49 protein-coding genes (1 of these 49 cut by a window edge) are annotated in these 55122 nt (G+C 46.6%); 3 read left to right on the forward strand and 46 right to left on the reverse strand.

What is annotated here, in order from left to right; genetic code table 11:
- From ACIFQM_RS06465 to ACIFQM_RS06620, 32 genes are all read right to left on the reverse strand, one after another.
- A protein-coding gene (locus ACIFQM_RS06465; protein ID WP_025684635.1) for a cell division protein SepF crosses the window boundary here: on the reverse strand, positions 1-328 show its 5' portion. The gene continues 125 nt to the left of window position 1, outside the view; the window shows 328 of its 453 coding nt (coding positions 1-328); it begins with the start codon at positions 326-328; its stop codon lies beyond the left edge, outside the window.
- Entirely contained in the window at positions 319-1020 is a 702-nt protein-coding gene (locus tag ACIFQM_RS06470) for a YggS family pyridoxal phosphate-dependent enzyme (protein ID WP_430041799.1), read from the reverse strand. The genes ACIFQM_RS06465 and ACIFQM_RS06470 overlap by 10 nt, the downstream gene beginning before the upstream one ends.
- 8 nt (positions 1021-1028) lie before the next feature.
- Complete coding sequence (gene pgeF, locus ACIFQM_RS06475) at positions 1029-1913, reverse strand: peptidoglycan editing factor PgeF (RefSeq protein WP_430041798.1); 885 nt, start codon at positions 1911-1913, stop codon at positions 1029-1031.
- 96 nt (positions 1914-2009) lie between these two features.
- Positions 2010-2348: a YlmC/YmxH family sporulation protein gene (locus ACIFQM_RS06480; protein ID WP_430041797.1), complete on the reverse strand. Its 339-nt coding sequence runs from the start codon at positions 2346-2348 to the stop codon at positions 2010-2012.
- Between the two features lie 124 nt (positions 2349-2472).
- Positions 2473-3255 (reverse strand): RNA polymerase sporulation sigma factor SigG, encoded by a 783-nt coding sequence (gene sigG / locus ACIFQM_RS06485; protein ID WP_430041795.1) that lies wholly within the window; start codon positions 3253-3255, stop codon positions 2473-2475.
- Positions 3256-3351: 96 nt separating this feature from the next.
- Positions 3352-4092, reverse strand: a complete 741-nt coding sequence (gene sigE, locus ACIFQM_RS06490; protein ID WP_430041792.1) for an RNA polymerase sporulation sigma factor SigE — start codon at positions 4090-4092, stop codon at positions 3352-3354.
- A 1-nt stretch (position 4093) separates the two neighbouring features.
- Positions 4094-5173, reverse strand: coding sequence for a sigma-E processing peptidase SpoIIGA (gene spoIIGA / locus ACIFQM_RS06495; protein ID WP_430041790.1), 1080 nt, complete (start codon positions 5171-5173; stop codon positions 4094-4096).
- A 235-nt stretch (positions 5174-5408) separates the two neighbouring features.
- A complete protein-coding gene (gene ftsZ / locus ACIFQM_RS06500; protein WP_430041789.1) occupies positions 5409-6533 on the reverse strand; it encodes a cell division protein FtsZ in 1125 nt (374 codons plus the stop codon).
- Positions 6534-6600: 67 nt separating this feature from the next.
- Positions 6601-7869 carry a cell division protein FtsA gene (gene ftsA / locus ACIFQM_RS06505; RefSeq protein ID WP_430041787.1) on the reverse strand — a complete coding sequence of 423 codons (1269 nt, stop codon included), beginning with the start codon at positions 7867-7869 and terminating at the stop codon, positions 6601-6603.
- A 199-nt stretch (positions 7870-8068) separates the two neighbouring features.
- On the reverse strand, positions 8069-8833 hold the full coding sequence (locus ACIFQM_RS06510) for a cell division protein FtsQ/DivIB (protein WP_430041784.1): 765 nt from the start codon (positions 8831-8833) through the stop codon (positions 8069-8071).
- Positions 8834-8889: 56 nt separating this feature from the next.
- Positions 8890-10200, reverse strand: a complete 1311-nt coding sequence (gene murA, locus ACIFQM_RS06515) for a UDP-N-acetylglucosamine 1-carboxyvinyltransferase (protein ID WP_430041783.1) — start codon at positions 10198-10200, stop codon at positions 8890-8892.
- Positions 10190-11095, reverse strand: coding sequence for a UDP-N-acetylmuramate dehydrogenase (murB, locus tag ACIFQM_RS06520; RefSeq protein ID WP_430041781.1), 906 nt, complete (start codon positions 11093-11095; stop codon positions 10190-10192). The genes murA and murB overlap by 11 nt, the downstream gene beginning before the upstream one ends.
- Positions 11096-11242: 147 nt before the next feature.
- A complete protein-coding gene (gene murG / locus ACIFQM_RS06525) occupies positions 11243-12352 on the reverse strand; it encodes an undecaprenyldiphospho-muramoylpentapeptide beta-N-acetylglucosaminyltransferase (RefSeq protein ID WP_430041779.1) in 1110 nt (369 codons plus the stop codon).
- Positions 12353-12358: 6 nt separating this feature from the next.
- Positions 12359-13456, reverse strand: coding sequence for a stage V sporulation protein E (gene spoVE, locus ACIFQM_RS06530; protein ID WP_430041778.1), 1098 nt, complete (start codon positions 13454-13456; stop codon positions 12359-12361).
- A 49-nt stretch (positions 13457-13505) separates the two neighbouring features.
- Complete coding sequence (gene murD, locus ACIFQM_RS06535; RefSeq protein WP_430041776.1) at positions 13506-14927, reverse strand: UDP-N-acetylmuramoyl-L-alanine--D-glutamate ligase; 1422 nt, start codon at positions 14925-14927, stop codon at positions 13506-13508.
- A gap of 4 nt (positions 14928-14931) precedes the next feature.
- Entirely contained in the window at positions 14932-15900 is a 969-nt protein-coding gene (gene mraY, locus ACIFQM_RS06540) for a phospho-N-acetylmuramoyl-pentapeptide-transferase (protein WP_430041774.1), read from the reverse strand.
- 22 nt (positions 15901-15922) lie between these two features.
- Positions 15923-17326 (reverse strand): UDP-N-acetylmuramoyl-tripeptide--D-alanyl-D-alanine ligase, encoded by a 1404-nt coding sequence (locus ACIFQM_RS06545; protein WP_430042228.1) that lies wholly within the window; start codon positions 17324-17326, stop codon positions 15923-15925.
- Positions 17326-18813, reverse strand: coding sequence for a UDP-N-acetylmuramoyl-L-alanyl-D-glutamate--2,6-diaminopimelate ligase (locus ACIFQM_RS06550; RefSeq protein ID WP_430041772.1), 1488 nt, complete (start codon positions 18811-18813; stop codon positions 17326-17328). Before ACIFQM_RS06550 ends, ACIFQM_RS06545 begins: the two co-directional genes overlap by 1 nt.
- Before the next feature lie 56 nt (positions 18814-18869).
- The gene (locus tag ACIFQM_RS06555) at positions 18870-20786 is read right to left on the reverse strand and encodes a stage V sporulation protein D (RefSeq protein WP_430041771.1); all 1917 of its coding nucleotides are present in this window, start codon (positions 20784-20786) and stop codon (positions 18870-18872) included.
- Between the two features lie 83 nt (positions 20787-20869).
- Complete coding sequence (locus ACIFQM_RS06560; protein WP_430041770.1) at positions 20870-23221, reverse strand: penicillin-binding transpeptidase domain-containing protein; 2352 nt, start codon at positions 23219-23221, stop codon at positions 20870-20872.
- A 64-nt stretch (positions 23222-23285) separates the two neighbouring features.
- Positions 23286-23666: a hypothetical protein gene (locus tag ACIFQM_RS06565; RefSeq protein ID WP_430041767.1), complete on the reverse strand. Its 381-nt coding sequence runs from the start codon at positions 23664-23666 to the stop codon at positions 23286-23288.
- Between the two features lie 24 nt (positions 23667-23690).
- Positions 23691-24641, reverse strand: a complete 951-nt coding sequence (gene rsmH / locus ACIFQM_RS06570; protein ID WP_044648183.1) for a 16S rRNA (cytosine(1402)-N(4))-methyltransferase RsmH — start codon at positions 24639-24641, stop codon at positions 23691-23693.
- Between the two features lie 17 nt (positions 24642-24658).
- Positions 24659-25096: a division/cell wall cluster transcriptional repressor MraZ gene (gene mraZ, locus ACIFQM_RS06575; protein ID WP_007431201.1), complete on the reverse strand. Its 438-nt coding sequence runs from the start codon at positions 25094-25096 to the stop codon at positions 24659-24661.
- 334 nt (positions 25097-25430) lie between these two features.
- On the reverse strand, positions 25431-26696 hold the full coding sequence (locus ACIFQM_RS06580) for an adenosylhomocysteinase (RefSeq protein WP_430041764.1): 1266 nt from the start codon (positions 26694-26696) through the stop codon (positions 25431-25433).
- A 44-nt stretch (positions 26697-26740) separates the two neighbouring features.
- Complete coding sequence (gene bshC / locus ACIFQM_RS06585; protein ID WP_430041762.1) at positions 26741-28372, reverse strand: bacillithiol biosynthesis cysteine-adding enzyme BshC; 1632 nt, start codon at positions 28370-28372, stop codon at positions 26741-26743.
- A gap of 122 nt (positions 28373-28494) precedes the next feature.
- Positions 28495-29436 (reverse strand): ABC transporter ATP-binding protein, encoded by a 942-nt coding sequence (locus ACIFQM_RS06590; protein ID WP_430041760.1) that lies wholly within the window; start codon positions 29434-29436, stop codon positions 28495-28497.
- A gap of 11 nt (positions 29437-29447) precedes the next feature.
- Positions 29448-30398 (reverse strand): ABC transporter permease, encoded by a 951-nt coding sequence (locus ACIFQM_RS06595; RefSeq protein WP_430041758.1) that lies wholly within the window; start codon positions 30396-30398, stop codon positions 29448-29450.
- Between the two features lie 4 nt (positions 30399-30402).
- Complete coding sequence (locus ACIFQM_RS06600; protein ID WP_430048661.1) at positions 30403-31335, reverse strand: ABC transporter permease; 933 nt, start codon at positions 31333-31335, stop codon at positions 30403-30405.
- Between the two features lie 198 nt (positions 31336-31533).
- A complete protein-coding gene (locus ACIFQM_RS06605) occupies positions 31534-33237 on the reverse strand; it encodes a peptide ABC transporter substrate-binding protein (protein ID WP_430041757.1) in 1704 nt (567 codons plus the stop codon).
- 153 nt (positions 33238-33390) lie between these two features.
- A complete protein-coding gene (locus tag ACIFQM_RS06610) occupies positions 33391-33780 on the reverse strand; it encodes a DUF3397 family protein (RefSeq protein WP_430041756.1) in 390 nt (129 codons plus the stop codon).
- A 4-nt stretch (positions 33781-33784) separates the two neighbouring features.
- Complete coding sequence (locus ACIFQM_RS06615; protein ID WP_430041754.1) at positions 33785-34747, reverse strand: ketopantoate reductase family protein; 963 nt, start codon at positions 34745-34747, stop codon at positions 33785-33787.
- A 126-nt stretch (positions 34748-34873) separates the two neighbouring features.
- A complete protein-coding gene (locus ACIFQM_RS06620; protein WP_430041753.1) occupies positions 34874-35524 on the reverse strand; it encodes an RsfA family transcriptional regulator in 651 nt (216 codons plus the stop codon).
- Between the two features lie 297 nt (positions 35525-35821).
- Between ACIFQM_RS06620 and ACIFQM_RS06625 the strand changes: the two genes are divergently transcribed.
- Positions 35822-36910, forward strand: coding sequence for a hypothetical protein (locus ACIFQM_RS06625; protein ID WP_430041751.1), 1089 nt, complete (start codon positions 35822-35824; stop codon positions 36908-36910).
- 142 nt (positions 36911-37052) lie between these two features.
- Here ACIFQM_RS06625 and ACIFQM_RS06630 read toward each other — a convergent pair whose 3' ends face one another.
- The 5 genes from ACIFQM_RS06630 to ACIFQM_RS06650 all read right to left on the reverse strand — a co-directional run bounded on the left by ACIFQM_RS06630 (position 37053) and on the right by ACIFQM_RS06650 (position 43358).
- Positions 37053-38384, reverse strand: coding sequence for a PhoH family protein (locus ACIFQM_RS06630; protein WP_430041749.1), 1332 nt, complete (start codon positions 38382-38384; stop codon positions 37053-37055).
- Positions 38385-38764: 380 nt separating this feature from the next.
- Positions 38765-39829: an LCP family protein gene (locus ACIFQM_RS06635; protein WP_430041747.1), complete on the reverse strand. Its 1065-nt coding sequence runs from the start codon at positions 39827-39829 to the stop codon at positions 38765-38767.
- 124 nt (positions 39830-39953) lie between these two features.
- Positions 39954-41795 carry a translational GTPase TypA gene (gene typA, locus ACIFQM_RS06640; protein WP_430041745.1) on the reverse strand — a complete coding sequence of 614 codons (1842 nt, stop codon included), beginning with the start codon at positions 41793-41795 and terminating at the stop codon, positions 39954-39956.
- 294 nt (positions 41796-42089) lie between these two features.
- On the reverse strand, positions 42090-42581 hold the full coding sequence (locus ACIFQM_RS06645; protein WP_430041743.1) for a hypothetical protein: 492 nt from the start codon (positions 42579-42581) through the stop codon (positions 42090-42092).
- A 117-nt stretch (positions 42582-42698) separates the two neighbouring features.
- Positions 42699-43358, reverse strand: a complete 660-nt coding sequence (locus tag ACIFQM_RS06650) for a TerC family protein (protein ID WP_430041741.1) — start codon at positions 43356-43358, stop codon at positions 42699-42701.
- 215 nt (positions 43359-43573) lie between these two features.
- Here ACIFQM_RS06650 and ACIFQM_RS06655 point away from each other — a divergent pair, with 215 nt between their 5' ends.
- Positions 43574-44260 (forward strand): TerC family protein, encoded by a 687-nt coding sequence (locus tag ACIFQM_RS06655; protein ID WP_430048668.1) that lies wholly within the window; start codon positions 43574-43576, stop codon positions 44258-44260.
- Positions 44261-44366: 106 nt separating this feature from the next.
- On the opposite strand, the gene thiI is transcribed toward ACIFQM_RS06655, so the two are convergent.
- From thiI to ACIFQM_RS06685, 6 genes are all read right to left on the reverse strand, one after another.
- Positions 44367-45593 carry a tRNA uracil 4-sulfurtransferase ThiI gene (gene thiI / locus ACIFQM_RS06660; protein ID WP_430041737.1) on the reverse strand — a complete coding sequence of 409 codons (1227 nt, stop codon included), beginning with the start codon at positions 45591-45593 and terminating at the stop codon, positions 44367-44369.
- A 1-nt stretch (position 45594) separates the two neighbouring features.
- Positions 45595-46743 carry a cysteine desulfurase family protein gene (locus ACIFQM_RS06665; protein WP_430041735.1) on the reverse strand — a complete coding sequence of 383 codons (1149 nt, stop codon included), beginning with the start codon at positions 46741-46743 and terminating at the stop codon, positions 45595-45597.
- Positions 46744-46899: 156 nt separating this feature from the next.
- Positions 46900-47595 carry a lytic transglycosylase domain-containing protein gene (locus tag ACIFQM_RS06670; protein WP_430041733.1) on the reverse strand — a complete coding sequence of 232 codons (696 nt, stop codon included), beginning with the start codon at positions 47593-47595 and terminating at the stop codon, positions 46900-46902.
- A 222-nt stretch (positions 47596-47817) separates the two neighbouring features.
- Entirely contained in the window at positions 47818-48213 is a 396-nt protein-coding gene (locus ACIFQM_RS06675) for a hypothetical protein (protein ID WP_430041731.1), read from the reverse strand.
- 44 nt (positions 48214-48257) lie between these two features.
- The gene (locus ACIFQM_RS06680) at positions 48258-48485 is read right to left on the reverse strand and encodes a DUF1540 domain-containing protein (protein ID WP_430041729.1); all 228 of its coding nucleotides are present in this window, start codon (positions 48483-48485) and stop codon (positions 48258-48260) included.
- Between the two features lie 181 nt (positions 48486-48666).
- Positions 48667-49173 (reverse strand): YpuI family protein, encoded by a 507-nt coding sequence (locus tag ACIFQM_RS06685; RefSeq protein ID WP_430041727.1) that lies wholly within the window; start codon positions 49171-49173, stop codon positions 48667-48669.
- A 186-nt stretch (positions 49174-49359) separates the two neighbouring features.
- On the opposite strand from ACIFQM_RS06685, the gene ACIFQM_RS06690 reads away from it, so the two are divergent.
- Positions 49360-51243, forward strand: a complete 1884-nt coding sequence (locus tag ACIFQM_RS06690) for a S8 family peptidase (RefSeq protein ID WP_430048672.1) — start codon at positions 49360-49362, stop codon at positions 51241-51243.
- A 254-nt stretch (positions 51244-51497) separates the two neighbouring features.
- Here the strand turns inward: ACIFQM_RS06690 and ACIFQM_RS06695 are convergent, their stop codons facing one another.
- The 3 genes from ACIFQM_RS06695 to ACIFQM_RS06705 all read right to left on the reverse strand — a co-directional run bounded on the left by ACIFQM_RS06695 (position 51498) and on the right by ACIFQM_RS06705 (position 55022).
- The gene (locus ACIFQM_RS06695) at positions 51498-51710 is read right to left on the reverse strand and encodes a DNA-binding protein (RefSeq protein WP_430041723.1); all 213 of its coding nucleotides are present in this window, start codon (positions 51708-51710) and stop codon (positions 51498-51500) included.
- Between the two features lie 1154 nt (positions 51711-52864).
- On the reverse strand, positions 52865-54709 hold the full coding sequence (locus tag ACIFQM_RS06700; protein WP_430048675.1) for a hypothetical protein: 1845 nt from the start codon (positions 54707-54709) through the stop codon (positions 52865-52867).
- 91 nt (positions 54710-54800) lie between these two features.
- Positions 54801-55022 carry a DUF5659 domain-containing protein gene (locus ACIFQM_RS06705; RefSeq protein ID WP_430065168.1) on the reverse strand — a complete coding sequence of 74 codons (222 nt, stop codon included), beginning with the start codon at positions 55020-55022 and terminating at the stop codon, positions 54801-54803.
- Positions 55023-55122: the final 100 nt, after the last annotated feature.

A 55122-nucleotide genomic window follows, 5' to 3' on the forward strand; every position in this document is an offset into this window, starting at 1 on the left:
ACGCATATACAGTACCACTTAAAAAATCAATGATTCGCAGCGCCTGATCCTTACGGATGCGTTGCAAATTGACCACGACTGTACGATGGGAACGAATGTGGTCGGCGATTTCCTGTGCTTCATCATAAGAACGCGGCTCATACAGGACAACTTTCACATTTTTCTGTGAATGGATGCTGACAACATTATTGCCCTTCTGGTTCTTACGTTTATCAAAGCTTGGGGTTTCAATTTCTTGATCTTCCGGCGTATTCATAACCTCTCGCTCTACAACTTCCTCTTCTTCCTGAAGTCCCAGGAAGTTCATGAACTTATTCATTACGCCCAATGGAAATCCTCCTCTCGTCCGACCAGTACAGAACCAAGCCGTAACCAGGTCGCTCCTTCTTCAACCGCCACCTCAAAATCATTAGACATGCCCATCGACAGGTGAACAATAGGTTCTCTCGTTAAAGCTTGTCCATTTAACGCATCACGCAGTTCACGTAGCCCCCGAAATACAGGCCGGGTATTCTCCGGGTCTTCCTCATGGGGAGCCATTGTCATCAAGCCGATCACGTCCACATGCTCCAGATCGCGAATTTGTTTCAGAAAAGGTACCACCGCCTCAGAAGAAAGGCCATATTTCGAAGTCTCCCCTGAAATATTAACTTGCACAAAGGCTTTGATCCTTAGTCCAAGAACAGCCGCCTTCTTATCCAATTCCTGAGCCAGCGACAACCGATCAAGCGAATGTATAAATTCAAATTTTCCAATGACATCTTTAACCTTATTCGTTTGCAGATGACCGATAAAATGCCATGTTCCCTGGTCACCCAGCTTACTCCATTTATCCGCAGCATCCTGCCAGCGATTTTCGCCAACATGCTCCAAGCCATTGTCCAATACAGATGCCATCGCCGCTGCTGAAACATATTTCGTGACAGCGATCACATTTACCTCTTCACGCGAACGTCCGCTGCGGGCACATGCCGCTTCCACACGGGCGTTCACTTCTTTAATTCGTTCCTCCAAAGACACGGGAGGACTCACCTCTCTTCCAGACCAATCCAGCTCGCCATTCTCCCTGTGACGCCGCCTTCCTTGCGATACGAAAAAAACAAATCGCTGCGGCTACTCGTGCATAAGGTAGTACATTCGATACGGCTCGGCAATATTCCTGCTTTCATCATAATGTGTCGATTGCATTGTTTCAAGTCAAGGAGCGCTTTTCCGCCGCCTAACGGGAAATAGACAGTACCTTCCCATTTATCATTACCCGGGCAATCATGCTCCAAAACCCGAATTTGGCTCATAACATGCTCATCCACCTCGTATGACTCAGAACCAATGGAAGGGCCAATGGCTGCAAGCAAATCGGACGGCTGAGATCCATATTCGGTCTGCATCATTTGCACCATTTTCAGCGCAATCTCCGCAACTGTTCCTTTCCAGCCCGCATGCGCCAGCCCAACCACACGCCGCACCGGATCACAAAAATATAACGGCACGCAATCCGCATAAAAGGATGTCAGTAAAATGCCTGGTACATCGGTCAACAGTCCGTCTGTATCCTGAAAAGCAGATGCACGATCCGCAAAGCCGCGCCCGCGATCAGCAGCCTTTACAACAGCAACGTGATTACCATGTACCTGCTCTCCACAGGTCCAGGCTTCAGGCACAAATCCGAGCTGCTTCGCAATAAGCTGCCGATTGCGAATAACTTTCTCCGGGTCATCCCCTACATGAAACGCACAATTCAGACTTTCGTAAGGCACTTCACCGACACCGCCATGGCGTCCGGTAAAACCTGCTGTCAATCCGCGAACCTGTTTCACCCAGGATTGAATATATAACAACTCCGGCAAAGGATGCGTGCCATCTGTCGTTGACGCAACACCCGTTGCCCCGGTATTCACTACAAACGGTTCCATTCATTCTCACCTCTATTGCCCAGTGTACCAAAAAGCCGCCGCCGTGTCTTCACATAGCTGTCAAATGTACATATACCTTAAGCTCAAAATCACTGTTCAAAATCCCCGTCGATCATTTCGTTCCTGGCGCTCAATATATAATTTTTCCTCAACATCACCCTGCGGCTCATGCAGTCCCTCCAATCGTACAAGTACCACATCCGAGCCAATTTTCACAATGTTGCGCCAAGGAATGACCAGTTCACTTCCCCCTCCAAACCAGCCCATAAAACGGCTGCTGCCAGGGACAACAATGGCCTCGATTTTGCCCTGTCGTACATCAATCTCCAAATCACTGATTTGTCCCAATCGTCGCCCATCTACAATGTTAATGACATCCTTTGTTTGAAACTCGGAAATTTTCATGGCCCTTACCGACGTTTCCGGTGTACTCACACGCATCACATCCTTTATTTCACTATATGAGCGAGAGAACCCAAAAAATGTCCTTTAAACGCAAAAACGATCCACAAAGGATCGTTTTTATCGGTATGCCCTCCAAGCTGCTCTTCCCTTAAAACTAAGACTTCACATGCTTTTGCATTTGCTGTATAGCCGACTTCTCTAATCTCGAAACCTGGGCTTGAGAGATACCGATTTCGTCGGCAACCTCCATCTGCGTCTTTCCTTCATAAAAACGCATGGACAATATCATCTTTTCACGCTGGCCCAGGCGATGCATCGCTTCCCGCAGAGCGATTTCCTCAATCCATGAGACGTCCTTATTTCTGTCATCACTGATCTGATCCATCACATAGATTGGGTCGCCCCCGTCGTGATATATCGGCTCGAACAGCGAAACCGGGTCCTGAATCGCATCTAATGCGAACACAACATCTTCCTTAGGCACGTTCAGCGCCTCAGAAATTTCCAAAATCGTCGGTTCCCGCGAATTCAGATTTGTCAGACTATCCCGCACTTGAAGCGCCTTATATGCAATATCTCGCAGCGAACGGGATACACGGATCGGATTGTTGTCCCGCAAATACCGGCGTATCTCACCGATAATCATTGGCACCGCATAAGTGGAAAACTTCACGTTTTGCGAAAGGTCAAAATTATCAATCGCCTTCATCAGGCCAATGCATCCTACCTGAAACAAATCGTCAACAAACTCTCCCCGATTGTTAAAGCGCTGAATCACACTCAGGACGAGCCGTAAATTGCCGTTAACCAATTTTTCTCTGGCTGATCGTTCATTATTTTGCTGAAGTGATGTGAACAGCTCGCGCATTACCGCATTGGTTAGCACCGGCAGTTTGGCGGTATCCACACCGCAAATTTCCACTTTGTTTCGGGTCATCGTGTCTTACCTCCCAAGGAGCAACATTAATGTACATTATCTCCTGAGGGTGTTTTTTTATTCGCCGTTTCCATCGCTTCCGAATATACCCAAGCATCACACCATTTTGTTGAACTCTTTCCGTAAGCGCTTTATAATACGTTTTTCCAGACGCGAAATATAGGATTGCGAGATGCCTAACAGGTCAGCAACATCCTTCTGTGTCTTCTCTTCCCCGTCCTGCAAGCCAAAACGCAGCTCCATAATCAGACGTTCCCGATCCGTCAGCTTATCCAGCGCCTTATGCAATAATTTGCGGTCCACCTGCTCCTCAATATTGCGGTAAATGGTATCATTTTCCGTCCCCATCACATCGGAAAGCAGCAACTCATTCCCATCCCAATCAATATTCAAAGGCTCGTCAAAAGAAACTTCCGTTCTTGTTTTACTATTTCGGCGCAAATACATTAAAATTTCATTTTCGATGCATCGGGAAGCATAGGTAGCGAGCTTGATTTTTTTCTCGGGATCAAAGGTGTTAACTGCCTTGATAAGTCCAATCGCCCCTATAGATACGAGATCCTCAATATTGATTCCTGTGTTCTCAAACTTACGCGCAATGTACACCACCAGCCGCAAATTCCGTTCAATCAACATGGAGCGTACTGCTGCATCACCGGAAGAGAGTTTTCCAAGCAAATACTCTTCCTCATCCCTCGTCAGCGGCGGGGGGAGCGCCTCGCTGCCGCCGATATAATAAATCTCTTCACTTTTTAACCCGAATAAAAATAAAATACGATAATATTGCAGCTGTAAAGTAAACCTGATTTTCATCTTGAATTTCATCTGTTCCCGCATGTCATTCTCCCCCTTCTGAAAATGGTGTAAAATCTCGTTGCGTCCCTTCGTCCGTTACAGCAATAGCCTGATTGCCTTCAGACCTGATCGTGTGTCCACGACCATAGTCCTGCGCTTCAAAGCATATTTCTTCCTGCTTCTGATTCGTCTCAGCAGCCCCCTCTGCGTGTGCCGTCACATCTGGATGAATGATCGCGCGGTATTTTCCCTCTGCTGACAGCTTTCCCCCATCCAAGCCGATCAGCACCCGATGATGCACATAACGAGCCCCATTCATCACCACCTCTACGCGATCCGGTTTGAGTGCGAGCATAAAGGAGTGGTTATGGTTAATGCCACGATATGGAACGAGACGAACTCGATCCTGCCATTTAAACGATTCGTCTCCCAACTCCATCACCAGTTGATCCACATTTCCCTCAGATAGCTTGTGGAGCCAGGAAGAGGGTAAATATGCATCCCACAAGGCAGCCTCCATGACCATCACCGGTGTCCGGGTCAATGGATCATGAAGTTGGTTCCCCGTATCCAACAAGCCTGTACACTCAATATGATCCTGTCCGATCCATACCTGTACCTCACCCAGAAATCCACTCATCCTTTCTGCGCGATGCTTTGAAGATTGCACAATGCGAAAGAAAAGCATCACTCCGCCAAATGCGCATAAGATAAACCAGAATGCAATTTTCAGCTCAAAGGACATTCCACCTGAAGCCGTGTACCAGATGCCATTAAACAATTCCCCCGTGCTCTGGAGTAAATAATGCATCCCCAGAATTCCTCCCGCTGCTACAAAATTGATCATATAAAAAGCACCCATCGTACGAAGATACTTTTGCATGCTGCCAAATCCAAAAGCCACCAACAGCATAATGACCGATAATGCCAGCTTAATCAGGAATGTAAATAAAAAGGACAGCTCCGGCACAAACATCATGACCACATACATCGCACCAATAACAGCCGAAGCAAGCAGCCGCCACCACACCGGACGAACTTTTCTCATCCAGGCGGTAGCCATCAGCAATACAGCATCAATGAACAAATTGACCAAAAAAATGAAGTCGATGTAAACAACCAAAGGTTCACCCGCCCAGCGTTTGCAGGATAGGCTTAAGTATAGTAGTCATGCTGTTCAAAGTCTGTCTAACGATGGGGACGGTGATCGACTAATTTTGTCGGAAAGGGGGGAAGATCGGAAAACGGTAAAAAAGGAAGTTATTACAACTAAATCAACCAACGAATCGAATTACGAGATACAGAAAATAGAAAGAAGCCCGCATCTCCAAGGAGAACACGGGCTAACTGATTTCAATCTAGTTATCGTTATTATTATTGCGTGAACGGTTACGTAAAAATGTCGGAATATCGAGTTGATCACTGCTCTGAGTGTTTCCGAATGGCCGCAAGTTAGGAGAACCCTTTTCCGCCGATTCAGGTGCAGCCGGGTTGGTAGCTGGTTTACGCCCCGGTGCCGGTTGGCTTGGTTTACCTTCAAAGCCAGTTGCAATGACGGTAACCTTAATCTCTTCTTTCAACTCTTCGTCAATGATGGCACCAAAGATCATGTTGACCTCTGGATCGGAAGCCGAGGTTACAATTTCAGCTGCTTCATTCACTTCGTATAAAGACAGATTGTTGCCGCCTGTGATGTTCATAATCACACCCCGAGCGCCTTCAATGGATGTTTCCAACAACGGGCTCATGATAGCCTTGCGTGCTGCTTCAGCCGCCCGATTCTCACCAGTTGCTTCGCCAATTCCCATCAAGGCGGAGCCACGCTCCGTCATAATCGTTTTCACGTCAGCAAAGTCGAGGTTGATCAAACCCGGTACAGCGATCAAATCAGAAATACCTTGTACCGCCTGACGAAGAACATTGTCCGCTTCGCGGAATGCTTCCAGCATTGGGGTCTTTTTATCCACAATTTCGAGCAGGCGATCATTTGGGATAACAATCAAAGTGTCTACCTTTTCTTTTAATCCCTCAATGCCCAGCTCGGCTTGATTGGAGCGCTTACGCCCTTCAAATGTGAATGGTCGTGTTACAACACCTACAGTCAGCGCGCCGCATTCCTTGGCGATTTCAGCAATGACAGGAGCTGCACCAGTACCTGTACCGCCACCCATTCCCGCCGTCACGAATACCATATCCGCACCTTTGAGTGTGTTCATAATGAGTTCACGCGACTCCTCAGCCGCTTTTTTACCCACATCCGGATTAGCTCCGGCACCCAAGCCGCGAGTCAGCTTATCACCAATTTGAAGCTTATGCTCAGACTTCGCTAAATGAAGCGCCTGAGCATCTGTGTTGACGGTGATAAACTCCACACCCTGAACACCATTTTCGATCATTCGGTTAACCGCATTGCTGCCGCCGCCTCCGACGCCGATCACTTTAATTTGAGCCAAGCTCTCCATTTCAAAATCAAATTCCAACATACTATTCCATCTCCCCCTCAATGTGCATGGATGGCCCGTCCATGATTGGCATAATTAGCAATGAGCGTTATATAAACTCACTGAACATGTTTTTTAAGCGTTCAATCAACCCCTGCTTTTGCTCGCCTTCCGCAACGGGACTGCTCTTGGTTCGGTTGGTCGGCTTCTTGGAACTTCCACCGCTGCTGCTAACGCTGGTCGATCTTCCGCGATAGTAGCGAATGGCATTATGCAAGATGCCGACTCCGCTTGTGTAACCAGGATCCCTTACACCGATAAAGTCCGGTACGGCGATCCTTACAGAAGCGGCCAGTTCGCTTTGTGCCACCTGAAGTACACCAGGCATGGAGACGGTGCCTCCGGTAAGTATATAACCCCCCGGAAGCTCCGTGTAACCCAAGCGCTTAACTTCCACCTGAATGAGTTGAAAAATTTCCTGCACCCTCGGCTCAATAATGGCAGCCAAGTCCTGCTGATTGAATTCCTTATCGACATTACTGCCGATACGGGTCACTTTAAAGACGACATCGGCTGCCGCATCATCATACCATGCGCAACCGTATTTTAGCTTTACTTTTTCAGCTTGATCGGTAAGGGTTCTCAGTCCGTAGGCAATGTCATTGGTTACAAATTCTCCGCCGATGGGAAGTGTAGATGTGGCAACAATCGTTCCTTCCTGGAAGATAGCAACATTTGTAGAGCCTGCACCAATATCCACCAGCACCGAACCCATCACCTTTTCATCCTTCGAAAGTGACAATTGTCCGGCGCCCAGAGGCAGCAGCACCAAATCTTTGATCCTCAAGCCGCCCTTCTCAACGCAGCGCAACAGATTATGTATCGGCGTCTTGCCTCCCGTAACAATCGTAGCCTCTACTTCCAGACGAACTCCGATCATACCGCGAGGATCTTGAATACCTTCAAGGCCATCCACGACATACTGCTTGGCCACCACGTCAATAATTTCTCTCTCTGGTGGTACTGCAATAACTTCAGCTGCCTTGAGCACACGCTCAATGTCCTCCTCACCGATTTCACGGTCCTCGTTGGACACGGCTACTACGCCATGACTATTTTGCAGGCCAATATGGTTGCCTGAAATCCCCACATACACTTCTGTTATTTGAATACCAACCATGCGCTCTGCGTGATCCACGGCGTTACGGATTGATTGCACGGTTTGATCAATGTCTACAATTGCACCTTTGCGAATCCCTTCCGAGTCGGCAGATCCAACTCCAATAATATTAAAGGTTCCATTGTTCATTTCCCCAATAATAGCCCGAACTTTGGATGTACCGATGTCCAAACTAACAATGATGTCATTGTTGCTCAAGTCTGTGGCACCTCCTGACTCCAAAATGAATTTCGTTCTTTGAACACACTCTGTACATATTCAACATACTCCATGCTTTCCCTCTTTTTTCTACAAATTTTTTAGAAGCCAATTTATGGTTGCAGTCACATAAAAATTTGAAGAAAAAAGAAGGAGGCAAGTCTATTACCCATAAAATCAATTCTAGCATTTTTTCACATCACTGAGTAGTATCTTTTTCTTGGGGCTCTTTGCTCGTATCCTGTTTGAACGGAACGTAGGAATCTGCCTGCAGCATTGTGATTAAACCAGGCTCTTCTGTTTCCAGCACCTGATTCAAATAACTGATTTTAGAGCTCAGCAGAGAAACCGTCGTAATAACCTCAAATTGAGAGCGTGTATACATTTTGATGCGGTCTGGAAAAGAGGGTATCGGCGCGGGAATGATTTCCGATATGTCGGCTGTCCATTCCCCCGGAATCCGAGATAACGCATCACATAGCTTTGCTTTGTAGGGATCATCCGATTTCCATTTGGTTAAAATAGGCTTCTCAACCGCAATTCCGCTACTGCCCACGCCTACGCTGGTTCCATTCGCAAGAATGGCGCGCAGGCTCCCATCACTCTGCAACTCGTAAGCAACTGTAGCAAACTCTTTAATATGAACAGCAATGACTCCCGGAAACTGCTTGTCCACCGTTACTTGTTGAATCGACTGAATCTCTCGCAGCTTCTCGGAAATGCCCGAAGAACTGACTCCGAAATACTGATCACCGATAGCCAGACCACTTCGATTAAGCAACTGTTCCTGGGTCGAAAATACATTGCCGTCAAAACGGATTTCAGAAACCCGGCTTAATGAGGAACGGAAAAAGAGAACAGCAAGCAGTACGATAAACAACAAAATGAGGAGGATGGCAATCTTCCGACTTGTTCTTTTCTTCATTCTGTTCTGTTTAAGAACAGGTATTTGGGCGTTTGGCATAGCTTCTCTCCACAAAAGCCTTTGGTCCCTCCGCTAACGGAGGGACATTACAGGCATTAATTTACGAAATCCAACTGCTCCGGCACCGGAGACTGACGATTCATTCGGGCACCCAGTCCCTGGAAAAGACGCTCGATCCGGTCATACCCTCTGTCAATATGGTGTACCTGCTCGACAATGGTAAGTCCTTGAGCGGCCAGACCCGCTATAACCAGCGCAGCCCCTGCTCGAAGATCGGTAGCCTCTACCGTGGCCCCGTACAAACGGGGAACTCCCCGTATAAAAGCTGCATTCGCATCAACCGTAATATCGGCACCCATCACATTCAATTCATCCACATGTTTGAATCGGCTTTCGAAGACCGTCTCTTTCATCACACTAAAGCCATCTGCCAGAGAAAGCAGAACCATGACTTGAGACTGCAAGTCCGTCGGAAAAGACGGGTAAGGGGAGGTAACAATCCTCTCCACTGCTTTGGGGCGGCTCATGCAGCTTACGGTCATTATATCATTCAAGATACCGATTTGAACACCAGCCCGCCTGAGGACGTGAATCAGAGCGGACAAATGGGAGGGATTACAATGTGTCAACGACACACTGCCGCGCGTGGCCGCAGCCGCAATCATAACGGTCCCAGCTACGATGCGATCGGGAATAACTTCATACGTACACGGATTCAAACAGTTGACTCCCGTAATCGTAATCGTATCCGTCCCCGCTCCGATAATACGAGCTCCCATCGCATTCAGGAAGTTTTGAAGATCCTGAATCTCAGGTTCCCTCGCTGCGTTGGTAATCGTCGTTCGTCCTTCAGCCAACGCAGCGGCCATCATAATATTTTCGGTGGCCCCTACGCTCGGGAAATCCAAATGGATATCCGTTCCAGTCAACTTGCGAGCACGAAACGTAATTTGTTCTTCTTTTTCCACGATCTCCGCTCCAAGAGCCTTCAGACCCTCCAAGTGAAGATCAATTTTGCGCTCGCCTATGGCACAGCCTCCCGGCTGGTAAATGGAAACTTCTCCATATCTGGCGAGCAGCGGTCCCATCAGAAAGATAGACGAGCGCATCTGCTTCATCAAATCTTCCGGAATCTGGAACGTTCGGACGGACGACGTATCCACGTATACCGTTTCCTCTTCATGTCGGCATGTACAGCCAAGTCTCTCAAGGATGTGCAGCATGACCTTAATGTCTAATAGATGGGGCACATTCCGAATTTCTACTTTTCCTTGTGCAAGCAAGCTTGCCGCAAGAATCGGTAGTGCCGCGTTTTTTGCCCCATGGATACGTATGGTGCCTGACAAGGGACGGCCTCCCTCAATCACCAATTTGTCCAATGTATCACCTCCGAGTTTACCGCTCACCCACTACGAAAACCTCCGGAACTAGCTTGATGCCGGTTTGAGATGATATTGTACTTTGAATATGCTTCATTAGGGTAAGCACGTCCTCTGCTGTCGCTTGACCGGTATTAACAATGAAATTGGCATGCTGTACAGAAACCTCAGCGCCTCCCGCTTTTAAGCCCTTGAGACCTGCGTTTTCAATGAGCCGTGCCGCATAGTCTCCTGGAGGATTGCGAAACACACTTCCGGCACAAGCCAGCTGTAACGGCTGAGTCAGCCTACGACGATCTTTGAAAGCCGCAAGAGCCGCCGAAATTTCCTCACGGTTGCCCTGCTTCATCCGAAACACCGCCTCTGTCACCATTCCACGCTGCTCATGAAGCACGGAGTGACGATAGCTGAAATGCATTTGTTCGGCATCATACACAGCCAATTCCCCTGTATCCAGCACAATCTCAGCGGACTGGAATATTTGTGACACATCAGACCCATGGGCACCGGCGTTCATGTAAACAGCCCCGCCAACCGATCCCGGGATACCTCCCGCAAATTCGAGGCCAGATAGCGCCTGCTTGCTGGCCATAACACACAGTTTGACTAGTGACACGCCTCCACCGACGACGATCCGTTCATCTTCAAAACGGACATAGTCAAATCCCGGTCCCAGCTTGATCACGAGGCCCCGGATTCCTTTATCGGAAACAAGCATGTTCGAGCCCCGTCCCAACTGCATCCACGGAATTCCGTGCTCGCCAGCCAGCCGCAGTAAAGTTGCTAGCTGCTCCTTGGTATCCGGGATGACAAGAGCATCCGCCGGACCTCCAATCTTCCATGTCGTATATTTGGAAAGCGGCTCATGCTCCAGCACTTTTCCGATATCATGCTCCGCTAATAATGGCATCCATTGCTGCATTTGTACTGAAACCTCCTTGTTGCTTGCCCCGCATGGTTGTATGGCTCTCACCTGACAACCGGCAGCCTGAGTGATGGTCACAATGTATAGGGTATCTTATGTCAATACCATCCGGTGTGTGACAACCGCCCAGTCTGCGCTGCGGTTCTAACTTTTACGGGCAAGACGCTCCATTTCTTTTACTAAAATATCAGCTGAATCAGGCTTGCCCAGCGCTGACGCTGATTCAGCCATCCGGCTACGCAATGCCTCATCCTCCATAATCCCCGCAATAGATTGAAACAAGGACGCTCCAGTCAAGTCCTTCTCCACAATCATGACAGAAGCCCCTGCCTTTTTGAGTGTACGGGCGTTGGCCTCCTGATGGTTGTTCGTCACATTGGGGGATGGAATTAGAATGGATGGAATACCCAACGATGTGATTTCAGCCAAGAAGGACGCCCCAGCGCGATTAACGATTAAAGAGGTACAAGCCAGCACCTCTGGCATATTGTGAATATAGGGAAGCACATGCAGATGATTGGGTAGTGAGCCGATCTGATCCCGTATGCTGTCCAACGTCTGCTCATAGTAAGATTCACCAGTCACATATACAAAATGGACGTCTTTCAGTTGGGAAAGTTGCGGAGCCATTGCAATCATGGCATCATTAATGGCCTTTGCTCCCCTGCTGCCACCGACCACAAGCACGACCGAGCTGTTCATTGGAACCCCGATGGTAGCAAAGCCCCGGTCCCGGTTAGCCTGACGAACTGTTGTAGCGCGTGGATTCCCGGTGTACAGTACATTTTTGGCTTTGGGGAAAGCTCCTTCCGAGCCCTCAAAGCTGACGGCCACCGTATCCACGTAACGGCTCAGAAACGCATTGGTCAATCCCGGGATTGCATTTTGCTCATGAATAATACTGGGTATCCCCAACTTGGAAGCAGCGTAGACGACAGGGCCGCATACATACCCCCCGGTGCCAATGACGATGTCTGGCTTGAATTTTTTCAATAATGCTTTGGATCTGCGAACCCCTTTGAAGAAACGAATGATCGTTTTTATATTTTCCACAGACAAGCTGCGACGAAATCCTGTAATATCAATAGCCTCAAACGGAATTTTTTCCTGAGGAACCAGCTTGCTTTCCAGTCCCCGCTGACCGCCAATGTATAAAAATTCAGCGTCCGGATCAATCTCTTCGCACTGTCTGGCTACGGCCAACGCCGGATAAATGTGCCCTCCGGTACCGCCGCCGCTCAACACGACGCGCATAAACGTTCACCTCGCATAACGTGATAAATTTAGTAAAATGCCCAGCGCTGTTAGCATCAACGTCAGAGAAGAGCCTCCATAGCTTATTAAGGGCAGTGTTATTCCTGTCACCGGCATTAAGCCGATTACGACACCTATGTTAATGACCACCTGTACGGCAACCATTCCCACAATGCCTACAGCAAGCAAACTGCCGTAAGTATCCGGGATGGTAATAGCGATGCGCATTCCTCTCCACACGAGAACCAGAAAGAGCGCCAGCACAGTCATTCCACCGATAAAGCCAAGCTCCTCCGCCAAAATTGAAAAAATAAAGTCCGTCTGCGGCTCGGGAACATAGCTGTATTTTTGGCGGCTCATGCCAAGCCCCAAGCCTGCCAGCCCACCAGGTCCAATGGCATACAGCGATTGAATAATTTGATAGCCTGCGCCAAGCGGATCGGACCACGGGTCCAAAAACGCAGTGACCCGCTGGAGCCGATAAGGGGCTGCCGCAATCAGGGCCGCAAATCCCGCCGCTCCCGTTAATGCCAGCAAGCCCAGATGCTTCATGCGTGCGCCTGCCGTAAATACGATTAGCATGGACGCCCCCATCATCACCGTGCCTGTACCCAAATCGGGCTGGAGCATAATCAGGCCAAAGGCCAGTCCCATAAGTCCAAGCGGGGGCAACAGGCCGCGAGTAAAGGAATTAATATCATAATCCGGGCGGCTGAGCCAGCGGGCGAGAAAAAGAATCATGCCCAGCTTCATAAACTCGGATGGCTGAATGCCAAAAGAGCTGATACCGAGCCAGCTTCGTGCCCCGCCTCTTACTACACCAATGCCTGGAATGAGGACAGCAACCAGCAACGCGAGACAAATCAGCAACACGACCTTGGCATACTTCTTCCAGATCCGATAGTCTGTTCGGGCAGTGAAGTACATCGCCACAAGACCTAATCCGGCGAACAGCAACTGCCGCTTTACAAAATAGTAGGAGTCCCCATACTCGTGAAAAGCGAGGACGGCGCCCGCACTGTATACCATAACCATGCCGATGGCTAACAAGCTCATAATACAGACGAAAAGCCATATATCCGGCGCTGGACGAGACTGCTTCATCAGGAGGCCACCCCTTGCATAAAAGTAGGGGCTTATCCAACCCCCCTACTTACAATTTATGCGCCGCCTCTTTAAAAATACGTCCACGCTCTTCATAGGACCGGAACATATCCCAGCTTGCACACGCGGGTGAGAGCAATACAACATCTCCCAGCTCAGCGAGTTTAGCTGCCTTGTTCACAGCCTCCACGAGCGTAGCGGCGGCGTCCTCCCCATTATCGACGACCTCGACACGCTCTATTCCGGCCTGACGTGCCCGGTCTGCAAGCTTATGCCTAGTCTCACCCAGCAGCACAACAGCCTTCACACCCTCCTGCAAGGAGGGTACAAGCTCGGCATAATCCGAACCACGATCCAGTCCTCCAGCTATTAGTACAATGGGTTGCTTGAAGGAAGACAACGCCATCATCGTCGCCTTGGAATTGGTGGCTTTGGAATTGTTGTAATAAGCTGCTCCGGCATGTTCTCCAACATATTCGAGCCGATGCTCCACTCCACGAAAAGCGCTGAGCGGTTCAGCCAATCCAGACGGTTCCGCTCCTGCTGCAATAGCAATTGCGCAAGCGGCGAGGGCATTTTCCACATTAAAGCGGCCCGGAAGGCCAATTTCGGCCACGCCTATAATTGGATGCACCACACCACTGGCATCGCGATATACGATGCTTCGTTCAATGTCATCCGTCACATCCGGTATGTATGGCGGGTCAGCGAACAACCCTTCCTGCAAACGTTCTGTCATCGAGAACGGAAGCAGCTTCGCTGTGATATAGGGCACAAGCTCACGGCAAACAGGATCATCCCAGTTCAATACCGCAGTATCAGCCACCGTTTGATTGGCAAACAAACGCGCCTTGGACGCAACATAGTCCTTCATATCACCATGATAGTCCAGATGGGTTTCAGCCACGTTCAGCAAGCAGGCTACAGCAGGTTTAAAATCCTTTGTTCCTTTTAACTGAAAACTGCTCAGTTCAACCACCATCCACTCGTCCGACCTAGCATCCACAGCGGCCTCACATAATGGTGTGCCGATATTGCCAGCCACGATCGGCTTCATGCCGGATGCCTCTAACAGCTTACCCACCCAAGTGGTTGTAGTCGTTTTCCCATTCGAGCCAGTAATCCCAATCATCGGCGCTTTGCATAGATGATAGGCGACCTCGACCTCGGTCACGACCTCAATGCCCAGTTCGATAGCTTTCTGCACTGGTGGGGCCGTATAAGGAATACCCGGGTTTTTGACAACCAGCTTCACTCCCGGGTGAATTAGCCCTTCCGGGTGACTGCCGCATAAAACGGAAATTCCCAAAGCCTCTAATTCAGAAGCTTCGGGACATTGTTCCCTGTCTTTTTTATCATTGACTATCAGCTTGGCCCCGGCCTGATGCAGTACCTTGGCGACTTGCACGCCACTTTTAGCCAGGCCTATAATGACGACCTCTTGATCTCGGTATGTGTCTGGATGGTTCATTTGTCTACAGCCCCTTGTTGAGATAAAGTCCGAGTCCCGCCAGCAGCAGTCCTACAGCCCAGAATGTAATAACAACGCGCCATTCGGACCAGCCGGACAGCTCGAAGTGATGATGAATTGGGCTCATTTTGAAAATGCGTTTGCCACGTGTTTTAAAGGAAGCTACTTGCAAAACTACGGACAGCATTTCAATTACAAATACACCACCAATAATAACGAACAAAATTTCGCTTTTGGTGACGATAGCGATGGCACCTATAGCGCCTCCGATGCCCAGCGACCCTGTATCGCCCATAAATACCTTGGCAGGATGTGCGTTATATACAAGAAATCCAAGTACAGCACCAATCATGGCCGCTGAGCAAACCGCAGCCGGAAGCGAGGTTGCTTGAATCGCTACGATGGCATAAGCACCAAAGGCAATCGCACTGGTACCGGACAGCAGCCCGTCCAGTCCATCTGTGAAATTGACGGCGTTGCTAATCGCCAGCATCATAATGACGATGAACGGATAATAGAACCAGCCGTTCCAATCAAACGACCAGGAAGTTCCCGGTATGCCAATAGCAGTGCTGTGATCATTGCTGATCAGAAGCCAGCACATGATCCCGCTGAACAGCAATTGCCCGAATAGCTTTTGACGGGCAGTCAATCCGAGCGAACGCTTGAAAACAATTTTGATGTAGTCGTCCAGAAAGCCGATCAGCCCAAAACCAAGCGTAGCGACCAGCAGGACGTAAAAGTCCGTATTTTTTATCGCCGAAAATTTAAGAAAGGTCAGCGTAAAAGCCACCAGAATAACGATTCCACCCATAGTAGGCGTACCCGTCTTTTTGAGATGGCTTTGTGGCCCGTCATCCCGGACCTGCTGGCCGAATTTCATTCGCCGCAGCAGCGGAATGAGTATTGGAGCGGCAATGACCGCCAGTATAAACGATACGACGATCGTCAGCAGTAATAATTGAATATCCATGGGAGTCTCCCTCTCGTCAACATCATTTCTGTAGCGGACCGTTTTTCAGCGCATCCACAATTTCTTCCAGTCGCATCCCTCGGGATGCCTTAACCAGCACGATATCATCGGCACGGAGGTAAGCTTGCAGATCTTGAATCAGTTCTTGCTTATCCTCATAAGCATGTACGTCATCAGACGGCATGGACGCTTGCGCCCCATGCGCAATGGACGCCCCCAACACACCGTAGGTGAACAGCATATCTACGTCATGTTTCGCTGCAAAAAGCCCGATTTCCTCGTGGAATTTCTTTTCCTCGGGACCCAGCTCCAGCATATCGCCAAGCACGGCGATTTTACGTCCCTTTGTTTCGTAACCGGATAACGTCTGAATTGCAGCTTTCATTGAAGCCGGACTGGCGTTATAAGCATCGTTCAGCAGGGTAAGCCCATTGGTGCAGCTCACAACCTCAATGCGCATGCCTGTCAATTTCAATGCCGACAGCCCTTGGCGCACATGGTCTGCATCCACCCCAAAATGACGCGCTACCGCCAGTGCTGCCAAACCGTTCACTACATTGTGCTGCCCAAGCAGCGGAAGCCGGAAAGCATCCTTGCCGGATTGGGCTGTCGTGAATAGACTACCTACTCCATCCGTAGTTATTCCAGTTGGATAATCATCGTTATCCGCAGACATTCCGAACGTGAACAGCTTCAAGCCGTCAGGCTTAACCGTTTCGGGTTCCGCAAGCACTTGCGGCAATAGCGGTTCATCTCCATTGTAAATCAGCAAGCCGCCGGATTTGAGACCGCTGACGATTTCCAGCTTTGCTCGTGCAATTTCCGCACGGGAACCGAGCTGGAGCAAATGCGCTTCGCCAATGTTCGTAATGACCGCTACATCAGGCTGGGCAATATCAGTCAGCAGGCGGATTTCCCCACGTCCACTCATTCCCATCTCCAAAATGAGGATGTCCGTATCCTGCGGCATGGACAGCACGGTTAAAGGCAAACCGATATGGTTGTTATAATTCCCTTCGGTTTTGTGTACTTTAAAGGTCGTGCCCAACAGAGCGTTGACGATGTCTTTTGTCGTCGTTTTGCCGTTGCTTCCAGTAATCCCTACGACAGATACACCTGTCTCCCGCAAATATGCAGCCGCAAGACGCTGGAGGGCCACCAAAGTATCATCTACTTCAATCGCATTCCCTGCAGGAGGTGCACCGTGATCCTTTTGCCATAAAAAAGCAGCTGCGCCTTCTCCGCTCACAATCTGCTGCACATAATCATGCCCGTCAAACCGTTCACCCGTGAGTGGAACGAACAGCCCCTGGGACTGTGGCTTGCGTGAATCTGTATAAACGCCCTCAACCATTCGTTCGGGGTCCGCCTCTATGTGAAGCGTTCCCCCACTTATGGAGGCGATTTGACCGATTGTTCTTTTCATCACTTGGATAAACCCCTTATCGCTTCTTTGGCTACGATGCGGTCATCGAATTCATGCACCGTTTTTCCGATCAACTGGTAGGTCTCATGACCTTTTCCCGCAATCAATACTACATCGTCAGGGCTTGCCATTTCAACAGCTTTATGAATAGCAGCTCTACGATCTATGATCAGCTCGTAGCGTTCTACAGGTATACCTTGGTCAATCAGCCCTTGCTCGATGTCTTTCAAAATGGCTTCCGGGTCCTCTGTCCGCGGATTATCCGAGGTAATAAAAGCATGATCGCTGTATTGAGCAGCAATTTTTCCCATCAAAGGACGTTTCGTACGATCCCGATCCCCGCCGCACCCGAATACACACCATACTTTGCCAACTGCAAACTCCTTAACAGTGCGAAGCACATTTTCCAGTCCATCCGGTGTATGGGCATAGTCCACGATAACCGCAAATGGCTGACCTGCGTCTACAGGCTCTACCCGCCCATCTACGCCTGCTATGGACTCCAGGCTGTGCTTGATATCAGGCAGAGCCACTCCTTCCAGCAAAGCGGCCGTGATGGCTGCCAATGCGTTATACACATTGAACTTGCCCACCATGCGCAGCTCAATATCGGTATCTCCTTTAAAAGTAGAGACATGGAAGGATGTGCCCTTGGCACCTACAGCGATATGGGATGCCTGCACATCCGACTCCTTTTCCACGCCGTATGTAATCACTTGGGCTGCAGTGATAGCCTGAAAATAGGAGGAGGCCGGGTCATCCGCATTCAGAACAGCATATTTACTGTCCGACGCATCCCGCGAAAAGGTATTTCCCAAGCGAGAAAACAACAATCCTTTGGCCGCACGGTACTCCTCCATCGTGTTATGGTAGTCCAGATGATCCTGCGTCAGGTTCGTAAAAATAGCGGTGCGAAAATCAGTTCCTTTCACGCGCCCTTGCTCCAGTGCATGTGAAGATACCTCCATCGCACAGCATTGGACCCCTTGCTCCGCCATATTTCCAAGATAGCGTTGCAGCTCTACCGCCTCGGGTGTGGTACCGGACATAGGGTAGGACTGACCACCGTAACGCATTTGAATAGTGCCAATCAGTCCAGTGTTCACTCCGGCATCGTTCAAGATTTTTTCAATTAGATAAGTTATGGTTGTTTTGCCATTCGTCCCGGTTACGCCGATCATGCGCATGCGGCGGCTCGGTGAATCAAACATATAATTCGCCAAAACCGCCATTGCGTACCTGGCATCCTTGACTATGAGTTGTGGCACAGATACATTCAATTCCCGTTCCACAACCAAAGCTGTCGCCCCAGACGCAACTGCCTGCTGCGCATAATCGTGTCCGTCAACCGTAAAACCGGGCAGACACAGAAATAAATCTCCCTGCTGTACCCGGCGTGAGTCCGCCCCGATTCCTCGGCAGTCCACTGTACCGTCCCCCACAATGCGGGAGGCAGCCAGCAGTGAAGCCAATTGTTGAAGCTGCATCTTTCATTCCTCCATTGCTCTCTCGTTAATCATAGTATGGGTATAAAAAGAACCTATCAATCCCCCATATATATACGGATTGTTGATCCCCGCTCCAACCGGGAGCCTGGCTTTGGTGCCTGACTGACAACCGTCTTGCCTGACCCGGATTTTACGAGCATAAAGTTCATATTCAAATCTTCGTATAAATCAGCCACAGTAGCACCTACCAAATCCGGCACCGTATCCATTCGATTTTCCCCGTACTTGTATTCCTTGGCAATCTGATTGGTACGAGGTGGTATTTTCAAAGCAAGCAGCGAATCCCGCAAAATATTTTGCACGATTGGCGCAGCGACTACACCGCCGAATTGAATGCCCTTTGGGTTATCCACAGCGGTATAGACGACTATTTGCGGATCATCCGCCGGGGCAAAACCGATAAAGGATACAATATGCTCCGAGGATGAATAACGTCCGTTGATCACCTTTTGCGCTGTGCCTGTTTTGCCTCCCACCCGGTAACCCTCAATAAAAGCGGGGCGGCCTGTGCCTTTCGCAACGACGCTCTCCAGCGCTTCCCTCACCTGTCGGGAGGTATCCTCTGAAATGACTCTGTGCACCAGTTCAGGCTCTACTTTTTCCAGCACCTTGCCTGTCTCTGGTTGAATCCAGCCTTTTGTAATGTGAGGTTTATACAGATTGCCGCCATTGATCGCAGCCGACACAGCCGTCACCTGCTGAATCGGAGTGACAGATACCCCTTGACCAAAGGCAGTTGTCGCCAGTTCTACCGGTCCTACCTGGGGTAACTTAAATAAAATACCATTCCCCTCGCCAATCATGTCAATGCCCGTTTTACTGCCGAACCCAAAATTGCGAATATACTTGAACAGCGATTCCTTACCTAGACGCTGACCCAGTGTCACAAAGCCTGGATTACAGGAGTTTTCCACGACTTGAAGGAAGGTCTGGCTGCCGTGGCCTCCTTTTTTCCAGCAGCGCAGGCGAACCCCGCCAACTTCAATGTAACCCGGATCGAAAAAGTGATCGTTTTTGAGATTGACCTTCTTTTCTTCCAATGCAGCGGCCAAAGTAATAATTTTAAAAGTAGAGCCTGGTTCATATGTCATCCAAATCGGCAGATTTCGATTGTAAATTTCAGGTGCATATTGTTTATATAGCGCAGGCTCATAGCCTGGTCGCCCGGCCATGCCCAATATCTCCCCATTCTTGGGGTTCATTGCGATGGCCAACGCGGAATTAGCCTGGAATTTGACCATAGCCTGGTCAAGCTCCCGTTCCATGATAGACTGTACAGACTTATCAATGGTCAGTTGCAAGTTCAGACCATCCTTTGGTTCAACGTACTTCTCAGAAGAACCGGGCATCAGGCGACCGCCTGCATCGGATAGATACGCAATGCTTCCGTCAATACCCCGAAGCTTGCTGTTGTTCTTTTTCTCTACCCCCGTCAACCCCTGATTATCAATTCCCGTAAACCCGAGAATATGAGCCGCCAAATCGCCATAAGGATAATAACGTTTGTTGTCTTCAGCAACAACGATACCCGGCAGCTTCAAATCACGAATTTGCTGCGCTTTCTCCATCGTAATTTTTCGTCCGCCGGGCTGAAGTTTTTGGCTTGCTGTTCGTTTGGTAATCAGCTTGAGTACTTTATCCTCGCTCATGTCAAGCAAGGGCGCCAGCCTGCGCGCCGTTTCTTCCGGCTCCTTGATCTGCACCGGTATCGCCATGACTGTCGGCGAAGTGACATTATAGGTCAGCGCCATACCTTGCCGATCCAAAATTTCGCCGCGTTTGGCGGCAAAAGGTATATTCCGGCGCCACGATTCCTCGGCCTTGGCCGAGAGTTCGCCCCCTTTACCCAATTGAACATAGGCGAGCCGGACCGACAAGGCTGCAAACAATACAAACAATCCCAGCAGCCCCCATACCAGCCTGCGCCGCATGGTCACGTTAGATTTCTTCAAACGCGCTCCCCTCCGTTCCTCCAAATACTCATGACATGTCTTACCTCATGAATATTCAAAAAAACGGACGTTAGAACAAGCTATCAGTTATCCTCACCTTTAATTGCAGCCGCACTTTTTTCATCGGCTACAGCGGAGCTCCCACCTTTGGAAGTCTCCCTGCTGGAGCTTGCACTCGCAGTGGTATCAGTTTTTGAATCGGTACTCGTTTTCACTGTACTGTCTTTTTGTTTAGATGCTACGCCGGTAGTTGGGTCCGATGTTTCCTCCGGCTTTACTCCGGTCACGGTTTCTTTAGCCGGCTGGAGCGTCACATTGACGATCCGCTTGCCACTCACCATTTGTGCCTTTTGCGAGACAACATAACCTTCGCCGCTTACCTGAACGCCCACCTTCATGAGCGTCAACACTTGCAGCGTGTCACGCAACGAGACGCCTGTAAAGTCGGGAATGGTCATGTTGGCACTATCCTCAGTCAGCAAATAAATGCGTTGTCCCGGCTTCATTTTGACGCCTGCCTCCGGATACTGACGGACAATTTTGGAGCCTTTGCCGACCGTTTCATAGGCAATCCCCTGTTTGAGCAATGCGTTTTGCGCATCCTTCTTCACCTGACCGGTTAATTGTGGCACTGTCGGCAGATTCACCGTTTTCACAGTAGCACTGTCTGATTTATTCGCTTTGGCTCCTGTTTTGGGAACTCCCATATATTGCAGCGACTGGGATACGATTTTTTTGAACACAGGGGCTGCTGCGGTACCTCCACCTACCGATTTGTTAGGTTCATCCATAACAATCAGGACAGCTATTTTCGGATCATTCACGGGTGCAAAGCCGATAAAGGACACGACATCCTTCGAATGGTCATACACTTTGCCCACAACTTTCGTCGCTGTGCCTGTTTTACCAGCAACACGATACCCATCAATATAAGCAAGACGCCCGGTGCCAATTTCTTGGTCAGACACGACCTGCTCCAGATAGCTGCTGGTCTGTAATGCCGATTCCTGCGAAATCACCTGGCGGACTTCCTTCGGTTGAATCGTCTGTACTTCCCCTGTATCCGGGTTCGTAATTTCCTTCACCAGATGAGGCTGCATCAGCTTACCACCGTTAGCAATGGCCGAGATAGCCACTACCTGCTGGATTGGAGTTACCTGAACACGTCCGTGTCCATATGCAGCCGTTGCGACTTCGGATTTGTATTGGGTGTGGAACGTAATGGCTCCGCTAGACTCACTCGGAAGATCAATCCCTGTTTTCACACCAAATCCGAAGTTGTTAATATATTTCCTCAACCTTTCGCCGCCCAGCTTATCCAGCCCCAGATGGACGAAACCGACGTTACTTGAACGCTTAACCCCTTGAAGATAGGTTAACGTTCCCCAATTTCGACTCACGTCACGAATATCCCATCCCCCGACTCGGATCATACCAGACTGATAGGTTTCATTTGGATTGAACACCTTTTCCTGAACTGCCGCAGCCAAGGTTACAATCTTAAACGTGGAGCCTGGCTCATAGATGGACTGAGTTGCATTATTACGGAAATATTCCATCGAAGATGTGCTCCCGTATGTATTGGGATTAAAATTGGGGTAACTTGCCATACCGAGAACGTCCATCGTTTTGGGATCTGCTGCTACAACCGTCATCGTTTTCGGATTGTATGTTGCAATAGCTTCCTGCATAGCGCCCTCTATATAATACTGAATTGTATCATCAATCGTCAGCTTTAAATTCTTACCATTTTGTGCCGGTTCATAGATGCTCTCCGATCCCTGAAGAGGAACTCCCTTTCGATCTCGCTGATAAAGAAGCTTTCCAGCCGTACCCGAGAGCTCTTTATTATAATAAGCTTCCAACCCCATGCCTGCTGTACCATCTTTACGGTAATAGCCAAGAACATGAGAAGCCAGTTTATTTTCCGGGTAATAGCGTTTGGATTCCTGAACCGTATCCACAGCTCCAATCACTTCGTACTTATCCTTTAAATATTCTTTGAACCTATCCACCTGAGTTTTGAGCTCAGGATCTACCTTCCAGCCTCCGTTACGGATCTCGCGGTTTATTAAATATTTACCGTCTTTGTCCTTGGCCGAGAGATGCTTTCTCAGTTCGTCCTCAGGTGTTTTGAGCAGCTGATGCAGTTTGGCTACGACCTCGTTTTCCAGATCATATTCCTGAATGATGCTTGGGTTGACCACTACCGTATAAGCAGGGGCATCTGCAGCCAGTACATTTCCCTTGCGATCCGTAATCGTTCCGCGCTTGGGCTGGATCACCTGGTCTCTTTTCACCTGCGTAACTACCTGATTATGCCAGTATTCCCCGCTCACGACCTGAATCCAAAATACCTTAAGTAGCAGAACAAGAAAAAAGAGGGTAATACATCCCCCTATCAGCAGTGTGCGAAGCTTTATTCTTTTGACCATAGCTCAAACCTCTCTGCGAAAAAATGTACGTCAGAGCATAGCTTGATGCTATGCTCCTAACTAACTATTTGGCAGCCTGCTTTTCCACACGAATGGGCTCTCTTGTCGGCTCGATATATCCCTGTTCCTTTGCCGTAGGTACAATCTGATTTTCCAGCCGTTCCTTCTGAATTTTCAGTTGGGCGATATTGGTCTGTAATTTGGAAATGTCCTTGCTCGCTGTATTAATCGAATAATTGATTTGATAAATGTGCGCGTACCTGCCAATCAGCATACCAGCAATGATAATGCACGCTACAAGTGTCAAAATATACAGCAGCTTTTCCCGAATCGGCAGCTCTCTGCGGCGTGTAACGACTTTGGTGGTTTCACGATACCGTTGTTGCTGAACCTGTTCCTGACGGGCTCTTTCTTTTACAGCCAAATTACCGCGTGTATAAGCCATGTCGCCTCTCCTTCTCCATTAAATTCATAATTTCTCGGCAACTCTCAGCTTGGCTGACCGGGACCGTGGATTAAGCTCCAATTCCTGCTCTGATGCCACAATCGGCTTACGATTCACCAGCTTTAGATCGCCTATCATTTTGTCCTCCAAAATAGGCAAATCAGATGGATATATGCTTCTCGCCAAATACTCCTTGAAAATATGCTTGCATATCCGATCCTCCAGAGAATGGAACGTAATGACCGAAATTCTGCCCCCTGGAGCCAGGCATTTAACTGCCTGATGCAAAGTATCTTCCAGTGCACCCAACTCATCGTTTACAGCGATCCGCAAAGCCTGAAAGCTGCGTTTGGCCGGATGTCCCCCGGTTCTGCGTGCCGCAGCCGGAATTCCTTCTTTGATAATATCGACAAGTTCCCCTGTTGTGTGAATAGGCTTGTTCTTTCGACGTTCAACCATAATCTTCGCGATCCGGCGTGAAAACTTCTCTTCTCCATAGTGAAACAAAATACGCGCAATCTCTGCTTCTGGCCATTCATTGACAATCTCGTAAGCCGTCAGCGAGCTACTCTGATCCATCCGCATATCAAGCGGCGCATCATGATTGTAGCTGAATCCCCGCTCCCCCTCATCGAACTGGGGCGAGGACACACCCAGATCGAACAAAATACCCTGGACCTGTGGGACGCCGTCTTTTTCGGGCAATCCCAGTTCAGCCAGCCTGTCCTGCAAGTGGCGAAAGTTGGACTTCACCAATGAAATCTTTCCTTCGTAGGCCGACAGCTTCTCGCGCGCATTGTTCAATGCCCAGTCATCCTGATCAAAGGCAATCAGCCTTCCCTCAGGGCCAAGCTGTGACGCAATGACGGAACTGTGTCCTGCCCCTCCCAACGTGCAGTCCACATAGATCCCGTCCTGCCTGATGTTTAGTGCCTGTGTTGCTTCTTCCTTGAGTACGGTAATGTGGTGAAACAAACGGCTGACCTCCTAAATTACAATTCAAAGTTGAAATCAACCAATTTCTCAGCAATGTCGTTAAATGCTTCTTCTGATTGGCTGAAATATTGCTCCCAAGTGTGCTTGCTCCAAATCTCTACCCGGGTAGACACTCCCAATACGACGCACTCTTTGGTAAGCTTGGCGTATTCGCACAAATTCCCCGGTAAATTTACCCTGCCCTGTTTGTCCAATTCGCATTCAGTCGCGCCCGAGAAAAAAAACCGGGTAAACGCCCGCGCATCGGCCTTCATCAAAGGCAGTGCTTTAAGTTTTTTCTCCATGACAGCCCACTCATCCATGGGATACACGAAGAGGCATTGGTCCAGCCCGCGGGTAACCACGAACGAGGCACCGAGAAGTTCACGAAACTTGGCCGGAACAGTAAGCCGCCCCTTCTCATCAATGCTATGTTGGAACTCCCCCATAAACATTGGTTTCGTCACCCCTTACCCCATTCTCCCACTTTGGCCCATTTTCCACCACCTAAGCATAATAGATTCGCTTTAAAAAATCAAAGACCTTCTTTACATTTCCAAAAAGTGATAAACGACAAATCCATACGATGATGTCTATTATTGTCGCCAAGTATCATAACTCGCCAAAAAGCCCCTTATTCCATGAGACGAACTCCCGACAATATGCATCAGGTTTCGAAACAACATGAAAATAAAGGGCTTAGTCCCATTCATCATACCAACCTATACAGACACCTGTGTTACACGTTAAAACCTTTGAACCCGGACATTGTGATCGGCAATGCTCAAGTTATGCATTCCAGCTATCCAGATAGACCTTTTGGTCCTCTGTTAAAGAATCAATTTGGATTCCCAGGCTATCTAGCTTGAAGCGGGCTACCTGCGCATCAATTTCATAAGGTACATTAATTACGGCTTTGCCCAACTCATTATAACGATCGTTCACATATTTCAAGCCAAGCGCCTGAAGCGCAAACGTGGTATCCATGATTTCCGCAGGATGACCATCCGCCGCAGCCAAATTCACGAGGCGTCCTTCTGCCAGCAAATACATTTTACGTCCATCCTTGAAGCGGTACTCCTCAATGTTACGACGCACCGTCCGAATGGATTCGGAACGTTTGGCAAGCTCAGGCTTACTAACCTCCACATCAAAATGCCCCGCATTGCACAGCACAGCCCCGTCCTTCATGACATCAAAGTGCTCCCCGGTAATTACGGCTTTGTTGCCAGTCACCGTAATGAAGAAGTCACCCAGCTTGGCTGCTTCCACCATCGGCAACACATGGAAACCATCCATATGCGCTTCTACTGCCTTGATAGGATCAACTTCGGTTACGACCACATTGGCTCCCAGCCCTTTCGCACGCATCGCAACCCCTTTACCACACCAGCCATAACCCACCACGACGACCGTGCTGCCTGCCACAACCAGGTTGGTTGTGCGAATAATGCCGTCGAATGCTGACTGTCCAGTACCATAACGATTGTCAAACAAATATTTGCAGTAAGCATCATTAACGGCCACCATCGGGAAGTGGAGTTGACCTTCTTTTTCGAGCGCCTTCAAGCGGATAATCCCGGTAGTCGTTTCCTCCGCCCCACCGCGGATGGTAGAAATCAAATCAGGGCGTTCGGATTGCAAGAGAGTAACCAGGTCGCCCCCGTCATCAATAATAAGGTCCGGCTTCGTTTCCAGCGCCTTAATTTGCAAGCTTTTAAACTCAGCAGGGTCCGGATTGTATTTAGCCAAAACCGTAACTCCATCTTCAACCAATGCTGCGCAAACATCATCTTGAGTGGACAACGGATTACTACCCGTAATTGTAACCTCAGCCCCGCCCGCCTGTACTACTTTAGCCAGGTAGGCCGTTTTGGCCTCCAGATGCAGACAGATGGTTACCTTCAGACCCTTAAAAGGCTGCTCCTGCTCGAACTGTTGACGTATACGGTTCAATACCGGCATATGGGCTTGCACCCAATCAATTTTCAGATGACCCTCAGGCGCCAGATTAAGATCGTGAACGATGCTGTTTTGCAAAGAATGGGAAGTCATATTTGTTCCTCCTTCATATTGGTTGTAGCTGTTAACATGCTAAATCATACATAAATGACACGATGCGTACCCGTCAGATCGGTCGGCACATCCATAATCATATCGATCAGGCTGAGACCGTAACGGTTTAGAAAATGATAGATCGTATACACCCGTTCCTGGGGCTGTCCGAACGGAAAAAGTGACCACTCGATGCGATCCCATTGACGAAGCGCTGTTTCATTTTGCCGGAACAGTGCTCCCTGAACTTTTGCTTCCAGATAGGCAATCTGCTCCAGAATCTTTTCACGGTTGGTTTCCCCAATCCGAAGCAAACCTTTTTCAATCAAGCCTGACTGCTGTATCAGTGGTTCATACATTCGGACAAAAGCTTCCTTGGCCCCGGCAAATTGCTCCTGCATTCCAAGTTGATCGTGGGTGACAACCCATTGCTTTTTCCGTTCCTCAAGCCCGTCTCTAACTTCTCCAAAGCTCAATTCGTACTTAAGCATATGCTTCTCCACACCTGGCTCCACCAACATGAAGGACATCCGTGGCAGCAGTAGTGGCATCTGCATCCCCAGCACGCCGAAAGCGTCGCGTGTAATCGCCCAGTAGGCAATTTCTCCTAGACCCAGCACAGAGGCCAGCACTGGAAACAGTGAGTCCTGCATAAGAGGGCGGGTTAGGACATTGTTACTAAAACGTTCTGGATGCCTGTCTGTCTCTTCGAGCAGTTCTTCGACTGTAAATGCTACCTGACCGCGGCGATCCGTGAATAGACCATCTTGCTTGAACAGCAGTAAGCGTTCTTCTTCATGGATATAAAAGAGATTGGCGCCGCCTTCATGCACATCTGCTTGCAAATGATAGCCATAATCTACAATCCGTGCAGCAGTCGCATGGTAAGCTTGCTCCAGCTCATCATTGTGTTGAACCAACCGACGGAAAACGGATGTCTCCAGCTTGCGCAGCGAAGGATCAGCTGAATCCAGCAGCACTAATCCGTAGGCACCAAAAAGAAGTCCCATCAACTTGGCGAAACCTTCACCTAATCCGTAAGAATCATTGAAACCATGCTTAATCATGCGTAAAATATCAGCCTTATGCTCTGAGTCAGGCAAGCTTTGCTCTAAATCAGCCATAGCTTGCTTCCACTCTGCGGCATCGACCTTAATCGCACTAACCGAAGAACGACGTTCCGGCTGCTTATTCAGCTTGATTTTGACTGCTTGCAGGTCATTCCCCATTACATATGAATGATTGACCTCATCCCAGTCATGATCCTCACCCGCAATCCAGAAAACGGGAATAACTGGACGCCCCAGCCGCTCCTCCGCTTCCCTGGCCGCCTTAATAATCGTAGCAGCTTTGTAAACGACCAGCATCGGACCTGTGAACAGTCCACTTTGCTGCCCGCCAACTACCACCAGAGCGTCTAGCTGTTCCAGCCGATCCAATGAAGCATGAACTGCCTCGTGTGCGTTGTATTGCTCATTGTATATGCGGAGACATGCTACGACATCGTTACGATTTAATCGCAGATGCTCCGTCTCATCCAGGCGCTTCGCTCGTTGGGCATAAGCATCGGCATGCAGAACATCATATTCATACAAATCGCGTGCGCGTCCTGTACCCTGTATGTAATCTTCTGCCAAAGCCGACCCTCCGCGAAGCTCTTCCGGAATTATTCTCATGGGTCTGCCTCCTGTCTCCACCAAAACCTTACTGCTTGATTGTACCGAAAGCCCTTGTCCGCGTCAAAGCTTCTCACAAAAAAACCGCCGAGCAAACTCGGCGGTTGGTGCATAAAACAACATCAGGCGTAAGGCTCAGCTACAAAATGCCCTTTGGACACTTCGATCAGCTGAGCATTTTCCAGGTTATAGCCTGACTTATTGCCGGTTGCATCATTTGTATGAATGGGGCCAGCTTGATCACCAGGCATAATAATCCGTTTTTTGTTGGCTTCCACTTCCGGGTCGGGAATCGGAATGGCCGACAGAAGCATTTTCGTATAAGGATGGATCGGGTTTGCATACAACTCCGCGCTTTCTGCAAGTTCAACCATTTTACCCATATACATTACAGCTACCCGGTCACTGATATGCTTGACCATTGACAGATCATGCGCAATGAACAGGTATGTCAGACCAAGACGCTCTTGAAGCTCTTTTAACAGGTTGACAACCTGAGCCTGAATAGACACGTCAAGAGCTGAGATCGGCTCATCACAAATGATGAATTTAGGGTTAACCGCCAGCGCGCGGGCAATACCGATACGTTGACGCTGACCACCGGAAAATTCGTGCGGATAACGGGTTGCATGATCCGGGTTCAAACCTACCAAATCCAGTAACTCTTCAATCCGTTTTTTGCGCTCTGCACGGCTACCTGCCATGTTGTGAATATCCAGTGCCTCACCGATAATATCAGAAACCGTAAAACGCGGGTTCAAGGATGCATACGGATCTTGAAAGATCATCTGCATATCACGGCGCATAGCTTTCATTTTGCCTGATGATAATTTGTAGATATCCGTACCGTTGAAGCGTACGCTACCTGCTGTAGGCTCGTATAATCGAAGAATGGTGCGGCCCGCTGTAGATTTACCACAACCTGATTCACCAACCATACCTAGTGTTTCGCCTTCGCGAATATAAAAATTCAGGTTGTCCACCGCTTTGAGCACACGGTTTTTGCCAACATTAAAATACTTTTTAAGACCTTCAACCTCAATTAAATTGTTGCTACTCACCATGATCTCACCTCCTATTTCTTCAGCTTCGGATCAAGTGCATCACGCAATCCATCACCAAAAAGGTTGAACGCAAGCATAATTAAACTGATCAAACCTGCCGGAAAAAGCATGCGCCAAGGATAGTACATCCATCCTGTCAATGCTGATTCAATCATTGAACCCAGCGAAGCCTGAGGAGCCTGTACCCCTAATCCCAAGAAGCTCAGAAAAGCCTCGGAAAAAATAGCACTTGGAACCGTCAAAGTCAGTGTGACGATAATCGGGCCCACAGCGTTAGGCAATAGGTGACGGAACAGCAGACGGCCTGCACCTGCACCCATCGAGCGGGAAGCAAGCACAAATTCCCGATTTTTCAGCTGTAGCATTTCACCACGCACAATCCACGACATGTTAATCCACCCGGTCACACAGAGCGCAATAATAATCGTCGTGATACTTGGCTCCAGTACAACGAGTAGCAGGATCGTAACAAGCAGATATGGAATGGAATACAGAATTTCAGAAAATTTATTCATGATTTCATCTACACGGCCACCAAAGTAACCCATAATTCCACCATAAATAACACCAATCATCAAGTCAATCATTGCTGCGGCCAAACCGATAACCAAGGAAATTCGGGCACCCATCCATGTACGGACAAACATATCACGCCCCAGATCATCTGTTCCGAACCAATGCTCCGCCGAAGGAGGAAGATTGGTGCTCAACAAATCATTCGTACGGTCATCGTATGGCGAAAGCATCGGACCAACGATCGAAGCAAGTACAATAAAAATCAGAACGCTCAGGCTTGTCATTGCCAGTTTATTTTTACGAAGCCGTTCCCAAGCATCACGCCAAGCGGATAAGCTTTCACGCTGAATAACTTCAGACTGCTTCTCATCCGCGCCGATTTTCTGAAAGTCTTCCGGTTGTACCTGAAGCTTCTCCAAATTCACAGCATTGTCTTTCACAGACATAAAGTTATCCCTCCTTCCCGCCGGTCAGCTTAATCCGTGGATCAATAAAACCGTATGCAATATCAGTAATAAAACGTGCCACCATTAGCAAAATGCCGTAAAAAATAGTAACTCCCATAATCATGGTATAGTCACGGGTCGTAATACTGTCTACGAATACTTTACCAATACCACCAATCCCGAAAATACGTTCAATAACGACGGAACCCGTAATAATATTTGCTGTCATAGGCCCCACATAGGTAACAACCGGCAAAATGGCGTTACGTACAACGTGTTTGAACATTATCGTAACAGGCTTCAAACCTTTAGCCTTAGCAGTCTTGATATAATCCGCATGAAGCACTTCCAGCATGCTGGAACGCGTTAGTCGAGCGATAAAAGCAATTGGCGAAGCGGATAAAGCTACAACAGGCAGGAAATAATCCATTGGACCATCAAAGCCCATGACATTAAACCAACCTAACTCCTGTGCAAAGAAGAACTGAATCAACGATGCCAGGACAAAGCTGGGAACCGCAATCCCCATAATCGCTAAAATCATTGCGACGTTGTCAATAAGCCTGCGATGGTATAAAGCTGCGAGCATACCTAGCAAGAGTCCGACAATAATCGACACAATTATGGCGACAAAGCCCAATTTAAGCGATACCGAAAAAGTTTGTCCAATAATGTCAGTAACACTTTGGTTCAGCTTTTTCATGGAAATACCAAAATCACCTGAAGCAATATCACCTAAGTATTTGAAATATTGGACATATACAGGCTTATCCAGCCCATATTGCTCCATTAACCGGGCTTGAATCTCAGGAGAAGTCGCTTTTTCACTCATGAAGGGGTTACCCGGAATTGCTTTCATGAGAAAAAACGTCGCAGAGATCAGAATGAACAAGGAAAGCAGCATATAGAAAAATTTACTGATCAAATAACGCGTCATTGCCCGTTTACACCCCCCATAAATTTTTTTCGACACCATTCGATTTTATCGAAATAGAATTGGAATGTCCAACCTACTTATTTGCATGGTTACATGATAATGGAAAAGATCATGACACACAAAAAAAAACGGGATATATATGGTTGTATCCACATATATATCCCGAAGTAACTATTAAACTTCAGAATTGAGCTTCAGTTACTGTGTAATATACGCTCTTGTGAAATCAATCGCTCCACTAAAGTCAAGAGTTATGTCTTTTACATTCGGTTTCGTTAAAGAAACATTTGAATAGTAGTAGATCGGAAGCATAACCATATCGTCTTGAACCAGAATTTTCTCTGCTTTTGCGAAATCTTCCATGCGTTTTGCTGGATCGGTTTCTGTCTTAGCTGCTTCAATCAAAGCATCATATGCAGGATTAGCGTAGCCAGAATTATTATTAGTGTTGCCTGTTGTCCACATATCCAGGAATGTCATTGGATCATTGTAGTCGGCAGACCAACCACCACGAGCGATTTGGAAATTCAGCTTGTTACGTGTTTGAATAAATACGCCCCACTCTTGGTTTTGGGTTTTAATTTCCACACCAAGGTTTTTCTTCCACATATCAGCGACTGCCAAAGCAATCTTTTGGTGACTTTCACTGGAGTTATACAGCAAAGATACAGGAGGAAGTGTAGTTACGCCTTCTTCTTTCATACCTTCTTGAAGTAATTTTTTCGCTTCAGTAAAATCTTCTTTGAAGAAATCATCTTTATTTTCGGTACGGAACTCCTGAGAAACTCCTTTGATACCTGGAGGTACAAAGCCGTAAGCAGGAATTTGACCACCCAATGTTACTCTCTCAACAATCGGTTGGCGTTGAATAGCCATCGCAAATGCTTTGCGGATTTTAACATTATTAAATGGTTTTTCAGTTACGTTAAACAAATAGTAATACGTACTTGCAATCCCTTTAGCCTTAAACTCATTCGGCAGTTCTTTTTTCACAGCCGGAATTTGGTCTGTAGGAATTTCACCGCTTGGCATACCTGCATAATCAAGTTGTCCACTTCTATAAGAAGCCAGTTCTGTTGCACCACTGTTTACAAGAGACATTGTAATTTTGTTCAACCTGATTTGATCTTTGCCCCAATAGTTTTCACTCTTGGTAACTTCGATCTTTTGACCGCTGTCCCAAGTTGTTAAAGTGTAAGGTCCATTGGTGATCATGCTGTCTTTCTGAACCGCCCACTTTTCATTACCCTTAATAGCAGGGTTTACAGGATAGAAGGTGTAGAAAGAAGTCAAGCCCAGGAAGTAAGGAGTTGGGTGATCCAGTTCTACTTGCAATGTATGGTCATCAACTGCTTTGACACCTACATCTTTGAAGTCTGTAATTTTAGTGCCTTTAAAAGATTTGGAAGTGCTCAGGTTGTAGCCCTCAGCATTTTTTATATAGTACAATTGGTAAGCATATGGAGGTGCTGGAGCCGTGGAAGGATCCAATACCCGTTGCCAAGCAAATACGAAGTCACTTGCTTTGACTGGGTCGCCATTACTCCATTTTGCAGTATCACGAAGCTTGAACGTATAGGTTTTGCCGTCATCGGAAATATTCCAAGATTCAGCTACACCAGGAATTTCTTTGCCATCAGGACCCATACGTACGAGACCTTCATACAAAGTTTTGAGAACCGTGTTCGTTTGACTATCCTGAGCTTGTGCCGGATCGAAGGTTGGCGGTTCGGAAGAAAGGTTAATGCGCAAAATTTGTTTGTCGGCCGGAGCCGGCGTAGTTGATGCATTTTCTTGTGCGCCCTTACCATTGTTATCGTTCTTGGCAGAGCCACAACCTGCGAGCAGTGCGCCAACTGCAAGAACGAGTGTCAAAAGGACTAAAAAACTTTTCCTTTTCATCTAGCGTTTTCCCCCTAGTTCTAAAGTGGTATATGTTTATAGATTATACAACCAGCGGTCAAAAAAATCTACATCACATTTCTTTAAATTGAGCTTTTTTTTCAAAAAAACATGATTAATTCATATTTTTTCGGGTTTTCATGTCATGTTATATCACACGTTATTGAATATATTTTTAAAAATGCCAACAATAGTTAATAGAATATACGCTAATGTCATGGCTATAAAAGTTAATCTCCACACGGCTCTACATAATCTTTTCCCATCGACCTTACCCTTTATTCGATTTTGGGCTCCTCCAATTAAACCCAGCGCCAAAAGTAGCAGCAGTAATATCAAATAAAAACCGAATCTTGATGCAAAAATGACATTAAAGAGCGCCGCGACGGATAGTATCAGAAAAGCCGTAGTAATGTCCATAGATATAAGCAACGACTTCTTTTTTTCCAGTTTAAGCAGGTAGCGGCAAACCGCAAACACGATCAGAAACGGAAAAAAGGGAAGAATACTAAATGTGATGATGGTACCTTGTATGAGACTCAACTGATCACCCCTCTTTTAGCCGCATGCCCTCAATTAATTGCCATAATACCGAATGGGTTGGTGCAGTAACCCCCGCTTGCTCTGCCATCTGCACCAGCTGTCCGTTAATGGAAGCAACCTCTGTCATGGAATGTGCAAGCACATCGGCCAGCATAGACGACTGATTCTCTGCTGTTGTCCGGCAAACCTTCATAATCTGATCCCACCATGCGCTGTCCCACCGAATACCATTGGCTTCGTACACTTGAATGCCTTCTTCGTATAGCTTGCGCATCATATGTATACGGCCCGGATCGGAAAGCAGCTCTCCATTGGGGATTCGCCATATTGCTGTCAGCGGATTAATCACAGCGTTGATTAGCAACTTGCGGTAAATACCGTTCTCGATTTCTTTCGACAAGCAAACGTCAAATCCTGCTGCAAGCAGCCTATTTAACACATATTGTTCGAATCTTCCGACCTGTTTCTCCTCCAGCTCATCTGGACAGCCAATCTCCGTAGCCCCCAGCCCGGCATGCAAGACAGATGCTACTCCCATTCTCTTGGCTCCTTCGGTCGTTACCGCAGGATATACCGCCGCTTCTGGATAGGCTTGTTTAATTCGTTCTATATGTCCGATTCCGTTCTGAAAGCAAACAATTCCGATATCGCTTTCTGTATTGCCCGCAGATTTAATCTGCTCCAGCACTTCCCCAATCGCCCCCTGTTTAGTCATTATCAAAATCCACCGTGCCGGAACCTGTGAATTCAAGCGTTGCCAATCTGCCAACGGCGCTGCCTTTAATTCGTCTCCTCCAGTCACATGAACAGCAACATGCCCCTCTTTTTTAAGTACAGTAATCCCTTCACAAGCAATGATCCGTGCCTGCTCAAGCGTTCGTGTCCATAGCCTTACTTTTGTACCTGAGGCCGCTAGTCTTCCAGCAAACGACAATCCGAGCGAACCTGCTCCAATAATATCAATCACCTATGTATCGTCTCTCTTCCATCTTTTTTTCTACTATATCATATGCACTCTAGAGAAATACAAAAAACGCCAACTACGGCAAAGCGTGAGTTGACGTTCTATTTAACATTTGCTGCTGTAATTTTGCTACTCAATGCGCTCCAGGTTCCCATTGGCGTCCATTTTGAATCTGGATTTAAGCTCTTCCTCATCCTCAGTAATTAAAGCCAAACGGCGGGCCCGGTCCATAATCTGAATCAAGGCTTTGTAATCATCATTCACAACGCGATAGTCAGTTTGCACCTCATTAACCTCTTTGGACAACCGATCATTAATGGAGCGAAGTTGATTTAATTCCTCTTCCTTTTCACGTAAATCTTTTTCCAGCATTTTGATCTGTCGATTGGTTTCCTGTACAGATCCCTTCCATTGACGTAAAAAACGGATCACTGCGTCAATGGACAACGTATCCTCACTCGTTCCATCCGCTCTGTATAGCCCTTGAGCCGTATCAAGCGTGGCAAAAGCTGCCACCTGAGATACACCAACTGGACTCTGCTTGCGAATATAACTGCGTTTTTGACGTTGCGCTTTAGCAATGCTGATGGCTTCATCATAACGCTTGCGCACGCAACTGTTCCAGCGGAAGCCGCATGCTGCGGAGGTTCTTCCTATTTTTTGCCCAACCTCTTCAAATGCGGCGAGCTGTGTTCCACCTTCCCGGATATGACGCAATGTCACCTCCGCCAGTATCAAATCATCTTCAACACTCCATGCATCTTGTCTTATTGCAGTCATGCCTCTAGCCCTCCTAACAACATCCTGAAATAACCGTCTTCATGAACCGATCTTACCGGTATTTGAATAGGGTATAAAAGCTGTTTATTCATTTCTATGCCTCTCGTAGAGTTCATAGAATCTATTTGATACTAAATTGTATTTCCATTTCTATAAGAACTCATACGTGGACAAATACAGTTTCAGGTTTCAAGCATCCTCTGGGTGCTGTACAATAAATCAATGGTTAAAGAATAAGAAAGGAACATATATATTACTGTTAGACTTTTTGCGGGAATACATAAAAGGGGAAAACCAATGAACAGACCCACTCTAAAAATGATAAGTTGTACTCTGCTAACGATCATTTTGATATTAACCACCATGCCTGTATGTCCTGTTCTGGCCGCTCCTTCAGAAGAAGCAAACCGGATTTTGCAGGATAGTCTGTCAATCGTCGAGATTGACCATGAAATTGAGCGGATCAGTCAGGAACAACAGATACTTTTACAACGTCAGCAGGAGCTACGGAGCAATCTCGCCACTCAGCAGGAGCAGATGATCAGGCAAAGGAAACGTGCGAGTTCTGTGCTGCGCTCCTATTATATGGGCGAAAGAGACAAGCTGCTCAGTGTAGTGCTGGGAGCTAAAAGTCTTAAACAGATTCTCTCCCTGTACGATTACTACTTGTTGCTGATTAGCCACGATCAGGATGTGCTTCAGGAATACGAGTCCAATTATCGGATTATGCGAAAAACGGAAGAACAGGTCACACGGGCCTCATCGGATTTGAAAACGGTCAAAACAAACTTGTTGGAACAACGTAAGCGCATTGTTTTGCTTCAGGAGCGTGTAAATGCCGGTGTTAACAACAGCAATGACCCGGATACGCTACGCAAGCTAATCAGCGAAATGACAGCTTATTGGGAGAATGTAGGCGTCTACGAGGTGAACAAGCATTTTAAAGCGCTGGCTCAAGCGATGCAGGATTTGCCTCAATTTATTCAGCAGCAGCAAGGAGCCATGGTTACAAACGGAAAAATCATTACGATAAGCATACGTGAGGATGATTTTAACCGTTTTCTGAAATCGGAAAATAAATTATTTAATCACTTCAACTTTTCCTTCGGGCAGGATCGTATTGTTGTAGAAGGTCAACAGGGAACCATGAAATTGAGGGTAGAGGGGCACTACACGGTAGAGAATGAACCGCAAAATGCGATTTTATTCCATGTGGATCGCCTGGTCTTTAACGGGCTGGAGCTACCAGATACGACCCGTAACAAGCTGGAAAAGGATTTTGATCTAGGCTTCTATCCGCAGCAACTTATTTCTTATGTCAAGGCCACAGAGGTACGCACCATAGCGGGGGTACTTGAGGTTAAGCTCGAATTGAGCCTGAAGTAAGGCTTTGTCACCCTTGTATAGCTATCATAAATAATACATGGACAAAAATAAGAGACCCCGGGATGCTCCCGAGGTCTTCTTATTTACAACAAACATTACGCAGTATATAAACATCCTGATCATGGGATTGTAATATGAGCTTCTACAGCAGATCGGCTGCCAACTGCGCCAGCTTGGAGCGCTCTCCTTTTTCCAGCATAATATGCCCGCTAATCCCTTCCTGCTTGAAGCGTTCTACTACATACGTCAAGCCGTTACTGGCAGCATCCAGATAGGGGTGATCAATTTGCTCCGGGTCTCCCATCAAAATAATTTTACTCCCCTCACCTACACGGGACACGATTGTTTTGATTTCATGCCGCGACAAATTCTGTGCCTCATCAATAATAATAAATTGTCCAGGTATTGAACGCCCGCGAATATAAGTGAGCGCCTCCACCTGAATGCTCCCCAAGCCCATCAAAATTTTATCAATATCGCCTGATTTTTTGGTATCAAACAAATATTCCAGATTGTCGTAAATCGGTTGCATCCACGGACGAAGCTTTTCTTCCTTTTCTCCCGGTAAATAACCGATATCCTTGCCCATAGGAACAACAGGACGGGCGATTAGCAGCTTCTTGTAGCGATGTTCATCCTCTACCTTGAGCAGACCAGCAGCGAGCGCCAGCAACGTTTTGCCAGTACCCGCTTTTCCGGTAATCGTCACCAATGGGATATCGTCATTAAGCAATAGCTCCAGCGCCATCCGCTGTTGGGCATTACGCGCACTGATCCCCCACACCGATTCATTGCTTAAATACAAAGGCTCTAATCGGTCTGCTTCCTGGTTTACTTTCAGCAAAGCCGATTTTCCAGTCCCCATCTCATCTTTTAGAATAACAAATTCATGAGGATATAGCGTATAAGACAGCTCCAATGGCTTAATCGGTAAGAAACGATTGGAATAAAACTCATCTATGATGGACGGATGCACCTGAATTGCCGAGTACCCGGGATATAGCTCACTCAGATCACCGGTTCTGTCGGATAAATAGTCTTCGGTCAGCAGTCCCAGCACATCTGCCTTGATTCTCACCAGCACATCTTTACTAACCAGCACCACCGAACGCGGTTCAGGCAGTTCCTTCTCCTCCATTTGATAGTTCAAGGCGACTGCCAAAATTCGATTATCATTCGAGACTTCCCCGAACATCTCCTGAACTTTCAAAAAGCTCCGATGATTTAATTCAACCTTGAGCCTCCCACCTTGCGGAAGCGGAACACCGCTGTGCAGATGTCCTACTTCCCTCAACCCGTCCAGCAATCGTGATACGTTGCGAGCATTCCGTCCAATCTCATCCGCGTTGCGTTTTTTGGAGTCGATTTCTTCCAGAACAACAGCTGGAATAACCACTTCATGTTCTTTGAAGGTAAAGATGGCTTTCGGATCATGCAATAGCACATTCGTATCCAGCACAAAAATTTTCTTCATTTAGATCCCCTCCAAAGCGGCGTGGACAATCTCGTGTTTCATACCTATACCTATTCACCGGGTAGCCAATACTTGCTGATTCCCTGAAAAAAGACCCCAGAAGCAGCGTTAAACAACGAAAAGTTGGTAGGTAATTAGAGCCTTAGAGCCTGTACACCTTTGGATTAGACACAAAAGGCCCAGTGATCACTCACTGGACCTTACTTACTTATTTCATTCATTTCATTACAGAAAAAGCAAACGAGATTAGACAGCAAACAGGTATGAATGTCCAAACCATAACCTTGGCGTGCTACCCATTCAGACATACCTCAACCCCCTTATGCAATTGAGCTTTTACTCGCTGCGAGTATAACATAAGAGGGGAGAAAGATACACACTCAAGAATTGGAAGAAGAGACAGTATTATTGTCGCTCGCTTTTTTTGATAGCTCCTCTTGCAAGGATTGTCTGGCCAATTCAAGCTGTTGCTCATCAATATAGACATAAGGACTGCGCCACGTTCCTGCTACCGGATTGTATTTCACATTTTGCTTGGAAATATTCCAATAGGTCTGTACAAGATTTTTCATTTGCTGAGATTCAATATCTGTCATCAAATTCTTATCAACAGATTTAATAATTGCACTAAATTTACTTAGAGCACTGAAGGATTGCATTTGGTCAATTAAGGAATGAAGCACCTGATTTTGTCGACGGTTGCGATCAAAATCGTCAGATTCAGCTGTTCTCGGGCGACAGTTTGATTTACGGTAACGAACAAAATCTAGGGCCTGATCACCGGTCAAATGTTGTGCTCCAGCCTTCAAGTTAATGTTAGTACCATCTGCACTGTCACGGTAACACATATTTTTGTCGACCGTAACATCTACGCCACCTAAATGATCCACAACATCTCTAAAGCCCTGGAAGTTAATAACTGTCACATAATTAATGTCAATGTTCAAATATTTGCCGATCATCTTCTTCATTTGCTCTTCAGCGACTTCACCAGACTCTTTCTCTCTAGCCTTGAACACCGGATAGTACTCATTTAGCTTACGAGGTTTATATCCTTCCAGCTCAAGCCGCGTATCCCTCGGCAGCGACACGATTGTAGATGACTTGGTATTCGGATTCAGTGTAGCTACCATAATAACGTCTGACAAATAAGTTGGATGATCAGGACGGTAATCCGTTCCAAGCAACAAAATGGTCAAAGGCTTGGCCTCGGCCAATTGTGTTTTGGGCACTTCCTTATTGATCCCCGTATCCAAAACTTCCTCTACCTGATTATATAGATAATAGGTATAACCGCCAGCCGCCAAGATACCTATAATAAGCAGAAACAGAACAAACTTCATAAACGATCTGAAAAAGCTTTTTTTCTTTTTGGTTTTTTTCGGTTTGGCGGATTTTTTCCCGCTTTGTGTCCGGGGAGGCAATCCGTTAGAAAGATTACTCATAACTTCAACACCTTTTCCTGCGTTTTGAGAAATAAAATTTCTCCAAGTTTACAATCCTAAAACAGATACAGCGGCGCATCCCGTTGCCGGGCGTCGCCGCTGTGGCCAAAACCAATCCAATCAATTACGAATTTGCTTGTGTTGTTTTACGCTGTTTTTCTGCACGCTCGCGCTCACTTTTGTTCAAAATCTTTTTGCGCAAACGAATGGCATTAGGTGTAATTTCACAATACTCATCATCATTCAAATATTCGAGCGCCTGTTCCAAAGAGAAGATACGAGGCGTTTTAAGTTTAACAGTATCGTCTTTTGTTGCAGAGCGAACGTTCGTCAATTGCTTCTCTTTACAAATGTTAACAACGATGTCGTTATCACGTGTATGCTCTCCGACGACCATACCTTCATAAATCTCAGTACCCGGCTCCAGGAACAGAATACCGCGATCCTCTACACCCATCATTCCATAGAATGTAGTGCTTCCATTTTCCGTCGAAATGAGTACGCCTTGATGACGTCCACCAACTTGACCGCCAATAAATGGACCATAGCTGTCAAACGCATGGTTCATTACGCCATAACCACGAGTCAAAGTGAGGAAGTTCGTAGTGTAACCAATCAGACCACGTGCAGGAATCAGGAATTCCAAACGAACCTGTCCGGTGCCGTTATTAATCATGTTGACCATTTCAGCTTTGCGGGAACCCAGACTTTCCATCACTGCGCCCATGCTTTCTTCAGGAATATCAATGAGGAGACGTTCGATTGGCTCCATTTTCTTGCCATCAATTTCCTTCACGATTACTTCCGGTTTGGACACTTGCAGTTCATAACCTTCACGACGCATGTTTTCAATCAGAATACCCAGATGCAACTCACCACGTCCGGATACGATAAATGCGTCAGGACTGTCGGTTTCATCGACACGCAAGCTGACATCCGTTTCGAGTTCTTTCAGAAGACGTTCGCGGAGTTTACGGGATGTGATCCATTTACCTTCGCGACCTGCGAATGGGCTGTTATTAACCAGGAAGGTCATTTGCAGCGTTGGCTCATCAATTTTGAGTACAGGTAAAGCTTCAGGATGGTTTGGATCGGCAATCGTTTCTCCGATGTTAATATCCTTGATCCCTGCAATAGCCACAATGTCACCAGCGCCCGCTTGATCGGTTTCAATCCGTTTCAGACCTTGGAAACCGAACAGCTTCTCAATACGCGCTGATTTGCTGCTGCCGTCACGCTGCATAACCGTAACCGCTTGTCCTTGCTTGATAATACCACGGTTTACACGACCAACTGCAATGCGGCCAAGATATTCGTTATAGTCCATCAGTGTTACGAGGAATTGAAGAGGCTCATCTATTTTCTCCGTTGGAGCTGGGATGTGATCCACAACGGTTTCGTACAATGCCTGCATGTTATCATCTTGCTTTTCAGCATCCAAACTGGATGTTCCGTTCAGTGCTGAAGCATACACAACAGGGAATTCCAACTGCTCATCACTCGCACCCAACTCGATGAACAGATCAAGTACTTCGTCAATAACTTCGGCTGGACGAGCTGCCGGACGGTCAATTTTGTTAACAACAACAATTGGCGTCAGGTTTGACTCCAATGCTTTACGCAGTACGAATTTAGTCTGCGGCATACAACCTTCGTAAGCATCAACGACGAGCAAAACTCCGTCAACCATTTTCATAATCCGTTCCACTTCGCCGCCAAAGTCGGCGTGTCCCGGTGTATCCACAATGTTAATCAGATAATCTTTGTACGTAATAGCTGTATTTTTTGCCAAAATCGTAATACCGCGTTCACGCTCCAGATCGTTGGAGTCCATGGCGCGCTCCTGAACAGCCTCGTGGTCTCTAAATGTTCCGGACTGTTGAAGAAGCTTGTCGACAAGCGTCGTTTTGCCGTGGTCGACGTGGGCAATAATTGCAATATTGCGAATATTCTCTCTTGCATGCATGGTTTGTATCCATATCCTTTCCGTATATCAAAATAGTGTCTCTATCCTGAAAGTAATGCTTATCCAAGGCTAACAATCGTTCTTCAGGCTCGCTCCCTGCCAGCCCTCTGTATATTTCAGGCTTTGAGCAGGCAGCTTCTCTTTCCGAATCGCGTTAAAACCTTAAAATAAGCGTCAGAAAACATTCCGACGCTCTTATCATATCCATTAATATTATAGTTGAAAAATGTCATAAAGCAAGACATTATTGGCTGTTCCGTAATTTACCGCCATAAATTTTGCACTGCTTGTCGTTTACCATTTACGTTTGGTGCGATTGTTAACCATCAGCCATATCCCTGCACCGATCAATACAACTGCAACAACATAAATCATTCCGGTCCTCAACATGCTAATTATCAGTAGAAGTACCGAAACGAGTCCCAAAATCATGCTCCCTGTATATACAGTGCGAGGCAGCGTTATATCATTAATAGCGTATTCCCATAATCCAACCGCCACACCCAGCAGTAACAAAGGCCATAGATAGACCATCAGATGCCAGCCCCATGTATTACAGAGAAAAAATAAAAAACCGTACACCGACAAAATCCCGGCCGGCAGCAGCATAATGGGGGAAAGCTTACGCATCATGTACATCGCATGCAATATAATACCAGGTATTAAAATCAGCAAAGGCCAGAAGTATTGTCCCAAAAAGGAGAAGACCCCCAGTTTTCCCAACAAAATAATCAGTCCTACGGCAATGATGCCCAATCCGATCATACGCTCTTTTCCGGAATTCATCGTGGTCTCCTTTATTTGCTGTATTTTATAGTGTTTTTACAAAAACCGATTAGATTCCCCGGCGTTTGCAAAATCCCTATGGTCTAGTTTAGCCGATGTTTTCCAAAAAAACTACGTTCAAATACGGCGGGCTCGCAACTGCTGATACAATCCTGCTATTACAACTACGATGGCCAGCAACCCCGGTAACCATGAATGTAAAACTTCCCCATACCCAGTTAACCATGCTTCCAGTTTGGGATCACGCAGTAGCATTTCGCCTGCCGTGAAAGCCAATATTCCAGATCCGAGTAAAACAAGTACAGGGAAACGGTGAAGCCAGACTGCAATAACGTTGCTCCCCCACACCACAATTGGAATGCTGATCGCAATACCGATGACAATGATGGCGATATCCCCATTTGCAAGTGCTGCAATAGCCAATACATTATCGAGACTCATCACAAAATCCGCCACCAGAATCACCTGTATAGCCTTCCATATAGTTGTTTCTGCTCTTACTCCCACATTATCGTTATTCTCATAAAGCAGCTTAAACGCAATCCATAACAGAAGCAGACCGCCCGCCGCCTGAATAAAGGGTATGCCCAGCAAAAGGACAGCTGCAAAAGTCAATACACAGCGCAGGACAACTGCGGCGAGCGCTCCCCACCATATTGCTTGGCTCCGCTGCCTTGCAGGCAAGTTTTTGCTCGCCATGGCTATAACAACCGCATTATCACCGCTTAACACCAAATTGATCATTAATATTTTTAACAGCAAAATGATATGCTCCATGTGTACAAACACCCCCATGCTACTTGTATGCGAAATAGGACGAGGCTATGCTGTGTGCCATCATTTATTAAAAATCAATACCCGATTAGTTGAGCATAATCCTTGAAATCAGTAGCAAACAGCAATATAATGAATCGTATTTCCGAAAAACGGGTATTAATCATAAACAGAGCATACTGAAACGTTGTTTAATCAGGGAGATGAGAACGATTGACATGTCCGGATTTCAGTTTTTTGGGCTACTGCTTAATGTGATATTTATTGATCTTCTGCTTGCAGGAGATAACGCTATTGTCATTGGACTTGCCGCCCGGAAATTACCGCCCGAACCGCAAAAAAAAGCGATTCTGTACGGTACCGGAGGTGCTCTACTCATTCGTATAGCCGCCACGATTGTTGTGCTTTGGCTGCTTCAAGTGCCGTGGCTGTTACTCGTCGGGGGTGTAATGCTGATCTGGATCGCATATAAGCTGCTGGTAGATCAGGAGGATCACGCCGAAGTCAAAGCAGGAACGACTTTATGGGGGGCTATCCGTACCATCGTTATAGCTGATGCAGCCATGGGACTGGACAATGTGATTGCCGTCGCAGGCGCTGCCCAGCAGCATTTGATACTGGTGGTGCTCGGTCTGCTGATCAGCGTGCCGATTGTCGTATGGGGAAGCACTCTTTTCATCAAGCTTATTAACAAGTTCCCGTGGATCATCTATTTGGGCTCGGCTGTGCTTGGCTATACTGCCTCCAATATGATTACCGAGGAACGCAAGCTGGAGCCATACTTTACCGCACATCCCGCGCTGCGTGTCCTGTTTATTGCCTCAGTGATGGTTGGTATTTTGCTCACAGGCTATCTTCAAAACCGCAGAGCCATATCCAGTCGAAAAAAAGCCGTTTTGAAATAATTTTAAGAAAAATACTTGTATATCTATAATCTAAAAAAGGCAGACCCGACAATAGTCGATGGATCTGCCTTTTTATATACCGCTAAACGCAGCATCTTAAAAGATTTTAAAACCAATCCTCTTGCACAACTTCCTCTTGACGTCCCTCTATAGCCCCATCTGCCTCAAGAACAACAGTCTCCGTTGTAGCCACGGCCTGCTCAATCAACGTATTTAAATCCCGAATAGAGGCTTCGATCTTTTGAACAACCCATAAATTAGGATTGGTCGTTGGGGATTTGGGAACAAACAATGTGCAGCAATCCTCATACGGCAGGATAGATAGATCGTATGTGCCGATTTGCTTGGCTATTTCCGTAATTTCCTGTTTATCCATCATCACGAGAGGACGCAGCAACGGTAATTCGGTCGAACGCCCAATCACATTCATGCTCGATAAGGTTTGGCTGGCTACTTGGCCTAGACTGTCACCCGTCACAAGCGCCAGTGCGCCTTCACGCTCCGCCAGCATCGTAGCAATACGCAGCATGGACCGTCTCATCAGCGTGATGATTAGATTATCCTGTCCAGTACGTGTAAAAGCCGTCTGCACCTCCGTAAAAGGTACGAGATGAATCTTGATGCGTCCCGCGTAACCCGCCAATACCCTCGCCAGGTCAATAACTTTTTCTTTCGCACGCTCACTCGTAAACGGGTAGCTGTAAAAATGGACGCATTCGATTTCCAATCCTCTGCGCATGGAGGACCATCCCGCTACCGGACTGTCGATTCCGCCCGAGAGCAGCAGCATAGCTTTGCCGTTTGTACCTAACGGATAGCCTCCTACAGCCTTAATAATATCGCTAAATATATAAGCCGCCTGCTCTCTGACTTCCACCCGTAGCTCGATATCCGGTTGACGAACATCGACCTTTAACACTGGAAACCCGCGCAGTACCGGCGAACCAATCAAATGATTCATCTCATGTGATGAATGGGCAAATCCTTTCCACACCCTGCGAGCATTTACCTTGAAAGTCGTTCCTTCCGTCGGATTCAACTCACGCATCAAGGCTACAGCGGTCTCAATAATCGTGTCAAGCTCAACAGGAGCCATTTTAACAGGACTGATGGTGGTGATACCAAACGCCTTTTGCAATACTTGGATGATCTTCTCATAAGACTCTCCCCCGAGAACGACATAAATCCGTCCAAATTCCTTACGCAAAGAAGCGCCGGGAAACGGCTTGAGCAACAGTTTCACGTGATTCAGTACCGCCTTTTCAAAACGGGCACGGTTTTTCCCTTTCAATGTAAATTCGCCAAAGCGAAGCAACAGCATGTCATAGTGCATTTTAACGTTTCCACCTTTCAAGGGATTCCAATTGTGCCACAGCCTGGTGGAGCGCGAGAATAAGCTCGTCAATATCCTGTTCTGTATGTTCATCACCGAAGCTGATCCGAATGCCACCGGACGCCTCCGCCTCATTGCGACCCATCGCCAGTAATACCCGACTAGGCTCGGCCAATTTGGAGGAACAAGCCGATTGGGTCGAAACAGCCACGCCCAATTGCTCTAGCGTGTGCAGCAGCACCTCTGCCTTCATACCCGGATACGAAAAATGGACAATGTGCGGCGCTTCCTCCCCGCTATTCAATAGCAATTGCGGGATCGTCTTCACTTCCGTGGCTAGCCGATCTCTCCACCCAGTCATACGCTGCGCTTCCTCTGCTTGCCGCTCTCCTGCGAGCCGGACCGCCTTGGACATACCGACGAGCAGCGGAACATTTTCCGTACCTGCACGAAATCCCTGTTCCTGAGAGCCTCCACTAAGCAGTGGGAAAAGCTCCACACCTTCCCGAATAAAAAGTAGTCCGGCTCCTTTGGGACCGCGCAGCTTATGTGCGGACAGGCTGTACAGATCAGCCCTCCAGCCCCGGATATCCACAGGAAGCTTTCCATAGCCCTGCACACCATCAACATGGAACAGTACACGCGGGAACTGTTCCTTCAACGCTACTCCGATATCACGCAACGGATGTACCCTTCCCGTCTCATTATTGACATGCATAATGCTGACTAAAATCGTGTCTTTACGGATAGCTGCACATACCTGCTTGGCACTGACATGCCCTTCCGCATCAACGGGCAAAAATGTGACCTCAAAACCGAGGTCTGCCAGTTGTCTGCAAGCTTCATACACGGACGGATGCTCCGTCGACACCGTAACGATATGCTTGCCTCTGGCCTGATACTGCAAGGCCACTCCTTTAATAGCGAGATTGTTGCTTTCCGTTGCCCCGGATGTGAACACAATCTCCGCCGGATGCACCCCCAAAGCTGTAGCACAAACCTCCCGGGAACGCTTAAGCAGCTTATCCGCATCTTCTCCATACCGATGCATTGAGGACGGATTGCCATAGTGGAGTCTCATCACCTCAGCAATCGTCGTAATCACCTCTTCAAAAGGTGGAGTTGTCGCTGCATAATCAAAATACTTCATGAAACTCCCCTTTCTGCACTGCAACCTCTACAACAAAAAAAAGACCAAAACAGGGAAAGGCCACTGCATTACACAGTGACACCCGTTCCCCATATTGATCCCACCTGCGGATCTGTCTGATTAAAATTTTGTTTTTTTCTTTATAAGCTACAGGGCTTAAAACGTATATTTTTCACGTGCATTCTGTATTTTGGTAATATACTTTTGCGTTTCTACCGGAAGCATGTTCATCACAGCCATCAACTGCTCGTCACTGTTCACGCCCAATCGCTGTACCCGTCCGGGGCCTGCATTATAAGCTGCCAAGGCCATATTTTCCTGTCCATTAAAACGCTTAATCTGGTAAGACAAATAACGAACTCCGGCATCAATATTTTGTGCAGGATCATACGCATCGCTAACTCCCAATCCCTGGGCCGTAGCATCCATAAGCTGCATAAGCCCTTTGGCTCCAGCTGAAGAAGTGACCAGCGGGTTAAACGAAGATTCCGTATCAATGACCGCTTTAATCAGCGACACCGGAACCCCGTATTTATTGCTGGCCTCGTTAATTAAATCATCATAAGCTGTAGGTTTGGTCGGCCCATCGGTTGCTGTGCTGGAAGCAGGATATACCGCCAATGGCGAAATCGTTCCCCTCGAGGGTCCCAATTGGAGCCAGAGCAACCCATTTTCATCCCTTGTAACGTCCCCTGAATTTACACGAGCTGCAGCATCATCTGTCTCCAACTGTCCTGCCTGCTCAAGTAATCCGGAAAAAGCGTCCGTTGTACCCGTTTGTGCTGTAGCACCTATATTACTCAACAACTGCGTATCTATTATGGCCTTGGACACGCGCGGATCTATTTGCATGTGGCATTCCCAACTTTCTTTAGTTGTTATATCCCAAACAGCCTATCATTACTGCTTATGATACAACGTTTTGCTATGTACTGCCATACTTTTTAAGGAAAAAAGCTCCGCATCGTCGAATTGACAGCGGAGCTTCATGGTACTGTGTCAATACAGAATAGATCGCTTATAATTTACTCGAACAGAGCAAGCGATCACTTGGCTTTTCGTGCCTTCACGAGATCAGCGAACAAATGGAATAAAAGCAAAGTAACTTAATGTCGCCAGCGCACCCAGTCCAATCGACCAAATACCTGTTGTTTTGTTACCATTTACATAAGCAAAAAAGCCCAACACCGCAGCAATAGGCCCCAGAACAATAGACCACATAAACAGTGCAGCAATTCCTGCGGCTAGACCAATATAGCCAGAGATACGTCCACTTTGGCTTATGACATGCTGCTCATCCTTGTCCTCATGCCGAGTCACGGCTGGTGAGCCTGGAGCTACCTCAGCCGCATATTCCTCCTGGTGATTGCGACGCTTGGCATAACGTTCTTGAATACGACGGGGATAATCCACACGCTCACGGCTAAAATGCCCTTCGTCTCGATGCTTGTCATTTTCATGACCCTCCATAATACACTGCACCTCCAATTACGTAATGATTCGTGGTATGAACTTTACAGAGACTTTGGTTTGAAAGTGTGGCAACAGGTTGCAGCAGATGTTGCAGCCTGTTCACGTTCGGCTGAGCTGAAGCTTTCACCCGCATATTCTTCATCAAATTTTTTCCCGGCATGACTGTCAATTTCTATCATGATCAAATCTGCCTTGCACAAGTTGTTTTCTCCCCAATAATGACAATTGGCTACGCTGCATTTGACTATTGGCTTGGCCTCTTGGCTCATGATTATCACCTCGGATTCATTGTCTCCTCCGTAGCGTTCACCTATGCGCCATGGTATATGGCAGTTGGTGACATACGAAAAGAACCGTTTCCGGCACCTCCTCCGAACTGGCAGGAAGCAAACAGGAAACGGCTTGCTTGTCTCGTATGTTTTTGTTTTTTAGAAATATCTGGCTAGATGCTTATGCATGTGTACGGCGAGTCTGCATCCGGCGGTGAGTCAAATAATCACTTTCATAATAAGCAAGATCATCGCGCAATTCTTCAAAATTTTTCGTAATGTCCATGATCACTTCGCGGGCGGGCGTTACTGGCGTTTTACGGAAGCGTATAGCATCTTGTCCCGTATAAGCGTAGCGTCCATCCTCTGCGTAAGATTCATTTTTGGGATAAAAAAAGCTGTTCACGCAGTCATGGTAAACGTTATACAATGCCTTTTCCGCAAAATCGACGTCAAAGTTGGCACGGCGCAAAGCCACACCCAGCTTTTCATAAGATATTTCAGAAAAAACAAGGACATGGCGGAGATCCGACAAAAAGCCTTTGTAAAAGAGTACAGACTCCTCACTGCGATCCACAGCCAGCTCCGGCAGTGCATGTTCATTAAGGAATGCTTCCACCCGTTCCACGGCAGATTTCAGTTTCTCCTGCGCAGACTCACATAATTTTTGTACGTTGACTGCTGACATTAATGCAGCTCCCCCTTATTTGTTGCTTGTTCATCAATTTGGTTACCCGAAAATAGATCCTTCTAACCGAAAGAGCTGTAATTTTCAGTATTTATCCTAACACAAATAAGGATTGAAAGGTATAAAAACATGCCAACCTTCTCACGCTAAACCATAAATTCATAAACTCCCAAGGAGGACGGTCCCATGTCTCGGCAAAAATGGTTAAAACCCCTGATCGGAGCAGCCGCCGGGGTGCTTATCATCACCCTGATGCTGCCTTCCCGAGATCACCGCCACACACCACAGCCCGAATATACGGCAAAAATGGTGCCACAGCAGGAAAAGAAGCTCAAAAAAGGAATGTTGGCTTTGGACTTGTCCGCTACGGATACCATCACTCGCATGGATGCCAGACAGGATATTGAATACGTAATGCGAGAACTGAATGATAAAACTAATGATCAGAAAAAGCATTTTGCCCGCAAGCTTCAGCAGTCGCACAGTCATCTTCACACGCTACAGTGGATCAATACACATGAAGGGAAGAGCACTACCTACACAGGCAGCAAGGCACAACCTCGTCTGCTTAATCACATTCAAGTCAAAAACAGCCTGGCTGCGGCTCGCCGTTCCGTCCTGCAAAATAAATCTTACGAGTCCGCTGCTTTTCAGGCAGAGGGTGGAAAATATTTTGTCATGGCAGAGCCATCGACTGACGGGACATACGGCGTTGCCGCGCTGGTCAGCCAGCAAGTGCTTCGTGACGTGGAAAAGCATCAGCGTAAAAACCTGCGTCTGATCCCATACCCGAAGGAGGGCAGCTACAAAATCGAATCTGTACATCCCGACACACTGCATGATATTACCGTCAAAACGGGTCATGACAATGAAAATGCGAGCCATTATTTTGAAAATGAAATTGTCGTTCGCTTCCGCCAAAATCCTGATCAACGGCAATTACGCGAAATTGCAGCAGATTTGAACTGTGAGCCAGGCCGAAAGCTTGGTTATACGTATGTGTTCCATTCGAATAACATGAGCTTCAAAGAGCTACAGCAATATTTCTCGCAGAAGTGGAACCCGGTATATGCAGAACCTCACTACATGTATCTGACTAATGAAAAAACACCTGTAAAAGCATCGGATGTCTCTATTCCAAATGACCTGCTCTTTTCCCGCTATCAGTGGAATCTGCCGGCCACTGAAACCAACCGGGGCTGGGCGCTATCCAAAGGCAGCAAAAATGTAGTCGTAGCCGTCGTGGATACGGGAGTGGATATGGACCATCCTGATCTAAAGGGCCAAATCCTAGCGGGACACAACGTAGTCAGCCCGAAGGAAAAGCCTTACGATGACGTCGGTCACGGAACGCATGTTGCTGGCATTATTTCCGCGCTTGTGAACAACGGCGAGGGTGTTGCTGGCATGACATGGTACAACAAGGTTATGCCAGTCAAGGTACTCGATCAATCAGGCTCCGGTACCACATATTCCGTGGCAGAGGGTATTATATGGGCTGCAGACCATGGAGCCAAGGTCATTAATCTGAGCCTCGGTAATTATGCGCAAGCTGAATTTTTACACGATGCGATTAAATATGCCTATGACAAGGATGTTGTATTAGTCGCAGCCACGGGAAATGATAATACGGAACGGCCTGGCTATCCCGCAGCCTATCCTGAAGTATTTGCCGTATCTGCCACAGATGCGTCCATGCACCGGGCTTCATTTTCCAACTACGGAGATTATGTTGACGTTATGGCCCCCGGCGCAAGCATAGCAAGCACGTATCCGGGGAACCAATACGCTGCCCTCTCAGGCACTTCAATGGCCAGTCCGCATGTATCAGCGCTTGCCGCCCTCGTTCGTTCCATCAACCCCGACCTGACGAACAAAGAAGTCATGGATTTGATGAGGAACAGCGTGATTGATTTGGGTACACCGGGGCATGACAAATATTTCGGATATGGCCAAATCGATGTATATAAGGCGTTGAAAGCAGCTCAACGTCCGTATGTTCCTTTGCAGTTTTATCCACAGCATTTGGGCGACAAAATAAAATCTCTCTTGAAGATGCTGGAAACGTAATAAAGATTCCGTTTGGGCAAAAAGCAGCCATGTACGCTCCATGGGCAAAAGCTTTTCATGTAGTCTCATGAAACCTCAAATAACCTTATGTATCAGTGTTTTTTCTTATCTTACTTCTCATCTAGTCACAAACTACCTTATTGAATTTCATCGTTTTTTTGAGGTTTTGTGACCAGTGTGTGACCACTACATCATAAAGAAAGAACACATTTGGCAAAAATTAATTGCTTGGTGTGTTCTTTCTTTATACATGGTTATACATTGCTATAAGTGGATGATTCGATTATGTATTTTGCGAAAAGTGGCTTTGCTACTCGTAACTGTTTACCTACTTTCATCACTGGGAAATTGCCAGAATTTAATTCGTTGTAGGCTGCTGCCTGACCCACCATAAGTATTTCCTGAATATGATTTACATCTAAAAGTGGGGGATATGATCCTAAAGCTTTTAACATCTCTTCTTCCATGTATGTATATTTACCTCCGTTTTCGTTTCCTTGTTTGTCTACCTGCTGAAAATCTATAATTCCAATTCTAAGCCTTTCTAACTTGCTAACCTACTTCTAACTACTCCCTAACCGTAAACACGCTTTAAAATCGCTTCCAGATCGTCTAAGCAATAATAATTGTCTAAGAACGTCCTAACAACTTCATATGGATAACCTTCATCCCTTATGGCTGTCATAATAAACTGTTTCGACTCAATATGTATCCCATCTGTACTCAATTGACCTGCTTCCATGTCAAATGTTGATTTTATAAGCTATCCATTGAATACTAGCCAGATGAATCCGTAGATTAAAGACATTAGCCCTATAATACCCAACAAGCAAAAAAGTAAAAGCATAAGAACAAATTTTTTACCGTCCATGATTACACCTCATTATAAAAATAAGTCGGCTACTTCATTACATCTAATCTACAAACCGCCTCTATGGTAAGTCTATGCTGCTGCATGGGAAAACGTAAAGATGAGTCCCTAAATTAATTTTATCGCTAATCCCTATAGATGTATCTATGAATAACAGTTATTGTCCTTCCCCTTACAAATACCTTGTCTATGAAGAAGTATCTAATTCCCTGTAAATTATTCAGAAAATGGATGCACTAAAGACGAGTCAATAATAATCCATCTTGACCAAATACATCCTATTCTGTTATCCCATCTGCCAACTAATCTGACACCCTGATTCCCATAATTCATGTAACAAAACACAGAAATCAAAATATAGCTTCCAATCTTTTTGCTACTTATGCAGCTATAACGATTAGAAAACTCCCCTTAGCGGGTCGTGTTCTAACATTTACAGCATGGCATACGCCACATTGTTCATTTGTATACTTCTCAATCTCGCCATCTGATTTGCAAGTTTCAGCCTATTTCACACTAATTTCAGCCATAACTTGCAAAACCAAATATGCAAAAAACTCAATGATATCAACACTTTTTTCTTAATCTCGCCACTTTTTTATATAATATATATAGGGAGAATGGATAGATTAGTATCTGATCAAGTGCAAGAATCCAAATTACAGACAGTCACCCCGTGACTGGATGACGTAGCAATAGCGTAGCGCTTGCGGAGATTCTTTTGATCTTATTGTTAAAGTAGCTTAGACATTACAACCTAATGACAGAACGATATTCAATTAGAATCTGTTTTGTGTTCAGGTATGTCTGTACCAGACTTAAATCCTTGTTGAAATGTCTCGCAAAATGGCTACTTTTAATATTAAATTGCTTGGCTATGTCCCTCTTTGGATATGTTCCCTGTGGCTGGCTAAGTAACCAATCCATGATCCTCTCTGTCATTGTTGCTTTTGTAGATAGTCCTGCATCACCGTTTAATTCATGCTTGCTCACGAAATCATCTACAACCAATGGAATTGGCTTAGCTATCTTAATCCCCTTTAATTGCTTGGCTACTTTATTAAACACTTCTCCGCTACTGGTTACTATGTATATCTCTGCTTTGGGTTTAGGAATACGCTGTACACGTTTAACAGTCTGATACATCTCTGATATGATATCGCACTGTCTGATTTTCTCTAAATTCCTGTTTTTGAAGCCTCTAGCCTTCTCCTTCTTTATAATATCTAACGACACTCTCCAGTCGTGTTTATCTGTATACTGGCACAAATGGATGATATGGGACTCGAAACGTTGATTAGGTGTTCCAAGTAAATAGCAACAGTCAAAGTCACGCCAAGTATTTTTTCCAATTAGATTCCCATACCAGTTAACTGATATAGATTCGCCATTATATTCATCCCCTATGGCAATATCCGTGAATCCAATTTGTCTGAGTTGACGAATAAAATCACCTTCATCACCGTTAACAGATGACACGAACTCCTTATGTAAGACAACCAAATAGCGTTTATCAAACTTAAAGTTGCGCTTGATGAAATTTATTATCTTTTCAAAGTATTCATTCTGATTGATTTCTGTGTTCAGCTTCTTATGAATGCTGTTTTTGCTGGTGCTGAATTTAATGTGTGTTATCGTTGAGCCTGAATGATCAATAAGCTTGGATTGTTTATCCAAAATAAATTTGATATTCCCGTTCTTCACACTGTATAGATGGTCTATTTGTCCGTTAGCGTCTAGTATTACATTGTTGTCTAGACAAAACAATCTGTGCTTTCTGTTATATGCACTAAGCGAATGATAATTGTAATAGCATGTGTTTTTATAAAATAATTCCAGTTTTTGCACAATGCCTTTGAGATTATTATAGACTGGTAATCCTTTGTCACGGGTAATCTCTGCTTTGTTTTTATTTATGACCTTACACAACTCATAGACAGGCTCCAAGCTATCTATTTTGGGATGGCACTTGATAATTCCCCTGCTGGAAAGTTTCTTCCCTTCAGCCGTCTTCATTCGTTCACATTCATTAACCTGATCAAGCAAACCCCTGACAGCATCATACAACAAGGGATGAAGAGTATGCGGTAAAATAGAAAATAGATTGTTATACTCCGACCTACTGAAACTGGCAATATCGAAGTCAATGCGTTCGTCTATGATTTGTGTGTGTCTGCCCTCTGTGAACCATCGTCTTAGTTCATCGTCTTCACACAGCATTTTATAGCGTGAATGCGTAATAATGAGAACATCCGAATCTTGTACAACCTCAAGATTATGGCGATAATGCTTCTGCCAACTTTCACTTGTAATCCCAATAACATGCTGACCTTTGCCTATAATTCGTTCGCTACTGTCTCCAAATCCTTGGTACAACCTGTCAATATTTTTACCTATGTACTTTTCTGAATCTTCAACGTCCTTAGCAAACCGCTTCACCAACAAAAACTTCCTGTATGGCTTCCCATAATTGATACCTGTGAACTGATAGGACTCGATGTAGTTTCTCAAAATCTTATTTGTTTCCACCGATTTACCGAGTGAAGCCTCTAAATCAATAACTACAAACGTATTCGGATCAGTTTCACCTTCCAATATCCTTCGCTTCATATTTAAAATTTTATTTGTATACTTCTCGCCATAAACATCAACAAATGTTGGAATAGAATGATTGGAATGTATTAGTTTAGCTCCTTACTGGCATTCTGCTGGCATACTCATAAAATTCATGGTCGGTTTTATAATCTGCCATTGCCTGTTGTAAGCGTTCACTAGAGCAAAACAAATAAACATTCCTATCACTCTTCAAATCATCACCAATCGCAACCAGCATAAATCCCCTTAATTGAAGGTAAAGAGATAGTTTGCGCGAATGAATGACAGTTGTCCCATTAGAAATATAGACCACTCCCGTTGTTTTTCAGTTTTCAAAGATCACACAATAAATAAACTTAACGATCCATACCAGAAAGAATAAATAAAACAATACACGTCTGTTGATTAACCAT

The sequence above is a fragment of the Paenibacillus sp. NRS-1782 genome (genome assembly GCF_050467685.1).
In the GTDB taxonomy this organism is placed as follows: Bacteria; Bacillota; Bacilli; order Paenibacillales; family Paenibacillaceae; genus Paenibacillus; species Paenibacillus terrae_A.

Coding starts and splice junctions, on each gene's coding strand:
- ACIFQM_RS06630 (WP_430041749.1), bottom strand. CDS start 38,384: ATGAAGAAAATTTTTGTGCTGGATACGAATGTGCTATTGCATGATCCG.
- ACIFQM_RS06590 (WP_430041760.1), bottom strand. CDS start 29,436: ATGGTGAGTAGCAACAATTTAATTGAGGTTGAAGGTCTTAAAAAGTAT.
- sigG (WP_430041795.1), bottom strand. CDS start 3,255: ATGACCCGAAACAAAGTGGAAATTTGCGGTGTGGATACCGCCAAACTG.
- murB (WP_430041781.1), bottom strand. CDS start 11,095: ATGCAGCAATGGATGCCATTATTAGCGGAGCATGATATCGGAAAAGTG.
- ACIFQM_RS06665 (WP_430041735.1), bottom strand. CDS start 46,743: ATGAAGTATTTTGATTATGCAGCGACAACTCCACCTTTTGAAGAGGTG.
- ACIFQM_RS06580 (WP_430041764.1), bottom strand. CDS start 26,696: ATGACTTCCCATTCTTTGCAAAACAGCATCGTTCACGATCTTAATCTG.
- ACIFQM_RS06675 (WP_430041731.1), bottom strand. CDS start 48,213: ATGGAGGGTCATGAAAATGACAAGCATCGAGACGAAGGGCATTTTAGC.
- ACIFQM_RS06650 (WP_430041741.1), bottom strand. CDS start 43,358: ATGGAGCATATCATTTTGCTGTTAAAAATATTAATGATCAATTTGGTG.
- ACIFQM_RS06560 (WP_430041770.1), bottom strand. CDS start 23,221: ATGGTCAAAAGAATAAAGCTTCGCACACTGCTGATAGGGGGATGTATT.
- spoVE (WP_430041778.1), bottom strand. CDS start 13,456: ATGAAGCAGTCTCGTCCAGCGCCGGATATATGGCTTTTCGTCTGTATT.
- ACIFQM_RS06565 (WP_430041767.1), bottom strand. CDS start 23,666: ATGGCTTATACACGCGGTAATTTGGCTGTAAAAGAAAGAGCCCGTCAG.
- ACIFQM_RS06655 (WP_430048668.1), top strand. CDS start 43,574: ATGTCCGGATTTCAGTTTTTTGGGCTACTGCTTAATGTGATATTTATT.
- mraZ (WP_007431201.1), bottom strand. CDS start 25,096: ATGTTTATGGGGGAGTTCCAACATAGCATTGATGAGAAGGGGCGGCTT.
- ACIFQM_RS06635 (WP_430041747.1), bottom strand. CDS start 39,829: ATGAGTAATCTTTCTAACGGATTGCCTCCCCGGACACAAAGCGGGAAA.
- sigE (WP_430041792.1), bottom strand. CDS start 4,092: ATGCGGGAACAGATGAAATTCAAGATGAAAATCAGGTTTACTTTACAG.
- ACIFQM_RS06695 (WP_430041723.1), bottom strand. CDS start 51,710: ATGGAAGAAGAGATGTTAAAAGCTTTAGGATCATATCCCCCACTTTTA.
- ACIFQM_RS06645 (WP_430041743.1), bottom strand. CDS start 42,581: ATGAATTCCGGAAAAGAGCGTATGATCGGATTGGGCATCATTGCCGTA.
- ACIFQM_RS06545 (WP_430042228.1), bottom strand. CDS start 17,326: ATGAAAAGAACAATCGGTCAAATCGCCTCCATAAGTGGGGGAACGCTT.
- ACIFQM_RS06510 (WP_430041784.1), bottom strand. CDS start 8,833: ATGCCAAACGCCCAAATACCTGTTCTTAAACAGAACAGAATGAAGAAA.
- ACIFQM_RS06625 (WP_430041751.1), top strand. CDS start 35,822: ATGAACAGACCCACTCTAAAAATGATAAGTTGTACTCTGCTAACGATC.
- pgeF (WP_430041798.1), bottom strand. CDS start 1,913: ATGGAACCGTTTGTAGTGAATACCGGGGCAACGGGTGTTGCGTCAACG.
- ftsZ (WP_430041789.1), bottom strand. CDS start 6,533: ATGTTGGAATTTGATTTTGAAATGGAGAGCTTGGCTCAAATTAAAGTG.
- murD (WP_430041776.1), bottom strand. CDS start 14,927: ATGAACCATCCAGACACATACCGAGATCAAGAGGTCGTCATTATAGGC.
- ACIFQM_RS06670 (WP_430041733.1), bottom strand. CDS start 47,595: ATGCAAATAGATCCGCGCGTGTCCAAGGCCATAATAGATACGCAGTTG.
- ACIFQM_RS06620 (WP_430041753.1), bottom strand. CDS start 35,524: ATGACTGCAATAAGACAAGATGCATGGAGTGTTGAAGATGATTTGATA.
- thiI (WP_430041737.1), bottom strand. CDS start 45,593: ATGCACTATGACATGCTGTTGCTTCGCTTTGGCGAATTTACATTGAAA.
- murG (WP_430041779.1), bottom strand. CDS start 12,352: ATGCGCGTCGTGTTGAGCGGCGGCGGTACCGGAGGGCACATTTATCCG.
- ACIFQM_RS06685 (WP_430041727.1), bottom strand. CDS start 49,173: ATGTCAGCAGTCAACGTACAAAAATTATGTGAGTCTGCGCAGGAGAAA.
- ACIFQM_RS06680 (WP_430041729.1), bottom strand. CDS start 48,485: ATGAGCCAAGAGGCCAAGCCAATAGTCAAATGCAGCGTAGCCAATTGT.
- ACIFQM_RS06595 (WP_430041758.1), bottom strand. CDS start 30,398: ATGTCTGTGAAAGACAATGCTGTGAATTTGGAGAAGCTTCAGGTACAA.
- ACIFQM_RS06690 (WP_430048672.1), top strand. CDS start 49,360: ATGTCTCGGCAAAAATGGTTAAAACCCCTGATCGGAGCAGCCGCCGGG.
- ACIFQM_RS06600 (WP_430048661.1), bottom strand. CDS start 31,335: ATGACGCGTTATTTGATCAGTAAATTTTTCTATATGCTGCTTTCCTTG.
- mraY (WP_430041774.1), bottom strand. CDS start 15,900: ATGGATATTCAATTATTACTGCTGACGATCGTCGTATCGTTTATACTG.
- ACIFQM_RS06550 (WP_430041772.1), bottom strand. CDS start 18,813: ATGCAGCTTCAACAATTGGCTTCACTGCTGGCTGCCTCCCGCATTGTG.
- ACIFQM_RS06605 (WP_430041757.1), bottom strand. CDS start 33,237: ATGAAAAGGAAAAGTTTTTTAGTCCTTTTGACACTCGTTCTTGCAGTT.
- typA (WP_430041745.1), bottom strand. CDS start 41,795: ATGCATGCAAGAGAGAATATTCGCAATATTGCAATTATTGCCCACGTC.
- bshC (WP_430041762.1), bottom strand. CDS start 28,372: ATGAGAATAATTCCGGAAGAGCTTCGCGGAGGGTCGGCTTTGGCAGAA.